49 protein-coding genes, 1 tRNA gene and 1 pseudogene (2 of these 51 only partly in view) are annotated in these 57,671 nt (G+C 51.7%); 40 read left to right on the top strand and 11 right to left on the bottom strand.

Going from position 1 to position 57,671, the window contains the following annotated elements; all coding sequences use genetic code 11:
• The 11 genes and pseudogenes from M0651_RS07365 to M0651_RS07315 form a co-directional block, all read left to right on the top strand.
• The coding region annotated (locus M0651_RS07365; RefSeq protein ID WP_248551194.1) for a dynamin family protein crosses the window boundary (this coding region is incomplete at its 5' end): on the top strand, positions 1 to 1,242 show 1,242 of its 1,886 nt. 644 nt of the annotated region lie to the left of the window's left edge.
• Positions 1,243 to 1,496: 254 nt separating this feature from the next.
• The gene (locus M0651_RS07360) at positions 1,497 to 3,266 is read left to right on the top strand and encodes an ABC transporter ATP-binding protein (RefSeq protein ID WP_248551193.1); all 1,770 of its coding nucleotides are present in this window, start codon (positions 1,497 to 1,499) and stop codon (positions 3,264 to 3,266) included.
• 8 nt (positions 3,267 to 3,274) lie between these two features.
• The gene (locus M0651_RS07355; protein ID WP_248551207.1) at positions 3,275 to 5,119 is read left to right on the top strand and encodes an ABC transporter ATP-binding protein; all 1,845 of its coding nucleotides are present in this window, start codon (positions 3,275 to 3,277) and stop codon (positions 5,117 to 5,119) included.
• A gap of 116 nt (positions 5,120 to 5,235) precedes the next feature.
• Complete coding sequence (locus tag M0651_RS07350; protein ID WP_248551192.1) at positions 5,236 to 5,697, top strand: GNAT family N-acetyltransferase; 462 nt, start codon at positions 5,236 to 5,238, stop codon at positions 5,695 to 5,697.
• Between the two features lie 290 nt (positions 5,698 to 5,987).
• Complete coding sequence (locus tag M0651_RS07345; protein WP_248551191.1) at positions 5,988 to 7,205, top strand: branched-chain amino acid ABC transporter substrate-binding protein; 1,218 nt, start codon at positions 5,988 to 5,990, stop codon at positions 7,203 to 7,205.
• A gap of 36 nt (positions 7,206 to 7,241) precedes the next feature.
• Positions 7,242 to 8,225: a branched-chain amino acid ABC transporter permease gene (locus M0651_RS07340; protein WP_248551190.1), complete on the top strand. Its 984-nt coding sequence runs from the start codon at positions 7,242 to 7,244 to the stop codon at positions 8,223 to 8,225.
• A gap of 9 nt (positions 8,226 to 8,234) precedes the next feature.
• A complete protein-coding gene (locus tag M0651_RS07335) occupies positions 8,235 to 9,530 on the top strand; it encodes a branched-chain amino acid ABC transporter permease (protein WP_248551189.1) in 1,296 nt (431 codons plus the stop codon).
• Positions 9,527 to 10,327, top strand: coding sequence for an ABC transporter ATP-binding protein (locus tag M0651_RS07330; protein ID WP_248551188.1), 801 nt, complete (start codon positions 9,527 to 9,529; stop codon positions 10,325 to 10,327). Before M0651_RS07335 ends, M0651_RS07330 begins: the two co-directional genes overlap by 4 nt.
• Positions 10,324 to 11,028: an ABC transporter ATP-binding protein gene (locus tag M0651_RS07325; protein WP_248551187.1), complete on the top strand. Its 705-nt coding sequence runs from the start codon at positions 10,324 to 10,326 to the stop codon at positions 11,026 to 11,028. The genes M0651_RS07330 and M0651_RS07325 overlap by 4 nt, the downstream gene beginning before the upstream one ends.
• Positions 11,029 to 11,031: 3 nt before the next feature.
• Complete coding sequence (locus M0651_RS07320; RefSeq protein ID WP_248551186.1) at positions 11,032 to 12,003, top strand: DMT family transporter; 972 nt, start codon at positions 11,032 to 11,034, stop codon at positions 12,001 to 12,003.
• Positions 12,004 to 12,320: 317 nt separating this feature from the next.
• A pseudogene (locus M0651_RS07315) lies at positions 12,321 to 12,890 on the top strand (alpha/beta hydrolase family protein); the annotation flags it as partial.
• A gap of 218 nt (positions 12,891 to 13,108) precedes the next feature.
• Here M0651_RS07315 and M0651_RS07310 read toward each other — a convergent pair.
• Positions 13,109 to 13,699: a C40 family peptidase gene (locus tag M0651_RS07310; RefSeq protein WP_248551185.1), complete on the bottom strand. Its 591-nt coding sequence runs from the start codon at positions 13,697 to 13,699 to the stop codon at positions 13,109 to 13,111.
• Positions 13,700 to 13,912: 213 nt separating this feature from the next.
• Between M0651_RS07310 and M0651_RS07305 the strand changes: the two genes are divergently transcribed.
• From M0651_RS07305 to M0651_RS07265, 9 genes are all read left to right on the top strand, one after another.
• Complete coding sequence (locus M0651_RS07305) at positions 13,913 to 15,577, top strand: response regulator (RefSeq protein ID WP_248551184.1); 1,665 nt, start codon at positions 13,913 to 13,915, stop codon at positions 15,575 to 15,577.
• Positions 15,574 to 17,364: a sensor histidine kinase gene (locus tag M0651_RS07300; protein WP_248551183.1), complete on the top strand. Its 1,791-nt coding sequence runs from the start codon at positions 15,574 to 15,576 to the stop codon at positions 17,362 to 17,364. Before M0651_RS07305 ends, M0651_RS07300 begins: the two co-directional genes overlap by 4 nt.
• Complete coding sequence (locus M0651_RS07295) at positions 17,361 to 18,350, top strand: substrate-binding domain-containing protein (RefSeq protein ID WP_248551182.1); 990 nt, start codon at positions 17,361 to 17,363, stop codon at positions 18,348 to 18,350. Before M0651_RS07300 ends, M0651_RS07295 begins: the two co-directional genes overlap by 4 nt.
• A gap of 263 nt (positions 18,351 to 18,613) precedes the next feature.
• Entirely contained in the window at positions 18,614 to 19,651 is a 1,038-nt protein-coding gene (locus tag M0651_RS07290; RefSeq protein WP_248551181.1) for a galactose ABC transporter substrate-binding protein, read from the top strand.
• Positions 19,652 to 19,818: 167 nt separating this feature from the next.
• Entirely contained in the window at positions 19,819 to 21,324 is a 1,506-nt protein-coding gene (locus M0651_RS07285) for a sugar ABC transporter ATP-binding protein (protein WP_248551180.1), read from the top strand.
• Positions 21,325 to 21,347: 23 nt separating this feature from the next.
• Positions 21,348 to 22,358, top strand: coding sequence for a galactose/methyl galactoside ABC transporter permease MglC (mglC, locus tag M0651_RS07280; protein WP_248551179.1), 1,011 nt, complete (start codon positions 21,348 to 21,350; stop codon positions 22,356 to 22,358).
• A gap of 139 nt (positions 22,359 to 22,497) precedes the next feature.
• On the top strand, positions 22,498 to 23,034 hold the full coding sequence (locus M0651_RS07275; RefSeq protein WP_308195475.1) for a CAP domain-containing protein: 537 nt from the start codon (positions 22,498 to 22,500) through the stop codon (positions 23,032 to 23,034).
• Positions 23,035 to 23,756: 722 nt separating this feature from the next.
• Complete coding sequence (locus M0651_RS07270) at positions 23,757 to 24,428, top strand: PspA/IM30 family protein (RefSeq protein ID WP_248551178.1); 672 nt, start codon at positions 23,757 to 23,759, stop codon at positions 24,426 to 24,428.
• Between the two features lie 34 nt (positions 24,429 to 24,462).
• Positions 24,463 to 24,969 (top strand): DUF4178 domain-containing protein, encoded by a 507-nt coding sequence (locus tag M0651_RS07265; RefSeq protein ID WP_248551177.1) that lies wholly within the window; start codon positions 24,463 to 24,465, stop codon positions 24,967 to 24,969.
• 133 nt (positions 24,970 to 25,102) lie between these two features.
• On the opposite strand, the gene M0651_RS07260 is transcribed toward M0651_RS07265, so the two are convergent.
• Positions 25,103 to 25,175: transfer RNA gene (locus tag M0651_RS07260), tRNA-Lys, on the bottom strand.
• 178 nt (positions 25,176 to 25,353) lie between these two features.
• On the opposite strand from M0651_RS07260, the gene M0651_RS07255 reads away from it, so the two are divergent.
• The 5 genes from M0651_RS07255 to gyrA all read left to right on the top strand — a co-directional run bounded on the left by M0651_RS07255 (position 25,354) and on the right by gyrA (position 32,680).
• A complete protein-coding gene (locus M0651_RS07255) occupies positions 25,354 to 26,160 on the top strand; it encodes a GDSL-type esterase/lipase family protein (protein WP_248551176.1) in 807 nt (268 codons plus the stop codon).
• 39 nt (positions 26,161 to 26,199) lie between these two features.
• A complete protein-coding gene (locus tag M0651_RS07250; protein ID WP_248551175.1) occupies positions 26,200 to 27,186 on the top strand; it encodes an ABC transporter ATP-binding protein in 987 nt (328 codons plus the stop codon).
• Positions 27,179 to 28,168, top strand: coding sequence for an ABC transporter permease (locus M0651_RS07245; protein ID WP_248551174.1), 990 nt, complete (start codon positions 27,179 to 27,181; stop codon positions 28,166 to 28,168). The genes M0651_RS07250 and M0651_RS07245 overlap by 8 nt, the downstream gene beginning before the upstream one ends.
• A gap of 74 nt (positions 28,169 to 28,242) precedes the next feature.
• The gene (gene parE / locus M0651_RS07240) at positions 28,243 to 30,228 is read left to right on the top strand and encodes a DNA topoisomerase IV subunit B (protein WP_248551173.1); all 1,986 of its coding nucleotides are present in this window, start codon (positions 28,243 to 28,245) and stop codon (positions 30,226 to 30,228) included.
• A 13-nt stretch (positions 30,229 to 30,241) separates the two neighbouring features.
• Entirely contained in the window at positions 30,242 to 32,680 is a 2,439-nt protein-coding gene (gene gyrA, locus M0651_RS07235) for a DNA gyrase subunit A (protein WP_248551172.1), read from the top strand.
• A 58-nt stretch (positions 32,681 to 32,738) separates the two neighbouring features.
• Here gyrA and M0651_RS07230 read toward each other — a convergent pair whose 3' ends face one another.
• Positions 32,739 to 33,650, bottom strand: a complete 912-nt coding sequence (locus tag M0651_RS07230; RefSeq protein ID WP_248551171.1) for a LysR family transcriptional regulator — start codon at positions 33,648 to 33,650, stop codon at positions 32,739 to 32,741.
• Positions 33,651 to 33,806: 156 nt separating this feature from the next.
• Here M0651_RS07230 and M0651_RS07225 point away from each other — a divergent pair, with 156 nt between their 5' ends.
• The gene (locus tag M0651_RS07225; protein WP_248551170.1) at positions 33,807 to 34,874 is read left to right on the top strand and encodes a branched-chain amino acid aminotransferase; all 1,068 of its coding nucleotides are present in this window, start codon (positions 33,807 to 33,809) and stop codon (positions 34,872 to 34,874) included.
• A gap of 120 nt (positions 34,875 to 34,994) precedes the next feature.
• Positions 34,995 to 35,405, top strand: coding sequence for a MarR family transcriptional regulator (locus tag M0651_RS07220; protein ID WP_248551169.1), 411 nt, complete (start codon positions 34,995 to 34,997; stop codon positions 35,403 to 35,405).
• Between the two features lie 62 nt (positions 35,406 to 35,467).
• On the opposite strand, the gene M0651_RS07215 is transcribed toward M0651_RS07220, so the two are convergent.
• The 3 genes from M0651_RS07215 to M0651_RS07205 form a co-directional block, all read right to left on the bottom strand.
• Positions 35,468 to 36,238 carry an RluA family pseudouridine synthase gene (locus M0651_RS07215; RefSeq protein WP_248551168.1) on the bottom strand — a complete coding sequence of 257 codons (771 nt, stop codon included), beginning with the start codon at positions 36,236 to 36,238 and terminating at the stop codon, positions 35,468 to 35,470.
• A 2-nt stretch (positions 36,239 to 36,240) separates the two neighbouring features.
• Positions 36,241 to 37,104, bottom strand: a complete 864-nt coding sequence (locus M0651_RS07210; RefSeq protein ID WP_248551167.1) for a class I SAM-dependent methyltransferase — start codon at positions 37,102 to 37,104, stop codon at positions 36,241 to 36,243.
• Between the two features lie 138 nt (positions 37,105 to 37,242).
• Positions 37,243 to 38,082 carry a GNAT family N-acetyltransferase gene (locus M0651_RS07205; protein WP_248551166.1) on the bottom strand — a complete coding sequence of 280 codons (840 nt, stop codon included), beginning with the start codon at positions 38,080 to 38,082 and terminating at the stop codon, positions 37,243 to 37,245.
• Positions 38,083 to 38,224: 142 nt separating this feature from the next.
• Between M0651_RS07205 and M0651_RS07200 the strand changes: the two genes are divergently transcribed.
• Positions 38,225 to 39,001, top strand: coding sequence for an ABC transporter ATP-binding protein (locus M0651_RS07200; protein ID WP_248551165.1), 777 nt, complete (start codon positions 38,225 to 38,227; stop codon positions 38,999 to 39,001).
• Positions 39,002 to 39,004: 3 nt separating this feature from the next.
• Here M0651_RS07200 and M0651_RS07195 read toward each other — a convergent pair whose 3' ends face one another.
• From M0651_RS07195 to M0651_RS07180, 4 genes are read right to left on the bottom strand one after another with little or no spacing between them, the layout of a single operon-like run.
• Positions 39,005 to 40,132, bottom strand: a complete 1,128-nt coding sequence (locus tag M0651_RS07195) for a GerAB/ArcD/ProY family transporter (RefSeq protein ID WP_248551164.1) — start codon at positions 40,130 to 40,132, stop codon at positions 39,005 to 39,007.
• Positions 40,133 to 40,157: 25 nt separating this feature from the next.
• On the bottom strand, positions 40,158 to 40,373 hold the full coding sequence (locus tag M0651_RS07190; protein ID WP_248551163.1) for a hypothetical protein: 216 nt from the start codon (positions 40,371 to 40,373) through the stop codon (positions 40,158 to 40,160).
• Between the two features lie 12 nt (positions 40,374 to 40,385).
• Positions 40,386 to 41,579, bottom strand: coding sequence for a Ger(x)C family spore germination protein (locus M0651_RS07185; RefSeq protein WP_248551162.1), 1,194 nt, complete (start codon positions 41,577 to 41,579; stop codon positions 40,386 to 40,388).
• Entirely contained in the window at positions 41,576 to 43,171 is a 1,596-nt protein-coding gene (locus M0651_RS07180) for a spore germination protein (RefSeq protein WP_248551161.1), read from the bottom strand. The genes M0651_RS07185 and M0651_RS07180 overlap by 4 nt, the downstream gene beginning before the upstream one ends.
• Before the next feature lie 258 nt (positions 43,172 to 43,429).
• On the opposite strand from M0651_RS07180, the gene M0651_RS07175 reads away from it, so the two are divergent.
• The 4 genes from M0651_RS07175 to M0651_RS07160 all read left to right on the top strand — a co-directional run bounded on the left by M0651_RS07175 (position 43,430) and on the right by M0651_RS07160 (position 48,574).
• Positions 43,430 to 44,932: a spore germination protein gene (locus M0651_RS07175; protein WP_248551160.1), complete on the top strand. Its 1,503-nt coding sequence runs from the start codon at positions 43,430 to 43,432 to the stop codon at positions 44,930 to 44,932.
• Positions 44,929 to 46,035 carry a GerAB/ArcD/ProY family transporter gene (locus M0651_RS07170; RefSeq protein WP_248551159.1) on the top strand — a complete coding sequence of 369 codons (1,107 nt, stop codon included), beginning with the start codon at positions 44,929 to 44,931 and terminating at the stop codon, positions 46,033 to 46,035. Before M0651_RS07175 ends, M0651_RS07170 begins: the two co-directional genes overlap by 4 nt.
• Positions 46,028 to 47,200, top strand: a complete 1,173-nt coding sequence (locus M0651_RS07165; RefSeq protein ID WP_248551158.1) for a Ger(x)C family spore germination protein — start codon at positions 46,028 to 46,030, stop codon at positions 47,198 to 47,200. The genes M0651_RS07170 and M0651_RS07165 overlap by 8 nt, the downstream gene beginning before the upstream one ends.
• A gap of 327 nt (positions 47,201 to 47,527) precedes the next feature.
• Positions 47,528 to 48,574 (top strand): HD-GYP domain-containing protein, encoded by a 1,047-nt coding sequence (locus M0651_RS07160; protein ID WP_248551157.1) that lies wholly within the window; start codon positions 47,528 to 47,530, stop codon positions 48,572 to 48,574.
• A 69-nt stretch (positions 48,575 to 48,643) separates the two neighbouring features.
• Here the strand turns inward: M0651_RS07160 and M0651_RS07155 are convergent, their stop codons facing one another.
• Complete coding sequence (locus tag M0651_RS07155) at positions 48,644 to 49,360, bottom strand: L,D-transpeptidase family protein (protein WP_248551156.1); 717 nt, start codon at positions 49,358 to 49,360, stop codon at positions 48,644 to 48,646.
• Positions 49,361 to 49,597: 237 nt separating this feature from the next.
• Here M0651_RS07155 and sigI point away from each other — a divergent pair, with 237 nt between their 5' ends.
• From sigI to M0651_RS07115, 8 genes are all read left to right on the top strand, one after another.
• The gene (gene sigI / locus M0651_RS07150) at positions 49,598 to 50,359 is read left to right on the top strand and encodes an RNA polymerase sigma-I factor (RefSeq protein ID WP_248551155.1); all 762 of its coding nucleotides are present in this window, start codon (positions 49,598 to 49,600) and stop codon (positions 50,357 to 50,359) included.
• Complete coding sequence (locus tag M0651_RS07145) at positions 50,325 to 51,710, top strand: anti-sigma-I factor RsgI family protein (RefSeq protein WP_248551154.1); 1,386 nt, start codon at positions 50,325 to 50,327, stop codon at positions 51,708 to 51,710. Before sigI ends, M0651_RS07145 begins: the two co-directional genes overlap by 35 nt.
• Before the next feature lie 62 nt (positions 51,711 to 51,772).
• Positions 51,773 to 52,471, top strand: a complete 699-nt coding sequence (locus tag M0651_RS07140) for a response regulator transcription factor (protein ID WP_248551153.1) — start codon at positions 51,773 to 51,775, stop codon at positions 52,469 to 52,471.
• A 3-nt stretch (positions 52,472 to 52,474) separates the two neighbouring features.
• Positions 52,475 to 53,944, top strand: coding sequence for a sensor histidine kinase (locus M0651_RS07135; protein ID WP_248551152.1), 1,470 nt, complete (start codon positions 52,475 to 52,477; stop codon positions 53,942 to 53,944).
• Positions 53,941 to 55,095, top strand: a complete 1,155-nt coding sequence (locus M0651_RS07130; protein WP_248551151.1) for a TolB family protein — start codon at positions 53,941 to 53,943, stop codon at positions 55,093 to 55,095. The genes M0651_RS07135 and M0651_RS07130 overlap by 4 nt, the downstream gene beginning before the upstream one ends.
• A gap of 182 nt (positions 55,096 to 55,277) precedes the next feature.
• Entirely contained in the window at positions 55,278 to 56,654 is a 1,377-nt protein-coding gene (locus M0651_RS07125; protein ID WP_248551150.1) for an ABC transporter substrate-binding protein, read from the top strand.
• Positions 56,647 to 57,528, top strand: coding sequence for a carbohydrate ABC transporter permease (locus tag M0651_RS07120; RefSeq protein ID WP_248551149.1), 882 nt, complete (start codon positions 56,647 to 56,649; stop codon positions 57,526 to 57,528). Before M0651_RS07125 ends, M0651_RS07120 begins: the two co-directional genes overlap by 8 nt.
• A 15-nt stretch (positions 57,529 to 57,543) precedes the next feature.
• Positions 57,544 to 57,671, top strand: partial view of a carbohydrate ABC transporter permease gene (locus M0651_RS07115; RefSeq protein WP_248551148.1) — the start only. It continues 751 nt past the right edge of the window; 128 of the gene's 879 nt are visible here — the first part of the coding sequence; its start codon is at positions 57,544 to 57,546; its stop codon lies beyond the right edge, outside the window.

Raw genomic sequence — 57,671 nt, 5'->3', positions numbered from 1 at the left:
ACGGGGGTCACGTTCCAATATATGAAGGATTCCGATGCGATCATCTTCGTGACCTACTACAATCACGCGTTCTCACGTGCCGACAAGCAGCTGTTAAGTCAATTGGGGCGGATGAAAGGCAGCTTTGCCCTGGATAAAATGTTCTTCGTCGTCAACGCCGCCGATCTTGCAGCCTCCGAGGAAGAGCTAACCGCCGTTGTGGAGCATGTACGGGATGGCCTTCGCACGGCGGGGATTCAACAACCCAACGTGTTTGCCGTATCCAGTATGCAAGCCATGGCCGCAGGCCGGGAGAACGCCGCGGACGATCCGGGGTTCTCTCTCTTCCGTCAGAGGTTCTCCGCTTTCCTGGAACAGGATCTGGGGAATTTGGCCGTATCCTCCGCTGCCGCAATGATGAAGCAGATGCACGAACGGTTATTCAAATGGACGGAAGCCGCCGGGCAAAATACAGAAAACGCCGAACAGCGGCTCACCGCTCTGCGCGGACGCCGGGACGCCTTCGAGCAGGCGGTTGCCGAGTTTGTCCGGGTCGATATCGGCAGGGAATGGGAGCAGGAGAACGCCGAGCTGTTATTCCATGTCGTGCAACGGGTGAGGTTACAGGCGCTGGAGCTGTTCGCCGAATTCTTCCACCCTTCGCTGTTGCAGGAGCATAACGGTCCGCTCAAACGCAATTTCACCGTCGCCATGCGCGGTTGGCTGGACCAAATTTCAGGCGAATTGGAGCGCGAACTGCTCGCGACAACCCTGCGCCTGGAACGCAAAGCAGAGGCGTTGCTTCGTCGCGAGGCGGAAGCATGGTGTCGCCGGCATGAGACGACACTGGATATGCCGCTTAGCTACTCAAAGAGCGAGTCGAACTGGAATACGCCAGTGATTCCCGAAGGTTTGTTGGACGGCGGAACGCTGGAGCCGGAAACGTATTGGCCTTCCTTCAAAAATCCGAAGGTGTTTTTTGAAGGCGGCGGGCGCTTGCAGCTGCGGGCGAGGCTCGAAGAACCGCTTCTTGCCAAGCTGAAGGAGATCGTGGAGGGGATGGAAGCGAATTTCCGGGAGCACTACGAACGTGAAATCGCCATTCGGAAGGAACAAACCGCCGAAACGTTCCGCGGACTGTGGGCGGAATGGGAGCAAAGCATTCAAGGCTCCAAAACCACGCCGGAGGAGCTGTCGCATTGGAAGAGCATCCTCGTTCAAATCGGGCGGGATGTGGAGGAAATGGAAGCTTTTTATGATTAATAAGCCGGTTTAACTCGAGATCAAGGCCTAATATTCCGAATTTAAGGGATATTAGGCTTTTCTTCGCTTTGCCGCGGAAAAGTTCGGATGATACACTGCAAGGAGCTAAGGCCATGAAAGCGCATGCTTCCAGGCTATGACAGGTTTCGCGGCGTTCAGACAGCTCCCTCTGCTATTTCATCCATGACGCCCGGAATCGTTGGTTTATGACGGTTGTTCAGTTTATTCCAACAAACGGATGTAGGAGGAGAGACATGGAGGTTCTCAGGCAACTTCGGGGATATTATCAGGCAAGGTTGAATTACTTGGTATTGTCGATTTTATGTTTGGCGGCTGCGACCGGGCTTGGCTTAGTTTACCCGATGCTGCTGCGCAAGCTGATCGACGATGTGATTCGGCCGGGGAATTATGGGGAAGTGGTATGGATTGCCGCCATGGCGGTTTCTGTTGTGGCTGTCAAGGCGCTGCTGCAGTTCCTGCACGGATTTTTCGGCGGAAGATTGGGGAATTATCTCGCTTATCGGTTGCGTAACGCCTGCTACGAAAAGTTGCAGTTTCTCTCGTTCCGTTATTACGACACAGCGAAGACCGGGGATTTAATGTCCCGATTAACGGGGGATTTGGAAGCGATCCGCAACTTCGTCGGGTTTGGCTTCGCCCAGCTGTTGAATCTCATCCTAATGGTGACGTTCGGTTCAGCGGTGATGTTGTCCATTCACTGGCAGCTGACTCTGCTCACGATGATCACAATTCCATTTCTGGCCGGTGTGGCGCTGAAATTTGAATCGAAAATTCATCCGGCGTTCCAGGAAATGCGCCAGGCGCTCAGTTCCTTGACGACCGCGGTACAGGAGAACGTCACCGGCGTACGCACCGTCAAATCGTTTGCTCGGGAGCCGCATGAGGTGGAGAAGTTCTCGCACCGTAACGAGCGATATAAGGATAACCAAATCTTTGCGGCTACCTTATGGAGCAAGTTCTTTCCGGTGATGGAGCTGCTGGCTTCGATCAGCGTAGCGGTGCTACTGGCGGCCGGCGGCACCTTGGTGATCAAGGAGCAGCTAACGCTAGGCGATTTGGTCGCTTTCTTTAGTTTGATCTGGTTTATCATCGGCCCGATGTGGGGCCTGGGGTTCCATATTAACAACTATACGCAATCGAAGGCGTCCGGGGAACGGGTGCTTGAAATATTGAATCAACCGATCGATGTCAAGGATAAAGAGGCAGCGGTGGAGCTTGATCCGGAGGAGGTACACGGCGATGTCCGGTTTGAACAGGTTACGTTCGCATACGGCAATAAAATGCCGGCGGTGGTCGACATTGATTTCCATTCCTCACCTGGTTCTGTTATCGGTTTTCTCGGTGGCACCGGATCCGGGAAATCAACGGTGATCCAGCTGTTAATGCGCGCCTATGACGTGAACAAAGGCCATATCCGCCTGGACGGCAAGGACATCCGGGAGATCAGCGTACGCAGTTTGCGAAGCCAGATCGCCACCGTGTTCCAAGAGACTTTTTTATTCTCATCGACCATTAAGGGGAATATCGCTTACGGCATGAACAACGTATCTATGGAGCAAATCATTCGCGCTGCTCAATTGGCCAAGGCGCATGATTTTATCATGGAGTTGCCGGACGGATACGATACCGTGGTGGGTGAACGGGGGCTCGGATTGTCTGGCGGGCAGAAACAACGTATCGCTATCGCCCGTGCTCTGCTCAAAAATCCGAAAATCCTCATTTTGGACGATGCCACCAGCGCGGTGGACATGGAGACCGAGCAGGAGATCCAATCCGGCTTTCAAGAAGTGATGCGAGGGCGAACAACGTTTATCATCGCTCACCGGATTTCATCGCTGCGGCATGCGGACGAGATTCTGGTCTTGAACGAAGGACGGGTTGTGCAACGCGGGAAACACGAGGAACTGATTGATGTTCCCGGTCCGTACCGGGACGTGTACCGAATCCAATACGCGGACCATCTGGACGGAGCGGGCCGGCGTGAAGGGGAGGGGAATGCGTGAATACCCAAATGGCAACCGAACGAAAGCCTAAGTCTAGTAAGGAAAGTGTCCGTGGCAAAATCGAAGAGAGGTTTGTCTACCAAGACGACGAAGTGATTGATAAGGCCTTTGATTGGCGGCAATTCCGCCGGCTCTTTGCCTACATGATCCCGTACGCGAAACAGATGTTGCCCTTGATCATCCTGATGACGGTGCTGGGTACGGTGACGAAGCTGGCTGTGCCTTATTTGACAAGCTTGGCCATTGACCGGGCGATCGTACCCGAGAACGGCCAGACCAGCTTAACGCTGCTGTATGGTATTACTGCCGCGGTCCTCGTGTTGTATCTGATCCAGTGGGCCTCTGGCGTATATCGCATTAAATACACGAACATTATTGGACAGAAGGTCATTTATGACCTGCGCGCTGATTTATTTAAGCATATCCAGAAGCTGTCCTTTAACTTCTTCGACAAACGTCCGGCCGGCTCCGTGCTGGTGCGGGTCACCAATGATGTCAATTCGTTGCAGGAGCTGTTCACCAACGGGGTTGTCAACCTGATGATCGACTGCGTGCAACTGGCCGGGATCGTCGTGATTTTATTGCTGATCAATTGGAAGCTGGGACTTGCGGTGATGATCACGGTACCGATTATGTTCCTGATCTCCACCAAACTGCGGCAAAAAATCCGGATCGCCTGGCAGGAAGTCCGCATGAAAAACTCGCGGATCAACTCACATTTGAACGAATCGATTCAAGGCATTCGCGTCACCCAAGCCTACACCCAGGAACGGGAGAACATGCGTTATTTCGATTCGATGAACCTGAGCAGTAAGAAGTCTTGGGATAAAGCGTCGGCCATGAACCAGGGGTTTGGTCCTTTAATTGAAATCACCGGTGGCATTGGCACGTTTGTGCTGTTTGTGTTGGGCGTTTACCTGATCCAGACCGGAGAACTGACGATTGGTCTGCTGGTGGCATTCAGCAACTATGTGGGTAATTTCTGGGACCCGATCAATCGCCTCGGACAAATGTATAACCAGTTGCTGGTGGCGATGGCCTCCTCCGAACGGATCTTCGAATTTATCGACGAGGAGCCGAATATCGCGGATAAGCTAGGGGCGAAGCCGATCCCGGCGATTACAGGCGGAATTCGCTTTAATCAGGTTGTGTTTGAATATGAGAAAGGGCGCCCGGCCCTGAAAGGCATCGACTTGGATGTACGTCCCGGACAGTCGATCGCGCTTGTCGGTCATACGGGTTCGGGAAAAAGCACAATCATCAACCTGCTCAGCCGATTCTACGACCCAAGCCGCGGTTCGGTGGTGATTGACGGTCAGGACATCCGTGAGGTCACCGTCCAGAGCCTCCGCAGCCAAATTGGAGTAGTGCTGCAGGATACGTTTATTTTCTCAGGAACGATTCGGGATAACATCCGGTTCGGTCGCTTGGACGCGACGGACGAGGAAGTGGAGGCTGCAGCCAGAGCGGTGGACGCCCATGATTTTATCATGAAGCTGCCAGCCGCCTATAATACAGAGGTAGAGGAACGCGGCAACGTACTCTCGATGGGGCAACGTCAGCTATTGTCATTTGCCCGTGCACTGCTGGCGAATCCGCGAATTCTGATCCTCGACGAAGCGACCGCGAGCATTGATACGGAGACGGAACTGAAGATCCAGGAAGCCTTAAAGGTGCTGCTCAAGGGGAGAACATCGTTTATCGTCGCCCACCGACTCTCTACCATTCGCAGTGCCGATAAAATCATCGTCTTGGACCATGGCGAGATCAAAGAAACAGGCACGCACCGGGAGCTGATGGAACAAAAAGGAATCTATTACGGCTTAGTGGAAGCCCAATTTCGGTATTTGTAACTTTTTATCGAAAAATAGGTGCATTTTTAATTAGAACTATTGCAATCTTAGGCATAAAGCCGGAAAATAGAATAGGATTATGAATCGGCAAATTTATTGAAGGTGGTTTGGTCCAATTGAGTATTGAGGCGTTAGCTCCGGCTTTGGTCATTCGCAACGGTTGTTGCGACGATGTTCAACACATGCTTCCTTTAATGCGTCAGTTGCGTTATCCGATGACGACAAGCGTGTTGAAAGAACGTTTAGCGATGCTGGAAGGCCAGTTCCTGCTGGGCAATCTGGTTGCTGAACTTGACGGTGTGGTCGTTGGAACGGCTTTTCTCCAGCAGCATCAGACGCATGATATGAGTAAACCAGTCACCCGAATTACCGCTTTAGTCGTTGAAGAGAAACACCGCGGTACAGGGATCGGAAGAAGGCTGATCCTGGAGGCGGAGAAGTGGGCGAGCGAACGTGGCAGCACGGATTTGGTTCTTTCCACCGCCCGCGAGAATCATCAGTCCGCTAAAGCATTCTATGAGCATTGCGGCTTCAGCTGCACCGGCTACCGGATGAATAAGCCCGTAAATCAAATCTAAATTGATCTTTTATCACGATTCGTGAATTTGGCTCCGCCCTTTAGAGGGTGGGGCTTTTTTGTGTTCGACGATGGGGAGTGAAAGGGATATGTAAAATAAAATAACATTCATTTTGATGAGTTGAGTAGGAAAACGTAGTTTGGCGTAGTTGATGAATTAATCTTATTCACAAATGTCATGAATACTAACATTTAACAGAGGTATCTGCTTTTAATTGTTGGATTATATGACATATAGGTGACGCGGATCGGGGTTTAGCCCTAGAAAAGAATCATATTAGGAGGATGTGTATGAAGGGGAAAAAAAGCTTTGCTATTCTTGCCGGCGCTTGTCTGATGATCGGGTTGCTCTCGGCATGCAGTTCATCTGGAAACGAAGCCAAACCTGCGGAGGGAAATACTGCTGATCCCGGGGGCAAAACCGAAGTGATCAAGATTGCTTCGCAATCCCCCTTATCCGGGGGATCGGCCATTCAAGGAGAATCGATCAAGCTTGGGGGGCAGATGGCTCTAGAGGAGCGACAAGCGGAATTCAAGGAACTTGGGTTTGACCTGCAATTCGTACCGTATGACGACCAGGGAGATTCGAAGAAAGGTGTCGCGAACTCCGAATTGATCGGCGCCGATCAAGCGGTATTAGCGGTTCTTGGGCATTTGAATTCCGGGGTATCGATTCCGAGCTCGGTGGTGTACGAGAAGTACGGGATTCCGATGGTCTCCCCGGCCAGCACGGCTACTGACTTCACCGATCGGAAATTGAAGGCGGCCAACCGTATTGTTGCCCGTGATGACTTCCAGGGGCCGGCGGGTGCCGAATATGCGGTGAAAACGGTAGGAGCCAAAAATATTTTCGTGATTCAAGACAAAACGGCTTACGGACAAGGGCTGGCCGACGCTTTCCGCAGCGCAGCCGAAGAGTTGGGGGCAACCATCGCCGGGTATGAAGGGATCACCGTTGGTGAAAAGGACTTTAACGGCGTGCTGAACCAGGTGCTTAGCAAGAAGCCGGACTTTATCTTCTTTGGCGGGATGTATGCAGAGGCGGGACTGATCGTCAAACAGGCTCGCGAGAAAGGCATCACGGTGCCGATCATGGGCGGGGATGCGCTGGATTCCTCGGGAATGGTGGATATCGCCGGCGACAAGCTGACGGAAGTTGCTTACAGTTCCGTGTCTACGGATGTAACCAAGTCCAACAAGGAATGGGCGGACCAATATCAGGAGAAGTTCGGTAAATCCGTCGAGAATTATTCGGCATATGCCTATGATTCGATGAATGTCATCTTAAACGCGGTGAAAAAAGCGATCGAAGACAACGGCGGCAAACTGCCGACTCGCGAGCAGGTCCGCGACGCTGTTCGGGCTACGACGGACTTCGAGGGCATTGCGACCAAAGTCAGCTTCGACGACAAAGGCGACAACGAGTTCGCCAAGGTCTTCATCTATAAATTCGAGTCACCCACCTACCCTGGCACGATGGTATCGGAAATTGAACAGCCGAAGGAATGATGCGTTTCGGCAATAACGTAGAAGGGGTTAGGACTTATGGATATGATCCTGCAAACACTCCCCCAGGTTTTGGTGGACGGATTAACCTTGGGTGCTGTCTACGCGGTGGTGGCGATTGGTTATACGATGGTATACGGTATCCTCGAATTCATTAATTTTGCACACGGAGAAATCTTTATGACCGGCGCGTTTGTGGGTACCGCAGCCTTGTTGACGATGAACTCGGCAGGGTGGTTGAACGGGTTGCCCGCCGGGCTTGCTTACTTCCTCATCCTGGCGACGGCGATGCTGGCAACCGGGATGCTCGGGATCGGAATCGAGCGGGTGGCCTATCGGCCGCTCCGCCGGGCTCCGAAGCTCATCTCATTGATCTCGGCGATCGGGGTGTCCTTCCTGTTGCAGGATATCGTCCGATTTATCGCGGATATTCGAACAGGTAATTTTATTGTCACCGGTATCTCGCTGTATGGCGATAACTTGAAACTAGGTGTTTCTTCCTTATGGAGCGGGTTTGATGACGCGTTTTTGAAGACGAATACGATCATCGTTGTGGCAGTGGCGGTCGTTCTTATGATGGGGCTTGATTTCTTTGTGAATCGCACGAAATGGGGTACCGCCATGCGGGCCGTAGCCCAGGACCGGGAGACGGCGTCGCTGATGTCGATAAATGTAAACAAGGTGATCGCGCTCACTTTCTTTATCGGATCGGCGTTGGGCGGAGGGACCGGTGTCCTGTTCGCCCAGCAGTATGGAACCATCGATCCGTATATCGGGTTTATCCTGGGGATGAAAGCATTCACCGCCGCGGTTCTCGGCGGCATCGGCAATATTCGGGGCGCCATGTTTGGCGGGTTGTTCATTGGCGTGCTGGAAATGTTCTCGTCAGCCAACTTGTCGGTGATGACAGGCGGCGCGCTGGGTGGGGAGTATAAAGACGTTGTCGCTTTTCTGATCCTGATCGCGGTGTTGATTTTCAAGCCGGAAGGATTGTTCGGCAAAGCCGTGAAAGAGAAAGTGTAGGTGATCTCCATGAATCATCTGAAGCTCTGGCTGGGGCGAAGCCAACCCGCCCAAGCCTTGTTATTGACATTGTTTGTTCTGTTCACGGCGGCCAGTGTGTATTTCTCGGATAAGTCAGTCGTTGCCTTTCTGCTCTTACTCGGATCCTTGCTGCTGCTGTATTTGACGACCTTCCGAACCTCGATCAAATGGGGGATCGGCGCGGTGCTGTTGGTAGTGGTGATTCCGTTTGCTACCTCCGGCGGCCCGGCCCATCAATCCTATATGGAGGTGGCTACACAGTGTGGCATATATATCGCCATGGCGTTAGGGCTTAACATCGTGGTCGGATTCGCCGGACTGCTTGATCTTGGCTTTGTTGCGTTCTTCGCGGTTGGCGCTTATACGTACGCGATCTTTGCCACACCGCAGGCGAACGAGTTTATCTCCGGACAGCTGTTCCCGCTGCCCGGAGGCGCGTTCTGGATTTTTATCGTACTCGGCGGCTTTATGGCTGCGTTGTTTGGGCTCTTGCTCGGGTTGCCTGTGCTTCGGGTCAAGGGCGACTATCTGGCGATCGTCACGCTGGGATTTGGGGAAATTATCCGGATTATCTTTAACAACCTGGATAGACCCGTGAATATTACAAACGGGGCGATGGGATTGTCTTCGATTCAACCGCCGAGCTTGTTTGGTTTCTCCTTTACGTTTCCGAACCAGTTTTATTTTATCGTCATTCTCATCTTGGCTATCGTGATCTTCAGCGTTAAACGATTGGAGCATTCCCGGCTCGGAAGGGCGTGGAAGGCGATCCGGGAGAATGAGATTGCCGCGCAATCCATGGGCATTCCGCTGATCCGTACCAAATTGACCGCCTTTGCCATTGGCGCTTCTTTTTCCGGCATGATGGGAGTCGTTTTTGCGGCGAAGCAAACGTTTATCGATCCAACAAGCTTTACGCTGCTCGAATCGATCACGATTCTGGTTATGGTGCTGCTGGGCGGCATGGGCAGCGTGCCTGGCGTCATTCTAGGCGCGGCTTTGGTGACGATCCTGAACCTCCAGGTGCTCACCGAGCTTACCAATTGGATCAATCAGTTGACGTTACAGGGAATTATTCATATTCCCAACTCGATCTCGCCGTCCAAGATGCAGCGCCTTATTTTCGGTGCGATCCTGGTGCTCGTTGCGATCTTTAGGCCTAACGGTCTGATCACCGCCAAGAACAAGAAGGTGGATGCCGAACGGTTAAAGACATTGAGTACGGGACGCTCCTTATCCGTGACATCGCCGGCGAAACAACATAGCGGAGGTGTAGGTCAATGACGATTCTGAGGGTCAGCAAGCTGGTGAAACGCTTCGGCGGATTAACGGCGGTGGGAGGCGTTGACTTTGCATTCCCTCGCGGCAAAATCTCTGCGGTGATCGGTCCGAACGGGGCCGGGAAAACGACTTTTTTTAACATGATCACCGGCATTTATACCCCGGACGAAGGTGTGATTGAACTGGACGGAGCGTCTATCGTTGGAGTCAAGCCCCATCAAATCGTTAGTATGGGAATCGCCCGGACGTTTCAGAACATCCGCCTATTCGGTAGTATGACCGTACTGGAGAATGTCATGGTAGGCATGCACATTCATCTGAAGGCAGGGATCGTGGGTACACTACTCTCGCTGCCTGCCGCTCGGCACGAAGAGGAATCGGTGTACCTGGAGGCTTACCGCCTGCTGGAGTTTGTCGGCTTGCAGGAGCTATTAAACGAACAGGCAGCGAACTTGCCTTACGGCGCTCAGCGTCGGCTTGAGATCGCTCGGGCGCTCGCGACGAAACCGAAGGTGCTGCTGCTGGACGAACCGGCTGCCGGGATGAATCCGCGCGAGACGGCCGAGTTGATCGGGTTGATACGGCGGATTCAAGAGGAAACCGGGATGTCGGTCATCCTGATCGAGCATGACATGAAGCTGGTGATGGAGTTATCCGAACATATTCTCGTCCTGGATTATGGCACGAAAATTGCCGAAGGCGGGCCGGACCATATTCGCTCTCATCCAAAGGTCATTGAAGCCTACCTGGGCAAAAGCGCGGTGGAAGGCGATAACGTTCGTCTTGAGGTGGTGACATGAGCTTATTGGAGCTAAAGGGGGTACACGCGTATTACGGAGCGATCGAAGCGCTAAAAGGGGTTACCCTAACCGTCGAGGAAGGGGAAATCGTTTCGTTGATTGGCTCGAATGGGGCGGGCAAGTCCACCACACTCAAGGCGATTTGCGGACAGATCAACACGACCGGGTCCATCCGTTTTCACGGCACCGAGATGTCAAGCTTACCGCCGCATCGGGCGGCCTTGGAAGGGATCGCACATGTGCCGGAAGGACGGCGGATCTTCCCGCGGCTGACGGTGAAGGAAAACCTGGAGATGGGTGCTTTTTCCATGAGAGACAAGAAGACGATCAAGCAGCGGATGGAGATGGTGTTCGACCATTTTCCGCGGCTGCGGGAACGGCTGACGCAAACGGGCGGAACGATGAGCGGCGGGGAGCAGCAAATGCTGGCCATCGGTCGGGCGTTGATGATGCAACCGAGAATACTGCTGCTGGACGAACCGTCGATGGGGCTCGCCCCGATCATCGTTGAACAGATTTTTGACATCATCCAGCAGTTGAATCGGGAGGGAATGACCGTGTTGCTCGTCGAGCAGAACGCCTTCCAAGCGTTGCAAATCGCTCACCGCGGTTATGTGATGCAAACCGGGGAAATCTTGATGGAAGATGCGGCTGAATTGCTGCTCGTCAACGAGCAGGTCAAGGAAGCTTATTTAGCTTAACCCATGCGCCCGATATTGTATGGTTTGTTGGCTTCTTTGTTCTTCTCGTCAACGTTTGTATTAAATCAGACGATGAAATGGTCCGGGGGAGACTGGTTGTACACAGCTTCCCTGCGTTTCTTGTTTATGATTCCGCTGTTGCTTGGCGTCGTTGCGATTCGGGGGAAGTGGAGGCCGTTGTGGGCGGAGATGCGCAGGCGTCCCTGGGCCTGGATCGGATGGAGCTTCATCGGTTTTGGGGTGATGTACGTTCCCGTTTGCTTTGCTGCTGAATATGAGCCAGGCTGGCTGATCGCCGGCACATGGCAAACCACAATTGTGGCCGGCCTGTTGGTAGCGCCGGCTTTTCGTACAACTCGTATAACACCGGCAGGCCCGGTCAAGATCCGGGAACGGATCCAATGGAAAGGGGTAGGGTTGTCCAGCCTCATCCTGCTAGGCGTTTTTATTATGCAGTTTAGTCAGGCTCACGCCCTATCGGGGCGGGATCTTCTGCTTGGCGCGCTGCCTGTGGTTATTGCAGCCTTTGCCTACCCGCTCGGCAATCGTAAAATGATGGCGATTTGTGAAGGACGGCTGGACGCGTACCAGCGCGTTCTCGGGATGGCTTTGGCTTCTCTGCCGCTATGGTTGCTGCTGGCGGCTATCGCCTTATGGCGTAGTGGCCCGCCTAGCGCGGGTCAGGCCAGCCAAGCGCTGGCGGTGGCCGTTTGTTCCGGCTTGATCGCGACGGTGCTGTTTTTTGCCGCTACGGATATGGCCAAAGGCTCCCCGCATCGTCTGGCAGCGGTAGAAGCAACGCAAGCCGGAGAAGTCGTCTTTGCAACGATCGGCGAGCTACTGTTATTGCCTGTTCCGAGACCTTCAGCTGTGTCCATGCTCGGCATGGCTCTGGTTATCGGTGGGATGGTCCTACATAGTCTTTTATCTCAAAAGAAGGTACCCATTCCGGAGGAAGTTCCGTTTACAGGATAGGCCTATGCCTATCCTATTTTTGTGGGTTAAGATACAGATATAACCATTTTTGATGCTGTTGTCTGTATTTAGGAAATCGTGGGGTTCTGAAAAGTGAAGAAATTTGAAATACGTAGAAGAAGGGGAGTTTTGCGAGTTTTGTTTGCGTTTGTATTGATTCTTATCCTTGTCGCCATGTCCGGATGTAATGCTCGAGGGACACAGGTGAATAAAGTAGAAGTCTTATCCAAAGAATTAATAGAGTTGCCCGGTCAAAATCCAAATATCAATATCTATAAGCTTTTTTATAGGAGTGACAATATCAAAGTTCTAGCTTACCTGACTGTCCCCAAGGCACGCGGAAAGCGGCGAAATCTACGGGAAGAGCGAAACCGAATTCGATCTACCTGCTCGGTTCATCCATGGGAGGCGGTGTGGCTTTAAGATTAGCTTCTGAACGGCAGGACGTAAAGGCGGTTGTCGCGATCAGTCCTTTTGTAGGCTGGGATGCAACGATACGCTGGTTAGATGAGCATCCGGACGTGACCTCCCCGGCGATAGTAGAGGAGCATAGGGAACTGTCGTATTATGTAAGATTTAGATATATTAATGGTCATGAGGAATCCAAAGGGGACTATGCGATTCTGGATCGGATTCCTGAAATCCAAGCCCCTGTTCTACTGCTGCAGGGTACTGGCGATCAGAACTTAATTTGGCAAACCGTTCAATTATTTGCGGATGAAATGGAGAAGGCGGGTAAAACCGTAAAGCTTGTAGTGTACCCGGAGGGTCAGCATGGATTAGAGGATAAGTACATTGATCAGAGAAATCAAGAAATGAATCAGTGGCTGCAGCAATATGGTGCGCCCAAACTTTTTTTATCGAATAGTCCTCGACTCCAAGCTTAGCGTTACAAAATCACTCTATCTGCCTAGAAATTACGACCAACAGTAGAGTAGAGTGAATTTTCAGTCTTATTTCATGCAAAAACAGCCTTTACAAGCGCTCTAGATGCAAATAAGGTGATTTACTCACTCTATTCATCAAAATAGCGCTATTCCCACCAAATAAGGTGAAAACATAGCGCTATTGGGTCATGCTCATATCCGACAGTGATTAGTCAAAGTTAATTCGCCGCATAATAACGGCTTTGCTCATACGCCACTGCGGACCGGCGTGAATAACAATACAATTCGCGGTAGGTTTCCAGACGTCCGCGGAACTCGAGTTGGAGTTGCGGGCATCCGCACAGATCGGACGGGGTGGTTAATCCAGCGGATTTATCCAGCAGCTTCACCCCGGCTTCTTGAAACACCCGACTGACGAACTGGGAGCAGAAGTAAGAGTTCTCTCCGCCAAGCTCCATGTTTAAGATAACGCCCAACAGGCCTAAGAAGTTATATTTATAAAGTTCGCCGTTGTCCTCAAAAGTTTTTACGAAATTTCTCATGCGCATGTAGTTCTCCGCACTAACCTTGCAGCTGTACACAGCGCAAGTCGCTTTTTCGAATACACCGCAGTGAATGTCCTCTTTGACAAAGCCGCCGAAGATTGGAATCACAGGGTGTTTGCGCCCGAAGCTATACACTTCTCGCAGCTCAGGATCAAAGGCGACAGAGGCATGGTTGTAAGGCGCGCGGGTATATAATCCGATCGCTTTGGCGACCAATGTCTTCGGATTGCTTAGTAGAATATAGATTTTCATCTCATTGTTCATCATTTCGACCACCATTTAGAGTTGATGATAGTTCTTTAGGATAATATCATGGTACTTGGTTTATGGGAATCCCAAAACGGACCGAAGACGGAAAACAAACTGGACTAAGGTCGTGGTTCCTTCCACCAGACCCGAATGATAATCAATTTACTTTTGTGAACCGATACGTTAAAATCGGGGGGAAATCAGGGTATAGAAGAGGATGGTCCATCGATGTATAAGTTGATATTGGCCGATGACGAAGAGGACGTACGGGAGGGCTTGCTGAGCCTGATCGACTGGGAAAGTCTCGGTTACACCGTCATGGAGACGGCAGAGAACGGCAAGGAAGCGGCCGAACTGGTGGAGAAGCATACGCCGGACGTAGTAGTGACGGATATTCAAATGCCGTTTATGAGCGGCCTACAGCTCTCCGAATGGATTCGCGAACAGTATCCGGCCACGAAGATCATTATTTTGACCGGATACGAGGAGTTCGAATATGCTCAGAAAGCCATCCGACTGGGGATTGACGAATATGTGTTGAAACCGTTTTCGGCGGGAGAATTGGCTGAGATTTTAAGCAATGTGAAAATGCAAATGGATGAAGAAATGGCCGCGAAGGAAAATGTGCAGATCTTGACGGAGCATTACCGTAAAAATCTGCCGATCCTGCAAAGCCTGTTTTTGTCTTCTTTAGTGTCTCGACGGTTGCAGGAAGCAGAAATCCGTGAGAAATGCGAGCATTATGACCTGGATCTGAGCGGCGATCGTTATCAAGTCTCTGTGATTCGTATTGATTCTGCGGCGGCTCGCCGAGAATCAAGTGGAAGCAGCGAAACCGGGAAAGGGCAGATGTCGGTCTCCTTAAAGGATACGAACGACACGCAACTGCAGTTGTTTGCCGTGTTTAACATTGCCGAGGAGATCGTTCGGCTTCATCCAGGAGACCGGGTATTTATCCATCATGATGAAGTTGTGGTGCTTAGCATAGAGGAACCTGGCTTGGAGGGTCAACTCGCCGACCGGGCGCTGCAGTTATTGGAAGAAATCCGTTTTAGCGTGGAGCGATTCCTCAAACTAACGGTGACGATTGGCGCCGGTTCGGTGGGGGAGCAGCTCAGCGAGCTCGCCGGATCCTATGAGGAGGCCGTCAAGGCGCTGGATTATCGCGTGATTCTGGGCGGAAATAAAGTGATCTGGATCGATGACGTGGAATCTCGGCAGTACGTACCGTTATCGATGGACGAGCTGAGGGAGAAGGAGTTGGTTCGTTGCCTGAAAGTTGGCAGCGATCAAGAGCTGACCAACCTGCTGGAAGAACTGTTCTCGGCTTTAGCGGATAGTAAGGCTTCGTATCAGGATTTCCAGGTATATCTGCTGGAGATGTTGACCTCGGTCATTAAGGTTGCCAAGGACATTCACGTGGATCTTGATAAATTATTTGGTGAGGGAGCGGGGTTCTTAGGTCAATTCATCAAGTTCTCGCATGCCGATGAAGCGAAGGCCTGGTTCCTGGATGTCTGTATGAAGCTGAAGCACTCCATCGCCTCCGATCGGCAATCCAGCTACAACAAACTGGTAGATGAAGCAAAGGATTACATCCTGGCGCATTACGGGGAGAATGACATCTCCATCGCCAAAGTATGCCAACACCTCCATATCAGTACCGGATACTTCAGCAACATTTTTAAGAAGGAGACGAAAACGACCTTCGTGAATTACCTGATGGGCGTTCGCATGGATGCGGCACAGGACTTGCTGGCAACGACAGACCTGAAAGCTTTTGAAATCGCCGAGCGCGTTGGGTTTGCGGATCCGAATTATTTCAGCTTTTGCTTCCGTAAGAAATACGGCATTTCCCCGAAAGAATACCGCACCGGAGCAAGAAGCTCATGAGGTTGTGGCGTTCCGTCAAACGACTGCTTCAAGGATTCCATGTCCGCAACATCCAGGTCCTTATTTCATTATCTTCAATAGCCGTTACGGTACTAGCGGTTGTACTGGTCAGCACCTTGCTGTACAATCGCTTCTCCCAGGCCGCTGAAGAGAATGCCTACTTAAGCTTAGAGCAGATCATTGAACAGGTTCATTCCAACCTGGAGCTGTATGTCAGCGGAATGCAGGACATTTTTGACCTAGTAGAGCAAAAAATTGCCGTAGTTCCCGATCTTCCCACGAATGATCAATTGGGGGAACAGCTGGAGACCGTGCTCAGTACGCGCGAAGATCTGGTTTCGATGGCGTTGTTTACGGAGGACGGGAAGCTGGTGCGCAATATGCCGTCCATCCCGATGCGGCAAAATACCCGGCTGCAGGAGCAGTTATGGTTCGAATCCGCGATGGAAAATTCCGGGAAACTGCAGTTTACCCCGCCTCATATTCAGAATCTGTTCAAGTGGCAGTACCGCTGGGTTGTCTCGATGAGCAAGACCGTGACCTATCGGGATCAAGGGAAGCTGAAGCAAGGCGTGCTGGTTATTGACATCAACTTCCGCACCATTGACGAGCTTAGCGGTCGAATCAGCCTGGGCAAAAAGGGATACGTGTACATCATTGATTCGGTGGGGAACATCGTTTATCACCCGCAGCAACAGCTGATTTATGCCGGATTGAAATACGAAAATTTGGAGCCGGTGCTGAATTACGCCTACGGTCGTTATTTTGACGAGTCGGATGGGGAGCAGCGAATCATTACAATCCAGACGGTGAAACCGGCCGAGTGGAAAATCGTTGGGGTTGCTTACGCAGATGAATTCTTGACGACCAAAAGGGAAGTCGGCGACTTTCTGTCCTGGTTCTTGCCCCTGGTGATCGCGATCATTCTGGTCATCAGCATTTATGTATCAGCCCGGATCTCACAGCCGATTCGCAAGCTTGAGCGCTCCGTTCAAATGGTGGAACGCGGGGACTTCGGGACAAATGTCTATGTGAGCGGCGCTTATGAAGTCGAACAGTTATCTAAGCGGTTCAACCTGATGTTGCGCCGGATTCGTGAGTTGATGGATCAAATCATCCAGGAGCAGGAGGCCAAGCGCAAGAGCGAGCTTGACGTGTTGCAGTCGCAGATCAACCCACATTTCCTCTACAACACATTGAACTCGGTCACAAGGCTGGCTGAGCTCGGACGGAATGAAGAAGTTGTTACAACGATTACGTCATTGTCACGGTTTTTCCGGATCAGCTTAAGCAAAGGCAACCATATTATCAGCGTTCAGGACGAGTTGGAGCATGTACGTCATTACTTGATCATCCAAACGATCCGGTTCAAGAACAAATTCCGCTACGACATCAGCGCCGATGATGCCGCATTGAAGTGTTCGACTTTGAAGCTGATCTTGCAGCCGCTGGTCGAGAACGCGATTCATCACGGAATCGAAAAGTCGGCCGAAGAGGGATTCATTCGCGTGGAGGCCCGATTGGAAGGGGATAACCTCGTTTTCCGTATCCGTGATAACGGTATCGGGATGACCCCGGAGACGGTCGAAAAGCTGATCAGCGGGGCCATCCGAAGCGAAAACGGATCGGGAGTGGGCGTTCGTAACGTGCAGGAACGAATCACGTTGTATTACGGCGCCGACTTTGGTCTTCATTTTGACAGCGAACCGGAGGAAGGGACAACGGTGACGATTACGATCCCGGCCGTGCGGCCGGAAAGTCTGGAACAAGGCGGGATGGAGCCATGAAGCGATTGCCAAGGAACGCGTATTGGATGGGCTTGCTGTTCACCTCCGTGCTGCTGATTACTTTACTATCCTCCTGCGGGGGCTCCGGAGGAGGAGGGGACGATAAGCAGGTCACCGACGTGGACATGATCGTCAAGATGGATCGCGGCGATTATTGGAAGACCACGAAGCTGGGAGCGGAGGTGGCAGCCAAGGAGTATAACGTGCGGTTGAATTTCCTCGCACCGGAGAACGAAAACGACGTCGAAGGCCAAATCCGGCTGATGGAGGAAGCGATTAAGCGTCGCCCCGATGCCATCATCCTGGCGGCCACCGATTATGAAGCACTGGGGCAGGTGACGGACCGAACTTCCTATTCCGACATTCCGGTCGTATCGATGGATTCGGAAGTGGCTTCGACCAAGGTGAAGACCTTTGTTGGCACCAATAACTACGAAGCCGGTCAGAAGGCGGCGGAACGATTGGTTGAGCTAACCGGACCGGATAGTGAAATCGGGATCATGAATTTCGTTAAAGGCGCCCGAAATGCAAACCAACGCGAGGAAGGATTCCTAGACTATATCGCCCGGTTTCCCGGTGTCCAGGTTGTTGATATTCAATATTGCGGTTCGGACGAGAACCTCGCTTATAACCTGACGGCGGATATGCTGGAGCGTTTCCCGGATTTGGACGGTATTGTGTCGCTCAGTGCCGAATCCTCGATTGGTGCAGGACGCGCCGTCGACGAGCTCGGTTACGGCGGGAAAGTGAAGATGATCGCATTTGACAATCCGCCGGAAATGCTGGAGCTCTTGCAAGAGGAGAAGGTGCAGGCGATGGTCGTACAGAACCCGTTTAACAACGGCTACATGGCCGTAGCTGCCGCCGTCCAGGCTGCCAGGGGAGAGAAGCTGCAGGATCGGATTCCAACGGATACGAAGCTCATCGACTTGAATAACATGCTGTGGCCGGAAAACCAGAAGCTGCTGTTTCCGTTCGTGAAGTAAAGGCAGCGGCTGGCCGAATACTTTCTTATTTGAATTTCGAATCAGTAAACAGCAAGTGGGATCGGATCGCCCGGACCGCTTGCTGTTTTGCCGTTTTGCTAACGTGTCGGAGAAACTAACGATAAATTCTCAATTGGACATCATCAGAATTTTGATAGAAACACCTTAGAATTTTGGATTCGCATTCTGTCGAAAACCATGCATAATGAAAACGTATCCAAGAGGATAACTCATAGAAAAACATTATTCAGGAGGTCAAAGATATGAAGAAGTTGACAACAGTCATGCTGGCCGCGGCCATGCTCGGAGCGACAGTGGTAGGTTGCTCCAACAGCGGCGACAAAGAGAGCAGTGGAGGAAATGGCGGATCTACTCCTAGTGTAGGCGTGGCCATTTACAAATTCGACGATACGTTCATGACGGGCGTACGGAACTCGATCGAGAAGAATGCGGACGGGATCGCTAAGGTTGACGTCGTAGACAGCCAAAACTCCCAACCGACCCAAAACGATAAAATCGACTTGTTCTTGACGAAGAAAACCAACGCGCTGATCGTGAACCCGGTTGACCGGACGGCAGCAGGCGTCATTATCGACAAAGCGCAAGCCAAAGAAACACCGGTTGTGTTCCTGAACCGCGAACCGCTGCCGGAAGATATGAAGAAATGGGATAAAGTATACTACGTTGGTGCGAAAGCCGAAGAATCCGGTACACTGTCCGGACAAATCGTAGTTGACTACTGGAAAGCAAATCCAGAAGCGGACAAGAACGGCGACGGCGTATTGCAATACGTGATGCTGAAAGGCGAACCAGGACACCAAGATGCTGAGCTGCGTACGCAATATTCGATCCAAGCGATTGAAGAAGCTGGCATCAAAGTCGAAAAAGTAGCTGAAGACACAGCGATGTGGGATCGCGTAAAAGGTCAAGAGAAAATGGCGGCCTTCCTGGCTGCAAACGGCGACAAAATCGAAGCCGTGCTTGCAAACAATGATGACATGGCTCTAGGCGCAATTGAAGCATTGAAAGCGGCTGGATACTTCACAGGCGACAAATACATGCCAGTAGTAGGCGTTGACGCTACGGCACCAGCCCTTCAAGCGCTGGAACAAGGCACAATGCTGGGTACGGTATTGAATGACGCTGAAAACCAAGGTAAAGCGGCGGTTACTCTGGCTTCCTTGTTGGCTAAAGGCGAAGCGATCAGCAAAGACAGCATTGGGTTCGACATTACTGACAATCAATATGTTTGGATTCCTTACCAAAAAGTAACGAAGGAAAACGCTGCTGAATTTAAATAAGAGCACGGCAAGCAGGTAATCAGCAGGACTTCTCAACATTCGCAAGGACAAAATGGGAGGTTCGATGCCGAAGGGTACGGACCTCCCGGTTTTTTCGTAGGGATAGGAACCGGAGGAAACCATGCTGTGCCTCTAAAGCGAAAGAAATGATCAGGGGGCGAAAAATAATGTCTGAATTTATGCTTGAAATGAAGGGGATCACCAAGGAATTTCCCGGCGTTAAAGCGCTGGATGGCGTAACGCTGCAGGTCAGACCCGGTACCGTTCATGCGCTCATGGGCGAGAACGGAGCAGGTAAATCTACGCTGATGAAATGCCTGTTCGGGATTTATAAGCCGGACGATGGCGAAATTGTGCTGAATGGTCAGAAAGCGGAAATTAACAATTCCAGCGATGCGCTGAAGCTCGGGGTTTCGATGATTCACCAGGAGCTGCATCCGGTGCCTTTCCGCAATGTTATGGAAAATATATGGCTCGGACGTTTCCCTATGCAAGGTTGGGGTCCTCTCCGCTTCGTTGACCATAAGAAGATGTACAAGGACACGGAAGAGCTGTTTAAACAGTTAGATATCGATTTAAACCCGGAAACGATTGTGGGCAAGCTGTCCGTTTCGAAGATCCAGTCGATCGAGATTGCCAAAGCAGTATCCTTCAACTCGCAGATTATCGTCATGGACGAACCAACCTCCTCATTGACGAGCGTAGAGGTCGAGCATCTGTTCCGGATCATCAATGATTTGAAGAAACGCGGCGTGTCGATTATTTATATCTCGCACAAAATGGAGGAAATTCTGCGGATCTCCGACGATGTCACCATCATGCGCGACGGCAAGAAGATTGGCACTTGGCCTGCGGCGGAAATGACCACGGACCTCATTATCTCTAAAATGGTCGGCCGCGATTTAACACAGCGGTTTCCGGACCGGCACAATGTGCCGAACGGCGTCATTTTGAAGGTGGATAAATTGACGTCCAGTAACCCGAAATCGTTTAAAGATGTATCGTTTGAGCTGCGTAAAGGGGAGATCCTTGGCGTGGGCGGCCTGGTCGGGGCACAGCGTACGGAATTGATCGAAGCGCTGTTTGGCCTCCGGGAAATCCAGTCGGGGACGATCTCGATCGGGGGCAAAGAGGTCAAGATTCGCAGTGCCGGCGAAGCGAAGAAGCATGGGTTAGCTCTGCTGACGGAGGAACGCCGCACGACCGGTATTTTCCCGGTATTGTCCGTGCACGAGAATGGGGCGATCGCGAATATGTCCCGTTACGTGACGTCGATTGGGCTCTTGAATGATCGCAAGAAAAAAGCCGAGGTCAACCAAATGGTTGAGAAGCTGCGGACCAAAACGCCGTCCCCGAAAACGCTGATCATGAACCTTTCGGGCGGGAATCAGCAAAAGGTACTGCTTGCTCGCTGGCTTTTGACTGAGCCGGATATTCTGCTCTTGGACGAACCGACGCGCGGGATCGACGTTGGGGCAAAATACGAGATTTACTCCATTATTGCGGATTTGGCACAACAAGGCAAAAGCATCATCATGATTTCATCCGAGATGCCTGAACTGCTTGGGATGTCCGACCGTGTTATGGTAATGTCCGAAGGCCGTCTTACAGGGATTGTGGATGGAGACAAGGCTACGGAAGAAGAAATTATGCGTTTGGCTGCCCAGCACTAAGGTTAGAGAAGGAGGAGAAAATCATGAATACAAAGAAATTACAAAGTTTTGTTAGTGAAAATGCCATTTATATCGTTTTGGCTGTGCTGTTAATCGGCATCGCTGTATATGAGCCTAGCTTTATCGGATTGAATACGCTTCGCGATATTTTGATCCAGTCGTCGACACGGGTGATCATCGCCCTAGGCGTGGCCTTTATTCTCATCACCGGCGGTACCGACTTGTCCGCGGGTCGGATGGTTGGTCTAACGGCGGTGGTGTCCGCTTCCATGCTGCAAGAAGTAGATTATGCGCGTCGTTTCTTCCCTAATTTGCCGGAGCTTCCGATGTTTGTTCCGGTTCTAATCGCCATTGCCGTGGGCTTGCTCTTTGGTCTGATTAACGGGGTTATCGTTGCCAAATTTAAGGTTCCGCCGTTTATCGCTACTTTGGGTACCATGGTTGCCATTTACGGAATCAACTCGCTGTACTTCGATACCGATCCTAACCAATCCCAGCCTATCGGCGGTCTGCGCAGCGACTTTACGAATCTGCTGGGCTCGGGAAGTATTGGTAAAGGAGATTTCTCCATCCCTTACATCGTTATTATTGCCATTGTGGTCTGTGCCATTGTTTGGGTGATGTTTAACAAAACACGTCTCGGTAAAAACATGTACGCGATTGGCGGCAATGAGCAAGCCGCTAAAGTGTCCGGTATCAACGTTTCCAAAAACCTGATCCTCATTTATTCCATCGCAGGCGCTTTGTATGGCTTGGCAGGTGTGATGGAGGCCGCCAGAACCGGCGGTGCAACCAACAACTATGGTAACATGTATGAGCTTGACGCGATCGCAGCTTGCGTCGTAGGCGGCGTTTCCACTACAGGGGGTATCGGTACCGTTCCGGGCATCATGGCCGGCGTGCTGATCTTTACGGTTATCAACTACGGCTTGACCTTCGTAGGTGTTGGCCCTTACTGGCAACAAATCATCAAAGGTGCGATTATCGTTGCTGCGGTAGCGTTCGATATGCGCAAATACGCTAACAAGAAATAAGATAAGGTTTGGCACGGGATTAGAGCGGCTAATGAGTCGCTCTTTTTCCATTTTTTAAGCAAGCAGAGGGCATTAAAATATGTTAAAATGTGACAAGAAACGGCAAAACGGGGAAAACGGCTAGGAGGAGCTAACCATCATGAAGAAGTGGAGCAACCAAATCGGTTTGGCCGGGCTGTGGGTTACAGCCTTGGCTTTGGTAATGACGACAACGCTGGGCGGCGGAATCGGCACGGACACCGCACATGCGGCAGCCGCGGCTGGTGGCAAAACGAAATCACTCGCGGCGGTCTATGCGCAAATCCAGACCCAAAACGCGTCCAAGGTGGTCGCACTGGTGAATAAGGAACGCAAGAACGCGGGACTGAAGCCGCTCATGGTCCATACCAACTTAACGAAAATGGCCAAAACCAAAGCGATCGATATGTTCAAAACCGGATATTTCAGCCATACGTCACCGAATTACGGCTCTCCCTTCGATATGATGGATTCGTCCAATATTACGTATCTGTATGCAGGCGAGAATATCGGCAAAGGCCAACGTTCCGCCGAGGAAGTAGTCAAGGACTGGATGGACAGCCCCGGCCACAAGGCAAATATTCTGAATTCAAAATACAAACTGATCGGCGTCGGGTATTATAATGGGTATTGGGTGCAGGAGTTTATCGGGAAATGAGTGCTCGCGCTTTCGTGCGAGGATGAAGATTAGAGAGGAGCCTGGCGTGTTGCCGGGCTCTTTGTTGTTGTTAGCGGAATCAGCGGAAGCGAATAACGACCACGGGCCGCTCTTGTCCGCCGCTTGTCCAACGATGAGATAGAAGGAAGACAAGCGGCTCCCCAATGCGGACGTAAACTCCCTTAGGTTCGTTATTCGCTTCTTTTGGAGCTGGCAAGTAGCCCGTTCTTCATCCGCGAGCTTTGGGGGAGATAGGAGCCGGCGAATTTGTTAAATACAATTCGCTGGACTCTATGTTGTAGTTAGTGGAGAAGCGCGATCGGCGGGCATGCTGAATTTTAACGGACCTGAGAGACGTTATTTGACTAGAAGCACAAGGCTAAGAATTCTAACGGACCGAGGAGACCTTATTTCCTCCAAATTGGCTCCAGCAGCCTCATTTTGAGGCGAATAACGGCTTCTGGGTCCGTTAAACCGGGAAATAACCGGGAAATGTTCAAATAACGCCTCTACGGTCCGCTAGAGCTCATGAGGCGGAGTGCGTACGGCGATGGCAAAGACCAACAGCGAACGTAAGAACATTTCACCCGGCGGGCTCCAAGGCTCGTTTGATCAATCTTTCAAGCCTGATCGCCTAATCCGAGATATTTTCATGAAACCTCCTGAATTCTGTAGCGTAAACATATGCATAATCTGATAATTCAATCGGGAGGAATTAACAAATGTCTATGTTCAAGAGATTGCGCGATTTGACGATGTCTAATATCAATGCTTTGATCGACAAAGCGGAAGATCCGATCAAGTTGACCGACCAATATATCCGCGATATGCAAGAAGATCTTGAAGACGCTGAGAAGGCGGTTGCCGCTCAGATCGCCATTGAGAAGAAGTTCAAGGGACTGTATGAAGAGCAAGAAGCTTTGGTTGAGCGTCGCACACAGCAGGCGCACCATGCGGCCCAAGCTCAAAACGTGGATCTCGCTCGCCGTGCCCTGGAAGAGAAGAAAGCGGCTGAAACGAAAATGGCGGAATACAAGACCAGCTATGATCAGAACAAAGCAGCAGCCGACAATCTTCGGGGCAAGCTTGAGGAAATGCGCAAGCAGCTCACGGAAATGAAGAACAAACGCGAAACGCTGGTAGCTCGTTACAACGCGGCGAAAGCGCAGAACGAAATCAACAAGACGATGTCCGGTTTTAACGCGGATTCCGCGTCAAGCGGTCTGAAACGTATGGAAGAGAAAATGCTGCAGATGGAAGCCCAGGCTGAAGCGAGCAATGAGCTGAACGCCAAGGGCAAGTCTCTGGACGAGGAATTCGAAAACTTGAACAAGGACGCCGCAGTGAAAGCGGAATTGGCCGAGTTGATGAAGCAATACGAGGATAAAAAATAGTCGAATCGAACCCTAAAGTGAGGCTAGACCGAACATGAGCGTATGGAAAAGAATCGGTAACCTATTTGCCAAACCGGCACCGCCGATCGTGGAGAAGAGCATGCTTGCATTAGCTCCTGGTGACATCTGCGAGGTCTCGCTCGTTTCCTACGAGGTGACCGGCCGGGTAGGCAATCGCAGCCGTAATGCGGTCGTGCTGACGCTGCAGGACGGCAGCCGTATCAGCTATTTGCTGGTTGAGGAACGCGAGATGCTGCAATATCAGTTATATCAGCCGATTGACGGAAGGCTGGACGATCCAACGGAAGTACCGACGCATATGGAGCTCGACGGTACGGAGTACTTTTTGGAAGAAGAGTACGGAGGTTACGTGTCTGTCGTGGGCAAGACGCCGTTTCTGCAAGGCGGGGAGCAGCATGTGTGGCAATACCAGTCGGACGATGGCAAGCTGTTGCGAATCGAGTGGCAAAATGGACGGTTTATGTTGTACGAAGGCGTCAAGGTAATTCCAGCCGATGTCAAAGTCATTCGTGCCAACTAAGCGGCATTGTTAACTGGGTCATGACGAGAAGCGCGAGAACGGGGCGACAACCTCGATTCTCGCGCTTTTTTCGCTGTGAGCGGACAAAAAATAACATCCCCCAAGCTGCCAATGCAGTGGAGGATGCTATAAATGGGTTATGCAGGGGTCGAACCTGCGACCTGCCGATTAAGAGTCGGCTGCTCTACCAGCTAAGCTAATAACCCGTAATGTGAAGTTTTTTTAGAACATCGATTATTATAACTCTGTAAGTTACAAAAAGCTAGTCCTTTTTCCGTGAAAATTTGCATCTCTTCAGAAGAAGTTTTATGTTATTTACATCAGTTGGTGAATTTATGGAAGTAAGCGATCTTAAGGGACTATGACCGAACAGGGGGAAGTGGCATGAACAGAACGTCCCGAATCTGGAGATGGGCAGGAATCTCCTCCGCCATGTCGACCTTACTGTTGCTAGCGGGCTTCATCTATGCGGTGTCGGATATTGCCAATCCATCGGCAGAAGCCAGACTGCAGGGCGGATCTTCGACCCATACAGAAAAGAATGTGAAGGCCGGCGCGTGGGATGTAACGGCGATCGGGGATTCCTTGGCGAAAGGCACCGGGGACGATACGGGCCGTGGATTTGCAAGGCGGACGGTCGATTTATTGAATAAAGAAGGCGAAACCTCCAAACTGGTCAACAACCTCGGGATTAACGGGTTAACAACGGAGGAACTCTTGCCGATGCTGGAGGATCCAGGGGTGAAGTATGCCTTGCAGCATGCGGGAATCATCCTGTTGTCCATCGGAGGCAACGATTTGTTTAATGGCACGGATACGTTAACCGCTGGCGAGCATGTACCCACCCAAGCGGAAATCGATGCGGCGATTGACGAAAGCTCTAAGCATTTTGGGGAGGTCGTTGCTCAAATCAAGAAAATCAACGTGCAGGCATTGCTCGTCTATGTTTCTTTATATAATCCGTTCAGCGACCTGGAAGGGATGCGGGAAATCGGCAACGATGCGGTGGCGCGGTGGAATGCGATGGCGATGAATGCGCTTGGCGATTATGAAGGCACGTTAGTGGTGCCGACTTATGATTTGTTTACACAAAACTCGTCCCGTTATCTGTCGAGCGACCATTTCCACCCCAACGGGGATGGCTATCAAGCCATTGCTGAACGGATGGCGCAGGGCATCGCGCGCGAATAGCGGACTTTTTCTGGAGTAAAAATGAAGGAGTGGACGGCGATGGGAACGCGGCAGCCGATCAATGCCGAGCAGCACCAACCTGTATTAAAGGTACAGGGGCTCAAGAAAAAAATCGGCCGTAAATGGATCGTGCATGAAGTGAATTTCGAGGTGTATGCCGGGGAGATCTTCGGGTTTCTCGGACCCAATGGGGCCGGCAAAACGACAACGATCCGCATGCTCGTCGACTTGATCCGGCCAACCGCAGGCCAAGTGGACATTTGTGGATATGATGTGCAGCGAGAACCGGAGTTGGCGCTGCGCTTCGTGGGATCGATCGTGGAGAATCCCGAAGTCTACAGCTATTTGACCGGAAGGGAAAACCTCGAGCATTTCGCTCGAATGATTCCAGGCATCGATGCGAATCGGATCGAGGAAGTCGTGCGTATGGTGGGGCTAACGGGCCGGATTGACGATAAGGTGAAAACCTATTCGCTTGGCATGCGGCAGCGGCTGGGAATTGCCCAGGCGCTGTTAGGACGACCGAAGCTGCTGATCCTGGACGAACCAACGAACGGTCTCGATCCCAAGGGGATCAAGGAGATGCGCGGGTTTATCCGCAGGTTGGCGGAGGAGGGCATGGCCGTATTTGTATCGAGCCATTTGCTTAGTGAAATACAGTTGTTATGCGACCGGGTAGCGATTATCGGGCGGGGGCGCGTGCTGGCTGTCGGCAAAGTTGACGAATTGATTCAGGCGAATCGAAGTTTTGTGATTTGGGAATTGGAACCCCGGGAGCTTGGCGAGCGGCTGCTTCGTTCAACAGCTGGGGTCGGCGTAGTAAACGAAGCCGGAAACGTGCTGGACGATACGATCATGGCCGGGATCCAGAGGCAAGCGATTGTAACTCAAATGCAGCCGGAATTCATCCCTGGTCTAGTGGGGCGGCTGATTCAGGAGGGGGTTCAGGTTAAAGCCGTCCAGAAGGTTAATCCGACGCTGGAGCAGCTGTTCCTCGAGATGACGGAAGGTGAAAGCATTGAATAACATTTTTCCTTTAGTAAAAAATGAAACGATCAAGATGATCAAAAAGAAACGCTTTTATGTTATCTTGCTTGTTCTGATTGTGCTGGTCCCAATGTTTGCTTACGCACAACTGCGGCAGGCCGAGGATAAACGGGAAAAATTCGGGACGGACTGGCGCCGCGAGGTCCAGCAGGCAATCACCGACAACCAGAATTCGCTGGGTAGCGACCGGGTACCGGAAGAATGGAAGAAGTACCGCCAAATTTATATTCAGCAGATGAAATATTATTTGGAGCATGACGTGAATCCCAGAGAGCCGGGCGGTGTATCGTTTACCCGGGAGTTCCTAGATAACGCGGCCACGTTGTTCATTCCGTTGTTAATTATGGGCGTGGGCTCGGATATCGTATCTTCGGAGCGGACGGGCGGAACGGTTAAAATGCTGCTCACTCGGCCGATAAGACGGTGGAAAATCCTGCTGAGCAAGCTGTTAACCTTGCTGATGTTCGTGTCCTTAATTATCGTATCAACCTGTTTGATTTGTTATTTGATTTCAGGACTGTTTTTCGGTTACCGCGGATGGAATATGCCGGTATTTACCGGTTTTCAGCTAAGAGGGGCCGAGGTGGATATCTCAGGTGTACATGCGGTGCCCCAGTGGCAGTATATCTTCATGCAGGCGGGACTGATTTGGTTTGTCAGCATGGTGGTGGCGGCTTTGGCGTTTATGGTGTCTGTGCTCGTGCGCAGCACCTCGGCAAGCATTGTCATCATGATGGCGACGCTGATCGCCGGAAACATACTGACGAACATGGCTTCTTCATGGACGAGTGCCAAATACCTGTTCATGGTGAATCTCGGTTTAACGAATTATTTGGCGGGTACGCCGGCACCGATCGAGGGGATGACACTAGGTTTTTCGCTGGTTGTGCTGGCAGTTTGGGGGGCTTGCTCGCTCGTCGTTTCATTCCTTGTCTTTACGAAACAAGATATTTTGAATTAAAATGGACAAAGGCACCAAAACATCTGTTCGTTTACATACAGAGGTTTACTACAAGAAATAAAGGGGGAGCATGAATGGCCGAACAAATCGATTTGTTCGAGGACGTACCCGGCACAAGATCCGGAAGCTCGTCTTCGGGATACGACGCGGACGACATTCAAGTGCTCGAAGGGCTTGTCGCGGTACGCAAACGGCCAGGGATGTATATTGGCAGTACGAGCTCGTCGGGACTTCATCATCTGGTATGGGAGATCGTTGATAATGCCGTCGACGAGCATCTGGCAAAGTACTGCTCCAAAATCGACATTACGCTGAATAAGGACGGATCGGTCACCGTAATCGATAACGGCCGGGGGATTCCCACCGGCATGCACAAAACCGGTGTTCCAACACCGCAGGTCGTGTACACGATTCTGCACGCCGGCGGCAAGTTCGGGGGAGCAGGCTACAAGAAATCCGGCGGTCTTCATGGGGTCGGGGCTTCGGTCACCAACGCCTTGTCGGAATGGCTGGAAGTGCATATTTACCGGGACGGTAAGATTCACCGGATGCGCTTCGAATATTGGGTTGACGATCAAGGTATTGAACATGTCGGCGAACCGGTTACGGGGCTGGAGGTTCTTGGCAATACGAACAAGACCGGCACGAAGGTCACGTTTAAGCCGGATATTCGCGTATTTTCCGGTGGCATCGGATTAAATTATGATACGCTCGCGGAACGTTTACAGGAGATCGCTTTTCTGAATTCGGGCCTGAAGGTGACCTTGAAGGACGAGCGGTCCGACCGTTCCGACGAGTTTTTTTACGAGGGCGGAGCCAGCCAGTTCGTTCAATTTCTCAATGACGGGAAGGACGTACTGCATGACGTCGTCCATTTCTATGCAGAGCGGGAGGATACCGAGGTAGAGGTCGCGCTGCAGTACAATGCAGGCTATACCGAAACCTTGGTTTCCTTCGTTAACTCTATCCCTACTCGGGGCGGGGGAACGCATGAAACCGGATTCAAAACGGCGTATACCCGGGTGATGAATGAATATGCCCGGAAGAACGGTATCCTCAAGGAGAAGGAGAAGAACCTGGAAGGCAACGATTTGCGCGAAGGGATGATGGCCGTCATCAGCGTCAAGATGTCCGAGGTCGAGTTTGTGGGTCAAACGAAGGACCAGCTGGGGAGCGCGTCCGCGCGCAGCGCCGTGGAATCGGTCGTTGGCGAGAAGATGGCGGTGTTCCTGGAAGAGAACCCGCAGGTCGCCCAAACGTTGATTAAGAAGGCGGTACAAGCCTCTAAAGCGCGTGAAGCTGCGCGTAAGGCTCGTGACGAGATGCGTTCGGGCAAGAAACGGAGCGAAAGCTCAAACCTAGGCGGTAAGCTGACGCCTGCGCAATCGAAGGATTATACGCGTACCGAGCTGTTTATCGTGGAAGGCGATTCCGCCGGAGGGTCGGCAAAGCAGGGGCGTGATTCGAAGATTCAAGCGATTCTGCCGCTGAAGGGTAAGCCAATGAATCCGGAGAAGGCGAAGCTCGCCGATATCCTGAAGAACGACGAGTATCGGGCCATCATTTCGGCCATCGGTGCCGGCATTGGGCCGGAATTCGCCGTCGAGGACAGCAATTTTTCCAAAATTATCATTATGACTGACGCCGATACGGACGGGGCGCACATTCAGGTGCTGCTGCTAACGTTCTTCTACCGTTACATGAAGCCATTGATTGATGCGGGACGGGTTTATATCGCCCAGCCGCCTTTGTATAAAATCACGCGTCGTTCCGGTAAACTCGAGACGGTAAGGTATGCCTGGAGTGACGAGCAGCTGCAAAACTACCTGAAGGAATTCGGTAAGAATTTCGAGTTGCAGCGCTACAAAGGTTTAGGGGAAATGAACCCCGATCAGTTATGGGAAACGACGATGAACCCGGAAACGCGGACCATGCTGCAGGTGCAGATCGAAGACGCCGCCAAAGCGGAACGCCGCGTGTCTACGCTGATGGGGGATAAGGTCGATCCGCGCAAGCGCTGGATCGTGGAAAACGTGGATTTCACGGAGTTTGAGGAATAGAAGGTGAATTGATGTGAGCATGCTGGAAAACTTTTTGCCGGCGTTTCTGGAAGAGGTTGTAGGCGACCGCTTTGGCCGTTATTCCAAATACATTATTCAGGACCGGGCAATTCCCGATATACGGGACGGGTTGAAGCCGGTGCAACGGCGGATTTTGTACGCGATGTATGATTCCGGCAATACGCCGGACAAGCCGTACCGGAAGTCGGCCAAAACGGTCGGAGACGTCATGGGGAACTATCATCCGCACGGGGACTCTTCGATTTACGAGGGCATGGTGCGGATGGCGCAACCATGGAAAATGGGCCATACGCTGATCGACGGCCACGGCAACTGGGGTTCGCAGGACGATGACCCGGCGGCGGCGATGCGGTATACCGAAGCGCGCTTGTCGGCGATCGCGCTGGAGCTGCTGCGTGACATTGAGAAACGTACCGTGCCGTTCAAGGACAACTTCGACAACACGGCGAAGGAGCCTGTAGTGCTGCCGGCACGTTTTCCGAACTTGTTGGTCAACGGAGCCAGCGGGATATCGGCCGGATTTGCTACAGAAATACCACCGCATAACCTGCGTGAGGTCATCGATGCTTGTATCGCCTTGATGGAGAAACCCGAAATGACCCTAGAGGAAATTCGGTTGTTCGTGAAAGGACCGGATTTCCCGACAGGCGGTATCATCATGGGCGAGGAAGGCATTCAGGAAGCTTATCAGTCGGGCAAAGGCCGCATTTATCTGCGTTCGAAGACGGAAATCGAGACACTTCGCGGCGGGAAGCAGCAGATCGTCATCACCGAAATTCCTTATCAGGTGGTGAAATCCCGGCTCGTTACGGCGATGGAAAATATCCGTCTGGAGAAGAAAGTGGACGGGATCGCAGAAGTCCGAGACGAAAGCGGCCGGAACGGGCTGCGTATCGTTGTCGAGCTGAAGAAGGATGCGGATGCGCAGGGGATTTTGGCGTATTTGCTGAAAAAAACCGATCTTCAAGTCACTTACAACTTCAATATGGTGGCGATCGTCAACAAAGCGCCGCGCCTTCTGGGTCTCAAAGCGATGCTCGAAGCCTACATTGCCCACCAGCGTGAGGTTGTCACGTATCGGACGCAATATGAGCTGGAGAAGCTGGAGGACCGTGCACACGTATTGGAGGGCCTTGTCAAAGCGCTCAATATTTTGGATGAGGTCATTGCGGCAATCAAAGCCTCCAAGAACCGCCAGGACGCGCAAAACAACCTGCAATGGATGTTTGGGTTCACGGAACGCCAGGCAGATGCTATCTTGACGTTGCAACTGTATCGGTTGACCAATCTTGAAATCACGACGCTGCAGAAAGAACTGGAGGATATCCAGAAGAAAATCACGGTTCTGCGCGGCATACTGGAAAGCGATAAGAAACTGATTGCTTTGATCAAAAAAGAGCTGATCGAAATCCGCGATAAATACGGAATCGATCGCCGCTCGCACATCCAGGATGAGGTTGAAGAGCTTAAAGTGAATCTTGAGGTTCTGGTTGCCCAAGAGGATGTGCTGGTCACGATCTCGCATGAAGGGTACATCAAACGCACGAGCATGTTGTCGTTTACTAGATCCGGCGGGGAGCGGGACAGCTCCGGGGTCAAGGAAGGCGACTACATCAAGCATCTGCTGGAGCTGGATACGCTGCAGAATCTGCTGATCTTTACGCAGCGGGGACAGTACTTCCTCTTGCCGGTGCACCAGATTCCGGAGTTCAAGTGGAAGGAAAACGGGACGGCGATCGTCAACGTGATCCCGCTTGCCAAGGAGGACCGGATCATCAGCGTTATTCCGGTGAAGGGCTTCGATGAGAATCCGGAACTGAGTCTCGTGTTCGTTACGAAACACGGTCAAGTGAAGCGGACGGAATTGAAAGAATATGAGACGAAACGTTCCGGCGCGATCGCTGCTTGCAAAGTCGGCGACGGCGATGAGGTGCTGAGCGTTACCGTCAGCCGGAGCAACCAAGAGATCCTGATGCTGACGAAGCAGGGGATGGCGATCCGGTTTGCTGAAAGCGAAGTGAACCCGATGGGTCGCGTATCCGCAGGGGTACGCGGGATTAACTTGAAGGATGACGACGAGGTTGTCGCCGCACTATGGGTGGAAGGGGAAGAAGGCGAGGTTCTCGTTGTGTCGGAGCTGGCTTACGGCAAACGCAGCCTGCTGCTGGATTATCCGCTCCAAAGCCGAGGCGGAAAAGGCGTACAGACCTTTGAGTTTAAGGAAGGCAAACGCGTCAAGCCGAACGGCAACCGTCTCATCGGCGGGATTCACTGCAAAGAGCCGGTGCTCTTGCAGGCGGTCACGAAGGAAGGGAAGATGCACGCGTTCAGCTCGGAGGAGGCTCCGTTAGCCGATCGGAAATCGATCGGGAAAGCGCTGATGCCGGTGGACAAAAACGATGAGGTCGTTGATCTTTTCGTCAAAGAATAAGTGATATAACTCCGGGGAGCGCAACAGGCTTGCCCGGAGTTTTTTACACCCGAGTGGATTACAGTTTAGAAGCAGAGGCGGATGGATGGGCGTCATCATTTGTCAGGTGCCGGATAAACGCCTGGAGCGTGGGGTCCATAAACGTACTGCTGCGGTACACCAATCCAACGTTCTTGCGCGGAACTGGTTCTGCCAGCGGGATCACGGTGATCTCACTGCGGCGGTTCGCACCCGTCAACGTCTGGGCATAGGAGGCAGGTAGCACGGTACCCCCGACATGATGGAGGACCATCTGCACCTGCGATTCCATCGTTGATAGTTCCATAACGGGTCGGATCTCAATGCCTTGTTCGGCGCAGGCCGTATCGAGCAGCTGCCGAACGTAAAACTTCGGCGGGAACAGGACAAGCGGCAGCCGGGCCAATTGCTCCAGCGTGACCTCTGGCAGCTCGGCGTACGCGTGCAGGGCGGAGACAGCCAACACCAGCTCCTCGTCATAGAGCGGACGGCTGATGATTTGCTCGTCTTGAAGCGGCAGAAATACGACGCCAAGATCCAGCTGGTTGGCAAGCAGTCCTGCCCGCGTTTCCTCGGTGGCCAGCTCGAGCACCGTCAACGCTATGCCGGGGTGTTGGCGATGGAAGGAGATCAGCTTGCTTTCCAGCAAGTGATTGCCGGAGCAGCCAATGCGGAGCTGGCCCCGCTGGACGCCGCTGATCTGCCCGATTTCCAGCTTCGCCTGCTCCACTTCATAGACGACTCGGCGGGCATGCTCCAGGAGAATGGAACCCGCTTGGGTCAGATAGTTTTTTTTGCCGACGCGGCTGATCAATGCGGTCCCGAGCTCCTGCTCCAGCAAGCGGATCTGGTGGCTAAGTGTGGGCTGGGTAATCCCCAGTCGTTCTGCGGCTTTGGTGAAATGCAAATCCTCACCGACCGCAATGAAGTATTCCAGCAGACGATGCTCCATTCTGGATCCCTCCGTTTCTTTTCATAGATATTGTCAATGATTATAATCGAAACTATGTTATTGATCAATGAACATGGAATCGGTATAGTGAAAGACAGGGAATCTAATGATTCGTACGATTCGTAAAAACCGATATTGGAAAAGAGGAAATGAACCATGGAAAAATGGCCCATCACGTTAACAAGTACCAAGAAAGTGAAACCAGATGCCGATCGTCTGGGCTTTGGGAAGTATTTTACCGATCATATGCTGCTCATGGATTACTCGGCAGGCCAAGGATGGCATGATCCGCGTATCGTTCCGTATGGTCCGATTTCGCTGGATCCATCGGCGATGGTGTTCCATTACGGGCAAGAAGTCTTTGAAGGAATGAAGGCGTACCGGACGCCGCAGGGAGAGCTTGTGTTATTCCGTCCGGACATGAATCTACGCCGGTTGAACCAGTCATGCGCCCGCATCGGCATTCCTCAGGTCGATCCAGAGGAAGTGCTTGAGGGCATCAGCCGTCTTCTCTTGCTGGAGGAGGAGTGGATGCCGGAAGGCGAAGGCAATTCTATGTACATCCGTCCCTTTATCATCGCTACCGAATCAGGGCTTGGTGTGCGGGCAGCCCAAGAGTACCGGTTGATTGTCATTTTATCTCCGGTTGGGGCTTATTACCCGGAAGGCATTCACCCGGTCCGCATTTATGTAGAGGATCGTTATGTTCGGGCCGTTCGCGGCGGGACCGGGGAAGCGAAAACCTCCGGGAATTATGCGGCAGGAATCAAGGCGCAGGAAGACGTCAAGTCGCTTGGCTTCTCCCAGGTGCTTTGGCTTGATGGAATCGAGAAACGGTATATCGAGGAAGTTGGCAGCATGAACGTGTTCTTTAAAATCGACGGAGAGGTTGTTACCCCTGAGCTCAATGGCAGCATTCTGGCCGGGGTGACGCGCGATTCGGTGATCCGTTTGCTTCGCGAATGGGGCGTACCGGTGAAGGAACGCCGGATCTCCGTTACAGAGTTGTTTGAAGCCCATCAGGATGGTCGGCTTGAGGAAGCATTCGGCACCGGCACCGCAGCGGTTATTTCTCCGATCGGCAGCATGAAATGGGATGATCATGATATCGAAATTGCCGGAGGCGAAACCGGGGAGTTGTCCGCGAAACTTTACGATACGCTGACGGGAATTCAACGCGGAGAACGTGAAGATTCGTTCGGCTGGCGGTATTCCGTCCGTTAAAACATGCACGGGAATCTCCTACCGGCCATCAACCATTGGATTATTGCGCAAAGCCAGCAGGAATTTGCCAAGGAAGCAGCGAATGATCTAAAAGGTGATGTAAGGCAAGGAGGGATAAGATTGCATACCGCTGAATTTGCCAGATTGCTTGATCTCATCGTGAAGGATTATCAGGCCCACATGGAAGAGGAGCTGGCTCCAACGCTGACGACGTCGCAATTGACCGTTCTGGAGCTGCTGGAGCAGCAGGGCAATCTGAAGCCGTCCGATTTGATCCCGTTTCTCTCCACAACGCCGGCCGCAGTGACGATGCTGCTTGACCGGATGGAGAGGGGCGAGTTGATCCGCCGCGATCGGGACGAAAACGACCGCCGCAACGTATGGGTGTCGATTACTGATAAAGGACAATCGGAAGTAGAACGAGGCATCGCTGTCCGCAACGCTTATTTAAGCGGCGTATTGGACCGCATCTCCACCCATAATCAACAATTGCTTGTTTTTTTACTGGGCAAAATCTCCGGAACGAAATAAGAAATGGTGTCAATAAAGGCGGGACGCTAGGGTGATTGAATCCATCCTAGGCATCCCGCCTTTTATATTTCCATTCCGTTCTCCCCGGCCTGCAGCAGGGCAGCTAGCTGAGTATACATTCCATCCTCCCATAGTTCCCAAGGGTATGCATGCGGCGGGAGGGAGACCAAATCGACAGGCTCCTTCGTTACAGGGTGTGGAAAACCGACATACAGCGACCAAAGTGCAATTTGTTGCCCCGGCTTGTTCTTTGCCACGCCATATTTCTGGTCGCCATACAAGGGACAACCGATCCGGTTCATTTGCACACGGATCTGGTGCGGTCGGCCGGTGTGCAACTCCACCTGCACGAGGCTCAACCGCTCCGCTGCAGAGCTGCCAAGCACTCGGTAATCTAACCGAGCCTCCTTAGCGCCCGGCGTCCCGGCAGGGACAACCGACACCGTGTTGGTGCGCTCATCCTTGAGCAGCGTATCGGTCAATCGGCCCTGCGGCTGCGGCGGTGTTCCGTGCACGACGGCGACATACGTTTTGCTGAACCGGCGGCTGCGTACCGTCTCGGCCAACCGCGATGCGGCTTTCGACGTCTTGGCGAAGATCATTGCGCCGCCGACAGGGCGGTCCAGTCGATGCACTAGCCCGAGATACACGTTGCCGGGCTTGCCATACCGCTCCTTGATATCCGCCTTCAGTAAATTCAGCAGATCGGGGTCGCCGCTGGCATCCTCCTGAGTCGGGACGTTCACCGGTTTCTCAATGCCGAGCAGGTGATTATCCTCATAAAGGATCGCCATCGCCGGCTGTCCCGAGGTCCGCTTGGCTTCGGAGTCCATGGTTATTCCTCCCAGCGACCGAGAATGCCGCAGGGGAGATGAAGCCCCGAGCGGGTGATCGGCAGTCCCAATTCGCCTGCGGAGATTCGTCCGCCGTACTGCTTCTTGACCGTCATCGAAAGCATGTTGTTCAGTACGGTCGGAGAAATGCCGGTCGTATACGAGTTGATCAGGAAGAAGAGCGGCTTGTCCGACAGAATGGACAAACAAGACTCCACAAAGGGGTAGAGGCTGGTCTCCAGCTTCCACATCTCACCGCCGGGGCCGCGCCCGTAGGACGGTGGGTCCATGATGATCGCGTCGTAGCGGTTGCCGCGCCGTTGCTCCCGCTGCACGAATTTGAACACGTCGTCCGTGATGAAGCGAACGGGACGATCGGCCAACCCGGAGAGCGCCAGGTTCTCTTTGGCCCACTGGACCATCCCTTTGGCGGCGTCAACGTGGACGACGGAAGCGCCTGCTGAAGCCGCCGCCACGGTTGCGCCGCCGGTATAAGCGAACAGGTTCAGCACCTGGATCGGACGTCCAGCACCGGCGATCTTGTCCATCATCCAGCGCCAGTTGGCCGCTTGTTCCGGAAACAATCCGGTATGCTTAAAATTGGTCGGGTGAATGTAAAATTTCAGCCGGTCATAAGAAATCGTCCAGCGGTCGGGAATTTGCTTCTTCATTTCCCACTGTCCGCCGCCGGAGGAGCTGCGGTGATAATGACCGTGCACCTCGCGCCACTTGTGATCCTCATCGGCAATCGGCCAAATGATCTGCGGGTCGGGGCGGCGCAAAATGACGTCGCCCCAGCGCTCCAGCTTTTCTCCGTTTCCGGTATCCATGATTTCATAATCCTGCCAATCGTTTGCTACGTACATGCGTTGATCCTTCCTTCCGCCGCCTCATGCGGCCAGCCCCTTCGGGCATATCCATTGTTCTATTGATTCGGTAGTTATTGTACCTTATTTTTCTATTCGCATGCTACCTTCTTGGAACACTCTATGTAATATCGCTCGTTATCGCATATAAGCATAGTAGTCCTGAGACCGGCGGACTTGAAATCCGACTTGTTGATACAGTTTCATGGCTTGGGGGTTATTTAGCGCCACCTCAAGCCAAATGTCGTAAGCGCCGGCCTTTTCGCGATCTACGACCTGACGCAGGGCGGAGCTGCCGATGCCTTGTCCCCGGCGGGAAGCAGATACAACAAAACCGTAAATCCAAGCCTCTTGATCGCGCCGGGAAACGCGGATTTTGCCGACAGCTTCGCCCTCATGAATAATCAGTACATTCTGGCTGATTTCATGTTCGGTCAAAGTTTCGTAAAACTGCCGGGTTTCCTCTGCGGTAAGGCCAAACCCTTCTTGATCGAGGCGAGCAAGCAACGGCCGATCTGCTTCCTTGGCTTGACAGAGTGTGACAGGGGCGGCAACAGGCGGCAGGTTCGCCGAAACTGCCTCCAAGTCATAATTCATCTGGTATTCGCTGAAGTCAAAACGGCAAGGGTAACCCGCTAGAAACTGCCTGGCTGTTTCAGAGTTGCCGGGAGCATTCAACAAAATGGTCGAATACGAAACCACGGTATCCGAATGGAGTCCGCGACGGAGTAATGCGGTGAATAGACCTTGTCTGCGATAATCCGGATGAACCATGCCGCAAACCTCCAGTGTGTTGCCGAACGGATACAGCCCCAGGAAGGCAATCAACTGACCCTCGCGGAACTCCACCAGTTCTGCCGCGCTTTCTTCCTTACGGGCGTGGAGCGTATCCCAATTCAACTTCAAAGCAATGCCGTCGTGCTGCTCGACGAGGCGTTGGAGGGCTTCCACGTCAGCCCAAGTCCAAGTTGGATGCATGATGCCTCACTTCCTTTCACTAGTATTCTAGCTGATCGGTAGTGAATTGGCACGCATAATCATCACCGGCGTGCTTGACAAACCGTAGAGACGGGGGTAGCTTGAGAGTACTGCAAACCTACTTTTTTCGGAGGTAATCGTGATGAACATCATTGAGATGAACCAGGTGACTTGGTTCCGAGAAGGAAAAGCGGTTTTGAACGGCATCGATTGGTCGGTCCGGGAGGGCGAGCATTGGGCGATGCTGGGCTTAAACGGTTCCGGCAAAACGACGCTGCTGAACATGATTAGCGGCTATCTCTGGCCGACGTCCGGCGAGATCAGCGTGCTGGGGAACCGATTTGGCGAAGTAGATTTGCGGGAGCTGCGCAAAACGATCGGGTGGGTCAGTTCTTCGATGCAGTCCAGGCTGCACGGGGAGCAGAAGGCCGAGGATCTCGTCGTGAGCGGCAAGTTCGCAACGATCGGACTCTACGAGAAGCCGAGTTCTGAGGATTATGACCGGGCCGCCACCTTGATGAACCAGCTGCGCTGCAGCCATCTGCATGGCCGCACCTACCAGACCTGCTCCCAAGGCGAGCAGCAAAAGCTGTTGATCGCCCGGGCGTTGATGGCTTCCCCGAAGCTGCTCATTTTGGACGAGGCGACCAACGGGCTGGATTTCATCTCCCGGGAAGGGCTGTTGGAAAGCATCGCGCAACTGGCTGCCGCCCCCGACACGCCGCATATGCTGTATGTGACGCATCATACCGAAGAAATCTTGCCGATATTCAGCCGTACCTTGCTGCTTCGGCGAGGCGAGGTGTATTCGCAAGGAAAAACGGCCGAAGTCCTAAACGAGACAGGGTTGTCCGACTTCTTCGAAACGCCGGTCGCCTTGCGGTGGAATCAGGAACGGGCTTGGTTGTCGACGAAATAAGCCTTAACCCGCCGGGGTTCTCTCGGCGGGTTTCGTTGTTTTTGGCCTTGGTGACTTGGTGCGTATGGCTCCCATCAGCCAATAAATGGCCGGAATGAGAAATTCGGCGATATACAAAAGCGGCGAACAGTCCCGGGACAGAAATTGGTAGATTTCCGGCGGGGTTCTGGCAATGGATATGGCGTATATGGAAACAAAGGCGACAACCGGCAAGGTGAAAGGCTTATGATCCTTAACGCCGGTCAGCTGGGCGAGGCAAATGACCGCCGTAAAAACAATAAACGAAATCTTCACGAAGATGCTGGTCAACCACAGGATGATTAAGATCGGATCCATCGTTTCGATAAACGAACCGACGCGAATGAATCGTACCAGTTCCATGTCAGGGTACATCAGATTGGCTCCCAGGTTTGGCCCAAAGGTCAGCAGAATCGGAATAAGATGCAACAAGATGAACAGAAGCGAAGTGCCTGCGGCCCAAAAGAGTGTGCGATAGACCCTTTTCGGCGCTTTTAAATACGGGAAAAGAAGGAACAAGAAGGCCATCTCCCCAAAAATAGCCATGGTTTCAAAAATGCTGGGCCACATTTCTTGCATCGATAAGTGAGTGAACAAAGCGTTGAACATATCCAACTCCATCTCCTGGAACCCGATGAACGGAATAAAGAAGAAGGCGACCGCAAAGAGGAGAAAGAAGCCCTCCGCCGTCCGGAATATCGTCGAGATGCCGCAGCGTACGGCATAGGAGACGCAAACTCCGAAGATGGCTACGACGGCCCATCCCGGCGTACCGATCAAATACTCCGAGAGTAAAAAGTCGGTGAGCTCTCTTAAATCGAGAGCGGCGAGGAAGAGATGGGTCAGCAGGAGGTAGAGGATGAAAAAGATATGAAGGGGGCGGCCCACCAGCTTGCTCCCATATTGCACGAGGAACTCGTCAGGGCGGGAGGAGCCGACCTTGTATGCTGGATAGGCTAACAGCAAGCCGAGCATGCCGCCCAGCAAGATGGCGACCGGCGTGGAGTATTTGCTTCCCCCGATCAGCATCCCCGAGTAAAAGGCGATGACCGTGGTGAAGAGTTGTAAGCTGTAAAGCGTGAATATCTGATTGGATGTAATGTTTTTGAGCATGCTTTCCGCCTCCTATTGTCCCGTATCAAAACAATCTGCCTAGCATCGTCTCACTTAAATAGCGGAACAAGACGGGGAGATTCCACCGGTCCTTCAGTTTAAACACGACCTCTGAGATCAAGAAAAAACCGATTGAGACGAGTAGTACGGTAATTCGGGTTCTCAGCTTGACCCCCTCATTTTTCTGCATAAACCAGTCCGCCAGCATTATCAGCGTAAACAGGATACCAATCCATAACACGCCTATCCCTCGCTATCTATTGGTTTCGTGGACCACCGAACGATATACGCCGCCCGTACGGTTGAGTTGAATTTCAACGTCAACTTCAATCGGGAGTTCTTTGGCGTAGAAATTTTTCCATTGATCCCGCATCGAATGCCAGATTTTCGGATATCTCCAATCCAGGTATTGGCTCATGATAAAAGCGTCGGATCGGGCTTGGCGGGTCTTGTCAAGCACGCCGATGAATTCTTCCTCCACCTTTTTATTGAGGATCTCCTCCAATTGTTGAAGGACTTCCGGGTCCTTCAAATCGATGTAAGAGAGCGAAGTTTCCACGAAAGCTTTGGCGCTGCTCTTGATTCGAAACGAGAGTTGATCGCCTCGCACAACCGGATCGATGCTCGTCTTGATCCCTTCGATGAAGAAACTCATTTCCTTCTCGTCGCTGGGTGAGGCAATGGTGATCGTCGTATTTTTGAGCTGGGAGCTGATCCAAAGCGCGGTCCGATGCTCGGTTGGGGATAGCTCAATCTTCGCCATCTTTCCCCCGCTGAATATCGCCGCGCCGCCGGAACCCATCCAGCGGTTTTTCTTGGGGTCTTCCATCGCCACCCCCGGCAGTTCCCCGAAATTAAGCAGGGGAATGAGGATATCCCCGCCCTGGTACAGCGCCAGTTTGTAATCCTTTACGGTCGTGTCCAAGGTATAGTGGTTGTTGACGTATTTGCGCAGGATATCGCTAAGGATTCGCTCAAATACCATCGGGGAACGCGTAATTTCTTTAACATTGCGAGGCGTTATGAACAGACTCGCGCTGAGTCGGAACGAAGGTTGGCGAAATACGAATTCGACGACCTTGTCCAAGCCTTGCTCTGCCTGTCTTCGGCCAACCACGATGATGCGGGTTTGCCCGAAAGAGATGTCGCGGGGCAAGTCGACTTGAATCAAATTTAAAGCCTGGCTTAGGTTATCCGCACGTTTCGTCACGAAGCTGAACGGATCCCCCTGGGGTTGTCCCGTGCCTCCGGCCTGTCCCGGAATCATGCGGTTAGGCAGCGGTACTCCGACGGTCAGCTCCGTCTGCCCATCTTCCGTCAGATCGATCAGTACGGTATTTACGAACGCGCGGTTGTTTAGCTCCTCGGCAGACCAACATCCGCCTACGCCAATGAAGAGCAAGAACACCAGCGTTGCCGTTACGATTGCACGATGGTTTCTCGTCACTCCAGATCACCTTTCTCCTTTACCCAAGCCCGTGGATCATCGGTTTGGCGGACTTGGTTGTTCGTGAGCTGTACCGGGCGTTTGTTCATCTTCCACCAGGGAGCCCGAAGAAACGTATCGCCCAAATCTTCGGTAACGAGCGGGGCGATCGGGGAGAGGTAAGGCACCCCAAAGGATCTCAAATTCACCAAATGAATGTAGATCAGAATCATCCCGCAGGTCACGCCGTATAGGCCGAACATCGAAGCTAAGATCATGATCGGAAAACGCAGCAGCCGTAAAGCCAATCCTAAATCGAAATGGGGGATGATAAACGAAGCAATCCCCGTCAAGGACACGATAATAACCATTGCCGCCGAGACGATGCCTGCTTGGACCGCAGCCGTGCCAATGATTAATGCCCCGATAATGGACACGGCTTGCCCGATCGACTTGGGGATCCGGATCGAGGCTTCGCGGAGCGCTTCAAAAGCCAGCTCCATGGCAAACGCTTCCCATAATGCCGGAAAAGGGACGATTTCTCGGGAGGCGGCAACCGTAATAAGCAGCTGCGCCGGAATCATCTCCGGATGAAACGTAGTCACTGCAATATAAATCGATGGAAGCGTTAAGGAAGCCAGTACGAAAAAGTAACGGATCCAGCGGATCCAGTTCGCCGCGATATAACGCTGGTAATAATCTTCGGCCGATTGAAGCAGCATGGGCAGCGTCACCGGTACGAGCAACACAATCGGTGTACCATCCACGAGGATGGCAATTCGCCCCTCCAAGAGCGCAGCACTGACGACGTCGGGGCGTTCCGTGTATTGAATCTGCGGAAACGGCGAATACGGGTTATCTTCGATGGTTTCTTCCAAGTAGGCTGATCCGAGAACTCCGTCCATATCGATGTGGGATAGTCGCCGCTTTATTTCTTCCAGCAATTCCGGCTTGCAAACGTTCTCGACGTAAGCCAGCACGACACTGGTTCGTGTTTCCCGGCCTTTGTTGATCGAGGGTGTCTTGAAGTGCTTCGATTTGATTCGGCGGCGAAGCATCGTCAGGTTTTTCTCGAGATCCTCAATAAAAGCTTCCCTCGATCCTCGAATGACGGATTCGTTAGGTGCTTCGTCGATTCCGCGGGTCGGGTAAGCCGAAATGGAGAAAGTCAACATCCGCTTGTCCCCGTCGATCAACAGCAACGCTCCGGCGTTGAGCACGGCCTGGACCGCTTGATTCATTTCATCGATGACTTCGGCTTGGGACACGCTCAAAGCTTTGTCCTCAAACAGGAATTGATAAATATCTTTCTCTTCCAGCTGCGCGGATTCCCGCTGGAGGCTTCGGACGATAAATTGCTGGGTCGTTTCCTGCGCTATCATGCCGCGCACATAGACCAAAGCACAGCGCTGCCCGGAGCTGATCGTAAATTCCCGATATATGATATCCGAGCTGTCCTTGAGCTCCTGCTTCATCCAATTCAGCCGCGCCGACAAGCTTTCGCCTGAAACGGGGCCGCTCGAATCCGTATGGCTTGGGGGATTTGCCGGAGTCTTTCTGGACGTTCCCCCTCCGGAGAGCTTCCGGCGCTGCAGCTTTCTGATGAAAGGCATGGAACCTCCTCCTTCCTCGTCCGATGATTCCCAGTTAAGATGCACCAGTTGCAGGAAATTTATTCTTTTTCCCCATACAGGGGGAGGTCTATGAAAAAGGAATGGGGATTATTTTCGGAGCAAGTTGGTAATAAAGGGTAACGACATCAGAGATAATCAGACTATTGGGGATGAGCCATTATGCCAAGATTTATGTTCCGGAATCATCAAATCAAACGAATTCTTCTCCGAAAGGACGGAGCATCGCGGGGAGAGACCATGAATTCGGCCGAATTCGGCGGCAGTGTTCATGAAGCGATTGCGAGAATCGTCCGCATCCTGGATGCTCCGGACGATCTGGTTACCCGATTTGTCAGCGGCGGAGACGGAATCCCTCCATGCGCGATCCTTTGCATCGCGGGGTTGTCGGATTTGAATATGATCAACGAACAAATCGTGCCCTCCTTGCAACAGGCATTCTCCGCAATTGGGCATACCGGGAAGATGTCCGGAAAGGAACTGTTTAGTCTATTAAACAAGCAATTTTTATCCGTTCAAAAATATAAAACAACCCAATCGCTCGACGATATTCTGGTCTCCGTGTTGTCGGGGGATACGGCGTTGTTTATCGACGGCTTGGACCAGGTGCTGTTGATCGGCAGCAAGAAATGGACGGGGCGGAGCGTGGAGGAGCCGCAAACGGAAGCGTTGGTCCGCGGCCCGCGCGAAGGCTTCAATGAGAGCATTGAGACGAATATCATTCTCTTGCGACGAGCGATCCGCGACCCGAAGCTGCGATTCGACACTTACCGGGTCGGAGCAAGAGGGAAGAAAGAGATGGTTATCGCCTATATCGACAACATCGTGCATCCAGACCTCATTCAAGAGGTCAAGCGGAGAGTGGAGACGATCGATATTGACGATGCGCCGGAGAGCGGAACGATCGAACAGCTGATTCAGGACAGCTTCCTATCCCCGTTCCCTCTGATTTTGCATACGGAGCGCCCGGATAAAGTCGCCTCTGCGGTTCTGCAGGGCAAGGTTGTGATCCTGCTTGACGGTACTCCGTTTGCGCTCATTATGCCAACCACGTTCGCCTCGTTAATCCAATCTCCGGAGGATTATTACGAACGTTGGCATATCGGGTCTTTGATCCGTATGTTGAGGTATTTTGCGGTGGTGATTTCATTAACATTTCCTTCGCTTTATATTGCACTGGTCTCCTTTCATCAGGGGATGATTCCGTCGAAATTGGCTTTTTCCATTGCTGCCGCACGGGAAGGCGTCCCGTTCCCGGCCGTGGTCGAGGCTTTTCTAATGGAATTTACGCTGGAGCTGCTTCGGGAAGCCGGGGTTCGCTTGCCGAAGCCGATCGGTCAAACGATCGGGATCGTGGGGGGGCTAGTCATTGGAGAAGCTGCGGTACAGGCGGGAATCGTCAGTCCTATTATGGTGATAGTCGTAGCAGTAACGGCGGTAGCTTCCTTTGCAATTCCGTCCTATAGCGCGGGAATCACCTTCCGAATGCTGCGTTTTTGTACCATGCTTGCCGCCTCCATGTTCGGCCTCTACGGGATCATCATGACGATTATCATGATCTGCATTCACATGTCCAGGCTGCAAAGCTTCGGCGTACCTTACTTTACGCCGATGGCCCCCTTTTTCTCGAGAGATTGGCGAGATATGTTGATCCGGGCGCCGTTAACGATGTTGGCCAAACGGCCGGAATTTATGCAGACACAAGATGAGCAACGAATAAGTGATGAAAGGGGCGGCCAATGAAATCTTTTGAGTACGGTGATAGAGAAGTAGGTACCACTGAAGTATTCGCATCGGTTGCCAACATGGTCATTGGCTTTGGCGTGCTCACGCTTCCCCGTACAACCGTTAAATTGACTGGATCGATTGACGGATGGATGTCCATTTTCATTGGCGGAATGGGCGCGATCCTGTTTACTTGGATGGTTAGCAAGCTGATTTCGCGCTTTCCGAAGCAAAACCTCTACGAAATCGCCGGCAAGGTGATCGGTAAACCTTTGGCGGTTTTCTTTACTTTGCTGTTTGCCGTATACATGCTGACCTTCGTGAGTTACGAAACTCGAGGAGTAGCCAGTATCTCCCGAATCTACTTGTTTGATCGTACTCCAATTGAAGTGATCTGCCTGGTTTTCCTGCTTGTGCTTGTTTATGCTGTTGCAGGACCCAGCGTGGCTTTGTTCCGATTGAACATTGTATTTCTCCCGATCGTGATCTTGTTGTTGGTGGTTTTGATACTGATGAACATCAGTTTCTTTGATATGCGCAATCTCAAACCTCTCTTCATTACCGATTGGCGAGATATCGTGTTCGCTTCAAAGGAATCGCTTTTTTCATTTTTCGGCTTTGAGACTTTGTTATTCTATAATACGGTCATCAATCGGCCTAAAAAAATCGTCAAGGCCTCGTTACTAGGCATGTTAGTTCCGTTCGCGATGTATTTACTGGTGTTTTTCTTTACAATCGGTGTCTTCGGACCCGAGGTTACGGCCAGCGCACTTTATCCTACTGCCGAGTTAGCCAAGCAGGTGGAGGTCCCCGGCGGATTTTTCGAGCGGTTCGAATCGATCTTTTTTTCCGTATGGGTGCTTACCTTGTTCAGCACGGCGGCGATGGCCTTTGACGTCACGATCCAAGCGCTCGAAGCTGTTTTCAAAAAAGCAAAGCGCATTACACTTGCGATCTGGTTGAGTCCGATCGTATTCTTGATCGTCATGCAGCCGCAAAATCTGATCGAGATTCAACGATTCGGAGAATGGATCAGTTATGCCGGAATTGGGTTAGGCATGTTATTGCCGACTATTCTACTTCTATTGTCATTGCTGCGGGGGGTGAAAGGGCGTGCGTAGGTACCGTGCCGGTATGCTGGTCTTGTTAACCTTACCGATTCTCGCGACCGGCTGTTGGGATCGGGTTGAGATCGAAGAAAGGGGATTCGTGGTAGGCGCCGGGATCGATGTCGCTGAGGAGGAGCAAGCGGAGAATGGAAAATATTTATTGACGTTTCAATTTGTCGACCCCGGCGGATTGCAGTCCAAGGTAAGCGGAGGTAAAGGAGGGAGCAAAGGAGAAGCGTATTTCAATTTGTCTTCTGCGGGAAATACCATGTTCACCGCAGCTCGGAATATGTCCTATCGGACGAGCCGAAGCCCCTATTTACAACATAACCGTTTGATCCTCATTTCTGAAGAACTCGCTTTGCGAGGTGAATTTGTCAAAACGCTGGATTTGTTTCTTCGGGATCATGAAATGAGACGAGCCACCAAAGTGATGGTGGCTGAGGGGAAAGCAAGCGAACTGCTCAAGGTTAAACCCAAAAATGAGAAGATTCCGATTATGTATTTTGAATCGACGGCGGAGAATCCTCCCAAAAGCTCTAGAATTTATCCCCCGACGAATATTGGAGACGTACAATCCTTTATTCTATCCAAAACAAGCTTCGCACTCCCGAAACTTAGCAAATTGGAGGATGAAGTGTCCGTTTCCGGATCGGCGGTATTTGACGGCGCCTCTCAAACGCTGAAAGGATTCCTGAATGATCAAGAAACGTCAGGGCTTAACATCCTGCGGGGAACCGCTATGGAGGGCGTGTTGGAATTCAAGATGAATGACGATTATCTAGCCTACGAAATCAAAGGGCTGAAGCGTAAGATTCGAGCAGATGTTTCCGATCCCGAGCATATCCGGTTCACTCTATTTCTCGAGATGGAGGGGAATATTGGCGAAACTCAGGATCGGATCAATCTGTTAAAGCAATATGAAGTGTCGGAAATCGAACAGAAAACCGCCGACGAATTGTTCAAATTGACCACCTCCACGATCGAGAGAGTTCAACAAAACTTCAAGGTGGATGTCATCGGCTTGGGAGATTATTTAAAGCAGCAACACTACTCGGTATGGAAGAAGATCAAAGACAATTGGGACCGAGGGGATAATATTTTCGCTCAAAGCGAAATCGTTGTCGAGGCACGGGCAGAGGTTCGGAATGTCGGTTCGACGGTGGAAACCAAATAATTGAACGCTGTGAGGTGATTGCTATGTGGAATCTATTGTTGGACCGGATTCCAACGATGAGGACGCTCATTTGCGCTGTATTGTCAGCCGTGATTCCCTGGACCCTCTATTTGATTAATCAGGCCCTGCATCGGTACGGAGATCCCTCTTGGAAAAAAACCGAGAAGTAGGGGCCTTTGGACCTGTGTGAGATGAGAATAAGGCAGCACCCCGCTCGTACAAAACACACCTTTAGGACTATTCAGGACAGATTAATTTTGCGCGATATTTATAGGTAAAGAACTATTTTCCAGCGGTTTACGTACAGAGGAAGAAGGGAGGGGTCCTATGAAAACTCACGTCATGGAGCTTCAGGAAGGGGATCGTCTGAGAACCGATGTGTTTAACCGGGCCGGGTTGCACGTTCTTCCAAAGGGGACAAGCATACATACGGAGGAAATTGCCCTGCTGATCCGGCAAAGTATCGATTATGTTGATATCGAACTACGCACAGGGGAAGATGACCTGAATTCCGATAAAAACCCTAGCTTCACGCAGCGTTTGCGCGATAACTTTTATTTTACGGTAAAAGGTTATCAGGCGTTATTTCTTGAAGCGCTCACGACAGGGAAATTCAACCAATCCATGGTTGAGCAGCAATTGGTGCCCATGCTTGAGGCACTCGATCAGAGTAAGGATGTCGTCTCACTCCTGATCGCCTTCTCTGAAGAAGACGTAAATATTTACAACCATTCATTACAAGTGGGCCTATTGTCCTATTATATTGCCACTTGGCTTGGACATTCGCCGGATGAGTGTTATGAAATTAGCAAGGCGGGATATCTGCATGATATCGGCAAGAGTCGAGTTCGCCAATCTCTACGAAATCGTGAACACGAGTTAATTGGGGAAGAGCGGGAAGAAATGAACCGCCATACCTCTTATGGTTATGAAATTATACGCAGATCCACAGGGGAAGAAGTGACGGCCCTTGTTGCACTTCAACATCATGAACGTGAAGACGGTTCCGGTTATCCGGCCAGACTCCGGAAGGAGAAGATTCATCCCTATGCTGAAATTGTAGCGGTAGCCAACGAATACATCGCGATGACTTCTCCCGACGCTTCGGGAACGCGGCAGGATCTCTTAACCGTATTAAGAAACATTTATATGATGGGGTTCGGCATGCTGAACGAGAAAGCGGTGCAGGCGCTGACTTCGAATCTCCTCCCGAATTTTATCGGGAAGAAAGTCAAACTAAGCAATGGCGAAACGGCGACGATCGTATGGAATAACCCGTCCGATATCTTCAAGCCTCTGGTGCAAATTGACGAGTGGCAGTTCCGGGATTTATCGAGAGAACGAGATATCGAATTAGTGCAAGTATTTGTCTAGGACTTCTAGAATCATAGATAAACAACCCGCATCTCATTCCGATGAGAACGGGTTGTTTTTGGTTTCACTTTATTCGGATAACCCTAGAGACCGGTAGATCCGATAGGATACAACGCCGTTGGGAATCAACCCCTGATCGCGTTGGTATTGGGTTAAGGCGTTGGCGGTTTCCCGGTTGAACTTGCCGTTGCATTCGCCCTTGAAATAACCTGCGCTCTTCAATCGGGATTGTATCAACTGTACGTCACCCCCCACATCGCCTTCCGCCAAATCGCGTGGATCGTGGTCAACATCCCCGAGAAGATGGCCAAAGATCGTTACCTTGGTTCCCAAGGGGATCAGATCATATAGCTCCATAACATCGTAATTCCTCATTCGGATACAGCCGTGGCTCTTGTGGCTTCCAATAGAATCGGGTCGGTTGGTGCCATGGATCCCGTAATAGCCCCACGGCACATTGAGGCCCAGCCACCGTGGACCATAGGAAGGCCCCCAGTCTTTGCCTTTATACGTCACCAGGTACTCTCCGACAGGAGTAGGCGTCAATGGGTTCCCTACCGCAACCGGGTAGGATTTGTAGGTTTGTCCTTGGATTTTTACGATCAGCCGGTGTTGCCGGGGGGAGACTTCAATCGAAAAAATACTCTCCTCCGAGACAATGGGCAGCGAAGGGGAGGCTCCTGTAGTTGCAGGAAAAGCAAGGGTAGGTAATAGAACGCATAGAAGCAACGCAAATACCGCTAAGGTCCGCATCATGACTTTACATCGGTTGTCTTTGATCTTCATGGATTCACCGTTTTATCTAATTGGATTGGTAATGGGACCGTTCGCTTGTCAATTCCGCATGTAGTGTCTCCTTCGTTACGGTGATTATGCGGAAAGCGGCTTTTGGGTTGGCTTTATGGTTCTCAGGTTGGGTTTATGCGTTGTACATTCAAAATTTTCTTATGTAATCACGATAAAAAAGATGGAGGGTTTCCCCCTAAAACAACGACATTTATACGTAATAGGAAGTGATCCGCAGTGTTGGACAGACCGATCGATGAAATCTTACATCAAGCGCAAGCGGGGAATAATGTCGACAGGGAGCGTTTGATCGACGATTACCGTCCGTTTATTCTGCGTACGGTAACCCATATCTGCAAGAGGCAGGTTAGTTGGAATCAGGATGAAGCCAGCATCGGAATCATTGCGTTCAATGAGGCGATTGACCGATATCTCTTCGCATCCGATAAATCATTTAATAATTTTGCTTATATGGTGATCCACCATCGGCTTATTGATGAATTTCGCAGGCAAGGAAAATACATGCAAATGGAAAGCGCCATTTGGGACGGGAGACACGCCGAGTTAGACTCGTCGCCGCTTGAAATTGCTAGTTCATTGGAAATATTCGAGCGGGAACAAGCGGCTGAAGCGCTCGCGGAAGAGCTTCGACTGTACGATGTGACTCTGCAGCAGTACGGGATAAATTTGGAAGAGTTAGAGGAAGGCTCTCCCAAGCATCGGGATACCCGAGCGCAGTTGATTCGGATCGCCCGAACCTTTAGTGAGCATCCGCAATGGCTGAATACGTTAAGGTCGACCAAAAGGCTCCCAGCCAAGGAAATGATGGCCGTCTTTAAAGTCAGCTCCAAGACGATCGAACGCAACCGGAAGTATTTGATCGCGTTAATTTTGATTTATGCCAGCGAAGAGTTTAAGCGAATTAAGACTACGGTATCGTTTGCGGAAGGAGGTGTGGAAGTGGATGCAGGCAACCGTCATGAAAATCACAAAAGATAACATTGTCGTCCTCTGCGAAGACGGAACCTTCCGCAATCTACCGAAGCCGGAGGTGCTGCCGGGGTTAGGAGAGCAAATTTCAGTGACTTCATCCGCTAGGAACGGTAACGTTAACCGGCGAAACATCAGACTGACAAGGACTGTAGGCTCTGCAGCCGCTTCAGTTCTGTTGCTGATCGGTATTGTTTTCCTATTCCATTGGATGAGGCAAACCACGGAACCCCTTACTCGAGTGGCCATAGACATCAATCCGAGCATCCAACTTGGCGTTACATCAACCGGTAAGGTTAGGGAAGTGAATCTGGTTAATGATGAGGCTAAGTTGCTCATCACCCCTCGTCAGCTGAAGGGGAAGACCTTTAGCGAGGCGGTTGGTCAGATTATTGCTCAGGCGAAGAGAGACGGTTATTTAGAGGCCGGAACAGCTAAAACGTGGATCTGGATGACGCTTATTCCACCAGAGAATTCCGATGCTCCTGCTTATTCGATCGACCTCTCCTCACTTCCGATCTCTGATAGCTACAAGCTGGAGTTATTTACAGCAACACCTGTACAGGTAGAAAAGGCGGAAGAAGCCCATGTATCCGTGAATAAATATAGGGTGTACGAGCAAGCGCAGGCACAAGGTGTAAAGTTGGATATTGCGGAGCTGCGGACTCACTCTATTGTATCTGTGCTTCAGGCGGAAGGGATAACGCCCGCCAGCCTATTTGACCGAGAGGTAAATAAGGAGAAGCCTGCCGCTGCAGGGGGCGACTTTTCTACTAAACCGGCGCCTTCGCAGAAGACGGACGAGGACATGAACGAGCAGCAATCGGGTCCGAACGCACCAGATGGGCAGGAGCCAACCGAGCAGAAGGGGAACAACTCTGCGCGTAATCAACCGCCTGCCAAGGAGGAGGAGGAGAGGACCAAACGCACCCAAACTTCGTCCTCGGGGAAAGAACGACAACCTTCTGAGAAACCGGCGGTGGAGTCTCGGGAGGAACCATCTCATGACAGTGCCACTGATCCGCAGCTGCCAGAAATGACAAAACCGGATCCGGTTAAGGTCCCTGGGAATGAATCTGCTGCGGACGGAAGTAAGAAGGAGAATGACAACAAACGGCCGGAGAAAGAGGTACTGGATGATCCCCAATCTCGTAACACGGCTCCATCGCAGACAGTGAACCCGGTAGGGGAAAACCAGAGAGAAGGCAACGGAGACGGCAATCATAAGAACAATAGTAACGGTAATAGCAACGGTAAAAGTAACGATAGCGATAACGGTAACGGTAGCGGACATGACAACGGTAATGACGCTGAGAATAGCAATGGAAAGAGGGGAACGGTAACTACGAAAAACCCGTAAACTTTCCTGCGCGTCCGCAGACAGGTACAATAGGTGTCGAGGAAAGTAAAATGGAGGCACTTATGGAGAAAACGAAAATCCTGATCATCGACGACGAAGCGGCTATCGCCGATTTATTGGCTTACGGGTTGTCCAAGGAAGGGTTCGACACGCAGACGGCGGGGAATGGAGCGGAAGGGCTGGAGCTGATGAAATCATTCCGTCCGGACTTGTTGTTACTAGACTGGATGCTGCCGGACCAAAGCGGGCTGGACATTTGCAAAAAAGTGACGGCGGCGTACAACCTTCCCATCCTGATGATTACGGCGAAATCGGATATTACCGACAAAATCCTCGGATTGGAATTCGGCGCCGACGATTATATTACGAAGCCCTTCGACCTTCGCGAAGTGGTTGCCCGAATACGCACGATTCTTCGCCGGTTTCAGCCGACTGGAGGCGATCATGGGTCATCCCAAGAGGAGGGGCGGGTTCGCTTCAAAAATATTGAAATTATCGAAAGCGAAAGGCTCGTTCGAAAGGACGGCGAGACCGTAGATTTGACACCGAAAGAATTCGATCTTCTGCTGAGGCTTTATCGTCATCAGGGCAAAATATATACACGCACAGACCTGCTTGACCTTGTGTGGGGTTATGATTTTCCCGGAGATACGCGCACCGTCGACACCCATATTCAGCGATTACGCAAAAAGCTGGATGCCGGTGACCAGATCACCACGGTATTCGGAATCGGGTATAAATTCGAGAAGCAGGCGGACTAGGCGATGATCCGTACGATTCGGGGAAAGTTTCTCGTCGGTTTCTTTTTGATCTTTGCTTTGTCCTTCGTACTGTTGAATCAAACCGTGGACCACATCATCCAGAAGAGCAACCGGAACATTATCACCGATGATTTGATCGGGTTGAAGAAGAACAGCAATGTCTATGTACGTCAGGCATTTCTGATCAATCACTTCACAAACGATGATCTCTATTTCGGGCAAATGTCCGAAGAGATCGTAAATGACCTGAAGAGGGCAACCTCCAGCGAGGTTAGCGCTTATACCGTGGATGGGGTGTTGCTTCATTCGTCTTCGGAGGCGGCGTTTACCCGGGCGGCCGATGATGATTTAAAACAGGCGCTAGCAGGCAAAACCGCTTATACCATATCCTATGAACAAGGTGCTGCGGCTGTACGTTACTCCTACCCGGTGATCATTGACGGAGCTAAAGTTGGGATCCTGCGCTTTGCCAAGGACTTTACATTGCTGTACGAACAAAGCGGAACGATTCTGGATACCATCACCTATTTGGCATTCGGAATTATGGCTGCGGCGTTTCTGTTCTCCTATATCCTGTCACGTAATATCACCATCCCCCTGGTCAAGCTCAGCAATGCCTCCAATGAGGTCATGAACGGGAACTTGGACGTAAGTATCGACGTTAAACAGAAGCGGCGAGACGAAATCGGCCGGTTAGCCGCGAACTTCAACGAAATGATTGGCCAAATCAAGCAGCAGATCGCCCGTATTGAACGCGACCGCGATCGTCTGGAGCGGTTGAATCAGCAGCGGAAAACGTTCTTCGACAACGTGACCCATGAGCTCAAGACCCCGCTGACCTCGATCCTCGGTTATGCTGAGATCATCCGTCAACAAGGGGAGTCGGATCGGGCTTTTTTTGATAAAGGCATGAACCATGTCGTCCAAGAAAGCGAACGATTACACGGCATGGTGTTGCGGTTGCTGGAGTTATCGAAGGAAACGGCCGGACGTGAAGAGTTCAGTCGAGTTGAGACAGGACGGATTTTACACGACACCTGCGAAGCTTTAGCGTTTAAAGCCAAGCGCTTCCAAAAAACATTCCGTTGCGAAATCGCCGAACAGCTTGATGTTTACGGGCAGGAAGACCGCATCCGGCAAATGTTTATCAATTTGCTGGACAATGCCATCAAATACAGTGAAGCCCGTTCGGAGATCCACGTCCAGGCGATACGCGCGGGGGGAATGGCTTGTTTCCTCTTTACCAATCAGGGGGAGACGATCCCGCCAAATCAATTGACTGAAATATTCGAGCCGTATTATGTCCCGGACCGACAGGGGGCTAAGGAGACGGGAAGCGTTGGTTTGGGGCTGGGCATCGTGAAGTCCATCGTCGACGATCATGGAGGGAACATTCGGATGAGCAGCGAACACGAAATGACGACCGTTGAGGTGGAGTTGCCCTTGGTGATGGCGGAAAGGGAGCGGTCATGAAACATAGAATATTACGTACCCTCGTCTGGTTGATGATCTGCGTCATGATGTTATCGGGTTGCGGCGGGAGACCGCAAACCCAAACGATCATCATTCCGGACACGGACGAAGGTCAGAATTCGGGCGGGCAAACCGGCCCGTTCGAGGTGCAGAAGATCTACCGAATGAAACTGGCCGCCAAGGGCGGGTTGATCGGCTGGTCCGGAGCGGATACGTTGTTAGGGTATTTTGGAGGAGCTGGAGGATCGCAGAGTCTTCAGGAAATCAAACCTCCTTATGACAATCTGCTGCAAGTCCTCGAAGTGGGTTATAAACAGTTTGTATTTGATTTATCCCCGGATGGACAGCGAATTACAGCGATGGAGGAGAACAATGGCAAGTTTGATCTCAAACTGCTGTCTCTTGCTGATGGAAAGGAGCAAAAGATAAGCACCTTTGATCCTCCCCAACTCAACTCGAAATGGTTCACCTGGTCAGATAATAGCCGTTATCTCTCTTTCGCGAGCTACACCACTCAACCCGCTAGTAAAGGTCAATCCGATATCGTGGTATACGATACGCAGAATGGAACGCAAGTGAACTACTTGATCTCGATCCCTGAGGGCAGCCGGGCGGCGCTGTATTCCTCCGTCCATGTTGCAGATGACGGGAATAGCGCGTTTCTTCTCAATCAACGGATGGATGAAATCTGGATTATCGTCGGAACCTTGATAGACGGAGAGTTTACCGCTCAATATGAACATGAGCTGATCGGAGACGGTCAAGCGGCGTGGATGAATGACGATCAGGTCGCTTTCCTGGGGAGCGATGGGACATTATACACGTACGACCTGCGGAATGAAGCGGTGACGGTCTTGCTGGACAGCGCTTTTAGCTTCAAGCTGTCCGGGGATCACCAATACGTCGCCTACAGCAAGGTGGACGGAACATTGTTCGCCGGCAAGTTACAGGGGAACAACGTTCTGAACGCCAAACCGATTTATCAGGGAATTCTGCCATCTGAGATGGCCTGGAGCCCGGACAACCGAAGACTGCTGATCTTCGGCGGAAGAAGTCTACTGAAAGGGAAACCGGAGCCCGTAGAGGTGCAAAATCCAGAAACCTCCATTCAGAGCCCCGAATGGCTGCCCTTCATCATCGAATTTAAATAACTTCTCTTTCAATGGACAGGAACGTGAACGATGACGTTCCTGTCTTTTTTGTGTTGCAATCATTTAGAGACATTTTGTTGACAATTCGGTCAAACGATGGTGACATCTGCTTTTTACGATGAAGTAGGCCAGTTAAACAGTAGTGTATCTTTCACAAGAGCGCCGAAAGGAGGAAAAAGACGGTGAAAACCACAAACCGAAAGAGAGCAAGAGCAACTGCGGCCACCGGTATCTTCCTGTTGTTCGCACTTGCTGCATGCAGCGGCGGGGGAGGAGAATCCCCCCAGATCCATACCGGCAAATCCGGCGATAAAGGATCCGAACAACCGGTCGAGGCCCCGGCAAATGCGGGGAAGACCACATTGACCTTTTCAACATTTTTTCCAGATCCCCATTTACAGGAGCTCGTCACCCAATATGAGGCCTTGCATCCGGAGGTGGACATTCAACTCCAAAGCGTACAGACAGATGATGCCCATCTAGAAGCGGAAATGGAGAAATTCATGACCCAAACCAACACAGCCATGCTGGCAGGAAAGGGGCCGGATTTGCTGGTGCTGGACGATTTGCCGGCGGCAAGTTATGTGAAGAACGGTCTTCTCGTCAATTTCGATGAGCTAATTGCGCAGGATTCTGCCTTTAAGAGAGAGGACTATTTCACGAATATCTTGGACCATGCCAAGATCGGCGGCGGCCTGTATGCCATGCCGATTTCGTTCTTCCTGCACGGACTGGCCGGCGACGAAGAAGCGCTTGCCCAGGCAGGGGTTGAAATCAACGACGATTCCTGGTCCTGGAACGATTTCGCGGTGTTATCCCAAAAACTGGTCAATAAAACGTACCCGCATGTCATCCACACCGAACCCGAATATATGCTGAACTGGATGGTCTCCGACAATTTATCGCTGTTCGTAGATGAGTCGAAAGGGACGGCCAAATTCAACACGGCCACGTTTACCGGCTTAATGAAGCAGGTCCAGAAAATGTCCGAAGACGGGGTGATCGGCGCTGAGGGAATCCCTTATTTCTTCCCTGTACAGATCAATTCGCCCGGCGATTATTTCGAATCGTTGAACAGCTTCCTGAGTTCTAACATGAAGCTGTACGTTAAACCTCACGCGCAGGACGTTGGCGCCGGCGGGTATTTCCAACCCTACCGAAGCATCGGCTTGAATCAAAGTTCCAAGGCGAAGGAACAAGCCTGGGATTTCGTGAAGTTCATGATCTCCGATCAAGTGCCGGTGGATCCGAACCATGCCGGCTTCCCGCTCAATAAACGGTTGTACGCCCAGGAAGTCGAACAGTTGAAGAAGGACGGCTCCGTACCGACAGCCAAAGAGGGTCCTTTGAAGGGGGTTCCGATCCAGGTGAATCCGGACGAACTAGACGCGCTGGAGAACGAACTGACAGGTGCTACCCATCTGGTGTCTAAATTCCAACCGGATCAACTGGCGGACATTATCGTGGAACAATCCCAGGCTTTCTTCAGCGGGCAGAAATCCACCGAGGACGTCGCCGGCCTGATCCAAAACAAGGTCACGACGTATCTCAATGAATAGCCGTTGGCGATCGAGACGGTTCCGGCGGGAAACCGCAGCAGTACTGTTGTTCTTGACGCCGAGCATGCTTGGTTTTGCGGTGTTCTACATGATTCCGTTCGTGATGGGCATCTCTCAATCCTTGACCAACCGCACCCTTGGCGGAAGATTTACCGGATTGTCCAACTATTCGGAACTGCTGGCCAGCGGTTCTTTCCGCAAAGCGGCTGCTAATACGTTGTTATTCACAGGGGTCAGCGTTCCGCTTCTACTCGCTTTGTCGTTAAGCTTGGCGCTCTTGATCAATAAAGGGCCCTTCTTTCGTCAAGGCTTGCAGACCGCTCTGATTCTTCCGCTGGTCGTTCCAGTGGCATCGGTTGTCCTGGTCTGGCAAATCTTCTTCGACTGGAACGGGACGTTGAACGCCTGGCTTTATCATGGGGGGCATAGCCGAGTCGACTGGCTGCAATCGAATGGGTCTATGGGCGTGCTGGTGGTGTTGTATCTGTGGAAAAACCTCGGCTACAACCTGATCTTGTTTCTGGCGGGCTTGCGGCAAATCCCGCGGGATTATTATGAAACTGCACGGATTGAGGGAGCGGGACGGTGGCATCAGTTTTCACGAATTACGCTGGTCTATTTGACGCCAACGCTGTTCTTCGTAGTGCTGATCTCGATCATCAACTCGTTTAAAGTGTTCCGCGAAACGTATTTGCTGGCCGGGGATTATCCCTATGACCGGATTTATATGCTGCAGCACTACATGAATAACATGTTCGCGGCGCTGGAGATTCAGAAACTGACGGCGGCGGCTACCCTGATGGTTCTCTGTATTTCCGTCCTAGTCATGGCCCTTCTCTCGGTGGAGCGGCGGTTTCGAGATGTTCTGGACTGAAGGAGGGAAAACGCGATGAAAAGATCGAAGCTGCTCCCTCAGATTGCTTTAACCGCAATACTTGGCTTCTTTGCCCTATTGATGTCCGTTCCACTGCTCCTGACGTTTACGAATTCGTTGATGACGGAGACGGAGATCGGAAT

The sequence above is a fragment of the Paenibacillus mellifer genome (genome assembly GCF_023195895.1).
In the GTDB taxonomy this organism is placed as follows: Bacteria; Bacillota; Bacilli; order Paenibacillales; family Paenibacillaceae; genus Fontibacillus; species Fontibacillus mellifer.
This window is presented reverse-complemented; position numbering and strand designations above follow the sequence as displayed.

Bases quoted from the DNA above. Each gene is read 5' to 3' on its own strand.
- M0651_RS07360 (WP_248551193.1), top strand. From the start codon at position 1,497: ATGGAGGTTCTCAGGCAACTTCGGGGATATTATCAGGCAAGGTTGAAT.
- M0651_RS07355 (WP_248551207.1), top strand. From the start codon at position 3,275: ATGGCAACCGAACGAAAGCCTAAGTCTAGTAAGGAAAGTGTCCGTGGC.
- M0651_RS07345 (WP_248551191.1), top strand. From the start codon at position 5,988: ATGAAGGGGAAAAAAAGCTTTGCTATTCTTGCCGGCGCTTGTCTGATG.
- M0651_RS07340 (WP_248551190.1), top strand. From the start codon at position 7,242: ATGGATATGATCCTGCAAACACTCCCCCAGGTTTTGGTGGACGGATTA.
- M0651_RS07335 (WP_248551189.1), top strand. From the start codon at position 8,235: ATGAATCATCTGAAGCTCTGGCTGGGGCGAAGCCAACCCGCCCAAGCC.
- M0651_RS07330 (WP_248551188.1), top strand. From the start codon at position 9,527: ATGACGATTCTGAGGGTCAGCAAGCTGGTGAAACGCTTCGGCGGATTA.
- M0651_RS07325 (WP_248551187.1), top strand. From the start codon at position 10,324: ATGAGCTTATTGGAGCTAAAGGGGGTACACGCGTATTACGGAGCGATC.
- M0651_RS07320 (WP_248551186.1), top strand. From the start codon at position 11,032: ATGCGCCCGATATTGTATGGTTTGTTGGCTTCTTTGTTCTTCTCGTCA.
- M0651_RS07310 (WP_248551185.1), bottom strand. From the start codon at position 13,699: ATGAACAATGAGATGAAAATCTATATTCTACTAAGCAATCCGAAGACA.
- M0651_RS07305 (WP_248551184.1), top strand. From the start codon at position 13,913: ATGTATAAGTTGATATTGGCCGATGACGAAGAGGACGTACGGGAGGGC.
- M0651_RS07300 (WP_248551183.1), top strand. From the start codon at position 15,574: ATGAGGTTGTGGCGTTCCGTCAAACGACTGCTTCAAGGATTCCATGTC.
- M0651_RS07295 (WP_248551182.1), top strand. From the start codon at position 17,361: ATGAAGCGATTGCCAAGGAACGCGTATTGGATGGGCTTGCTGTTCACC.
- M0651_RS07290 (WP_248551181.1), top strand. From the start codon at position 18,614: ATGAAGAAGTTGACAACAGTCATGCTGGCCGCGGCCATGCTCGGAGCG.
- M0651_RS07285 (WP_248551180.1), top strand. From the start codon at position 19,819: ATGTCTGAATTTATGCTTGAAATGAAGGGGATCACCAAGGAATTTCCC.
- mglC (WP_248551179.1), top strand. From the start codon at position 21,348: ATGAATACAAAGAAATTACAAAGTTTTGTTAGTGAAAATGCCATTTAT.
- M0651_RS07275 (WP_308195475.1), top strand. From the start codon at position 22,498: ATGAAGAAGTGGAGCAACCAAATCGGTTTGGCCGGGCTGTGGGTTACA.
- M0651_RS07270 (WP_248551178.1), top strand. From the start codon at position 23,757: ATGTCTATGTTCAAGAGATTGCGCGATTTGACGATGTCTAATATCAAT.
- M0651_RS07265 (WP_248551177.1), top strand. From the start codon at position 24,463: ATGAGCGTATGGAAAAGAATCGGTAACCTATTTGCCAAACCGGCACCG.
- M0651_RS07255 (WP_248551176.1), top strand. From the start codon at position 25,354: ATGAACAGAACGTCCCGAATCTGGAGATGGGCAGGAATCTCCTCCGCC.
- M0651_RS07250 (WP_248551175.1), top strand. From the start codon at position 26,200: ATGGGAACGCGGCAGCCGATCAATGCCGAGCAGCACCAACCTGTATTA.
- parE (WP_248551173.1), top strand. From the start codon at position 28,243: ATGGCCGAACAAATCGATTTGTTCGAGGACGTACCCGGCACAAGATCC.
- M0651_RS07230 (WP_248551171.1), bottom strand. From the start codon at position 33,650: ATGGAGCATCGTCTGCTGGAATACTTCATTGCGGTCGGTGAGGATTTG.
- M0651_RS07225 (WP_248551170.1), top strand. From the start codon at position 33,807: ATGGAAAAATGGCCCATCACGTTAACAAGTACCAAGAAAGTGAAACCA.
- M0651_RS07215 (WP_248551168.1), bottom strand. From the start codon at position 36,238: ATGGACTCCGAAGCCAAGCGGACCTCGGGACAGCCGGCGATGGCGATC.
- M0651_RS07210 (WP_248551167.1), bottom strand. From the start codon at position 37,104: ATGTACGTAGCAAACGATTGGCAGGATTATGAAATCATGGATACCGGA.
- M0651_RS07205 (WP_248551166.1), bottom strand. From the start codon at position 38,082: ATGCATCCAACTTGGACTTGGGCTGACGTGGAAGCCCTCCAACGCCTC.
- M0651_RS07200 (WP_248551165.1), top strand. From the start codon at position 38,225: ATGAACATCATTGAGATGAACCAGGTGACTTGGTTCCGAGAAGGAAAA.
- M0651_RS07195 (WP_248551164.1), bottom strand. From the start codon at position 40,132: ATGCTCAAAAACATTACATCCAATCAGATATTCACGCTTTACAGCTTA.
- M0651_RS07180 (WP_248551161.1), bottom strand. From the start codon at position 43,171: ATGCCTTTCATCAGAAAGCTGCAGCGCCGGAAGCTCTCCGGAGGGGGA.
- M0651_RS07175 (WP_248551160.1), top strand. From the start codon at position 43,430: ATGAATTCGGCCGAATTCGGCGGCAGTGTTCATGAAGCGATTGCGAGA.
- M0651_RS07170 (WP_248551159.1), top strand. From the start codon at position 44,929: ATGAAATCTTTTGAGTACGGTGATAGAGAAGTAGGTACCACTGAAGTA.
- M0651_RS07160 (WP_248551157.1), top strand. From the start codon at position 47,528: ATGAAAACTCACGTCATGGAGCTTCAGGAAGGGGATCGTCTGAGAACC.
- M0651_RS07155 (WP_248551156.1), bottom strand. From the start codon at position 49,360: ATGAAGATCAAAGACAACCGATGTAAAGTCATGATGCGGACCTTAGCG.
- M0651_RS07145 (WP_248551154.1), top strand. From the start codon at position 50,325: ATGCAGGCAACCGTCATGAAAATCACAAAAGATAACATTGTCGTCCTC.
- M0651_RS07140 (WP_248551153.1), top strand. From the start codon at position 51,773: ATGGAGAAAACGAAAATCCTGATCATCGACGACGAAGCGGCTATCGCC.
- M0651_RS07135 (WP_248551152.1), top strand. From the start codon at position 52,475: ATGATCCGTACGATTCGGGGAAAGTTTCTCGTCGGTTTCTTTTTGATC.
- M0651_RS07130 (WP_248551151.1), top strand. From the start codon at position 53,941: ATGAAACATAGAATATTACGTACCCTCGTCTGGTTGATGATCTGCGTC.
- M0651_RS07120 (WP_248551149.1), top strand. From the start codon at position 56,647: ATGAATAGCCGTTGGCGATCGAGACGGTTCCGGCGGGAAACCGCAGCA.